Source organism: Mesorhizobium sp. USDA 4132 (genome assembly GCF_056279545.1).
Map to the genome: position 1 here is coordinate 1,877,878 of NZ_JBWCCP010000001.1, position 53,880 is coordinate 1,931,757.

The window sequence follows — 53,880 nt, forward strand, 5'->3', positions numbered from 1 at the left end:
CAGCATGTTGAAGGCGGTGGCCATCTTCGAACCGTCGAGATAGCCGACCGCATTCATCTGCTTTTCCATCGCCGCGATCTGTTCCTCGTCGACGAACACCTTGAGATCGCCCGCATGGGTGAAATCCACCTGGGTGGTGAGGAAGGTCGCCGATGCGATGCGGCTGTTCTTCTTCTGGGCGTGATAGGCAAGCGTTGCCGCGAGTAGCGTTCCGCCGACGCAATAACCGATCGCATTGACCTGGCGTTCGCCGGTAGCCTTCTCGACCGTGGTCAGCGCGAAGTCGATCCCTTCGCGCATGTAGGATTCCCAGTCCTTCTTCGCATGGCGTTCATCGGGATTGACCCAGGAGATCACGAATACCGTGTGGCCCTGGTCGACGCACCACTTGATGAAGCTCTTCTGCGGGTTGAGGTCGAGGATATAGAACTTGTTGATCCACGGCGGGCAGATGAGGAGAGGGCGCTTCAGCACCGTTTCCGTCGATGGTTCGTACTGGATGACCTCGCAGACTTCGCTCTGGGCGATCACCTTGCCCGGCGTCAGCGCCATGTTGCGGCCGATCGCGAATTTGGTCGCGTCGGTATGGCGCAGCCTGAGGTCCCCGCCGCCGGCCGCGATGTCCTCGGCGAACATCTTCATGCCCGCCACTAGGTTGGCGCCATTGCTGGCGACGGTCTCGCGATACACTTCCGGATTGGTGAGAGCGAAATTGGCCGGCGAAAGGGCGGCCGTCACCTGCTTCACATAGAAGGCGGCCTTGTGCCGGGTGTGCTCGTCAAGCCCTTCGGCTTCGTTGACCAGCTTGTCGGCCCAGGAAGCGGTGACGAGGTAAAGCTGCCGGAGGAGGGCGAAGAAAGGGTTCTTCATCCAGTCATCGTCGGCGAAACGTTTGTCTTTCGGCAGGGTGTCGGCTTCGGGGGCGACTGGCTGGCCGGAGAATTGGCCCGAAAACTGATTGAGAGTGCGTGTCCAGATGCCGATATAGCTGGAGAACAGCAGGGTCTGCGCCTCGAGCGTCCGCTTCGGATCCGAAATCCAGTATTCCGTGACCTTGGAAAGGGTCTTCACGAGGTCTGTCACCGGGTCCGCGACCGAATCGCCGACCTCGCCGCGTTCGCGGGGGCCGAGCCATTCCGATGCCGCCTTGCCCAGGTTTTCGAGCGCCCTGGCGAAGTTCATGGCGAGCGCCTGCGGGTCCTTGACCACATAGGCCTCGACCGATTTGGGGTCGAATCCCGGAAATTCCTGTCCGGCCCGCCCGTTATCCTCGGTCTTTTCCGCCACGCACGGCCTCCCCACAGTTTGTTAGTTGTTTTCGTTTGTACATTGTGCCTGAAAGCGAATACAAGTGCCAGCGATCGGCGCCTTCAGGTGCATTTGGCCGATGACGGAAACTGGGTTACGGAAATGGAAAAACTGAGGCATCGGGTCGGCAGCTTACCGCTTTTCATCGGTCTTGGCGCGCTCTCTCTGCTGGCCGGCTGCAACAGCAGCACTTTTGCTCTGGATGACGGTATTCCGAACACCGCACCGCCGGCCGTCGTCGTCCAAAGCAAGAACGCGCCGCCACCCGGTCCGGTCACCAAGCAGAACACCGGCGTCTATCCGAGCTTCGATCCGACGCTGCGCGCTGCGGCCGAGCAGATCGAGGACGAGGATTACAACAAGAGCGAGCCGCGCCTTGCATCGCTCGCCCGCCTGCGCAGATCCGGTTCGATCTCCGAAGCCGAATATCAGCGCCGGGTCGCCGAATACCGCAAGCTTGCCGCTGAGCACGGCAAGGACGCATTGGCGCATATCGCCAAGTAGCCCATATCGCCAAGTCGTCCGGGCAAACCAAGTCATCCGGGCCAGCCGATATCGGCAATTAGCACTTGCGTTTCGGCGCTTTTGGTCGCAAAGCAAAAAATCGCCAATCATGCGACACCGGCGCGTCGCGTCTGACGCTGCGCGCCTTCCACGGGGAGAAAGATGGAAGAGTTTCATAAAGTCCGACGCCTGCCGCCATACGTCTTCGAACAGGTTAACCGTTTGAAGGCCAGCGCGCGAGCGGGTGGCGCGGACATTATCGATCTCGGCATGGGCAATCCCGACCTTCCGACCCCGAAGGCGATCGTCGACAAGCTGTGCGAAGTGGTCCAGGACCCGCGCACCCACCGTTATTCGTCATCCAAGGGTATTCCCGGCCTTCGCCGTGCCCAGGCTGCCTATTATGCCCGCCGTTTCGGCGTGAAGCTCAACCCGGATACCCAGGTCGTTGCGACGCTTGGCTCCAAGGAAGGCTTCGCCAATATGGCGCAGGCGATCACAGCACCGGGCGACGTCATCCTCTGCCCCAACCCGACCTATCCGATCCACGCCTTCGGTTTCCTGATGGCCGGCGGCGTGATCCGCTCGATGTCGGTCGAGCCGGATGACAGCTTCTTTCCGCCGCTCGAACGCGCGGTAAAACATTCGATCCCGAAGCCGCTGGCGCTGATCCTCAACTATCCGTCCAATCCGACGGCGCATGTCGCTTCGCTGGACTTCTATAAGGAGGTGGTGAGCTTTGCGAAGAAGCACGACATCATCGTGCTGTCGGACCTTGCCTATTCGGAGATCTATTTCGACGGCGAACCGCCACCGTCCGTGCTGCAGGTGCCCGGCGCGATGGATATCGCCGTCGAGTTCACGTCGATGTCGAAGACCTTCTCCATGCCCGGCTGGCGCATCGGCTTTGCGGTCGGCAACGAGCGTCTGATCTCGGCGCTGACCCGCGTCAAATCGTATCTCGATTACGGCGCCTTCACGCCGATCCAGGTCGCGGCGACCCATGCCCTCAACGGCGACGGTTCCGACATCGCCGAAGTCCGCAATGTCTACAAGCGCCGCCGCGACGTGATGGTCGACTCTTTCGGCAAGGCCGGTTTCGAAGTGCCGCCGCCGGCAGCCACCATGTTCGCCTGGGCAAAGATCCCGGAAAAGTTCCGCCACCTCGGCAGCCTCGAATTCTCCAAGCTGCTGGTCGAGAAGGCGGACGTCGCGGTCGCGCCGGGCATCGGCTTCGGCGAGATGGGCGACGATTACGTTCGTCTGGCGCTGGTCGAGAACGAACACCGCATCCGTCAGGCGGCCCGCAACATCAAGAAGTTCCTGTCGACGGCCGACGAGACGATGCACAACGTCATCTCGCTCAACACACGCCGTTGATCGGACCAGCATTTCCGGCGGCCCGCGTGGGCCGCCACCTCCCAGGCAATCAGGAAGAATAGCATGGCAGATGCCCTCAAAGTCGGCATTGCGGGTCTCGGCACTGTGGGTGCCTCGCTCGTCCGGATCATCCAGACCCGCGCGAATGAATTGGCAACGACGTGCGGCCGTGCGATCGAGATCACGGCAGTGACGGCACGCGACAGGTCGCGCGACCGCGGCATCGATATTTCCGGCATTGCCTGGTTCGACACGCCGGAAAAAATGGCCAACGAGGCCGATATCGACGTCTTCGTGGAACTGATGGGTGGTGCTTCGGGTGCCGCCGCCGATTCCGTGCGGGCGGCGCTGACCCGTGGTCTCCATGTGGTGACGGCCAACAAAGCGCTGCTTGCCGCGTCCGGTGTCGAGCTTGCCAAGATCGCCGAAGAGAAAAGCGTCCTTCTCAATTTCGAAGCAGCCGTCGCCGGCGGCATTCCGGTCATCAAGGCGCTTCGCGAGTCCCTGACCGGCAATACCGTGTCGCGCGTCTACGGCATCATGAACGGCACCTGCAACTACATCCTGACCCGGATGGAGAAGGAAGGCTTGTCGTTTGCCGATTGCCTCAAGGAAGCGCAGCGCCTCGGTTACGCCGAGGCCGACCCGGCCTTCGATATCGAGGGCAACGATACGGCTCACAAGCTTGCTATCCTGACGACGCTCGCCTTCGGCACTCAGATCGCCGCCGACGAGATCTATCTCGAGGGCATCAGCAATATCTCGATCGAGGACATCCACGCGGCAGCCGATCTCGGCTACCGCATCAAGCTGCTCGGCGTTGCCCAATTGACCGACAGCGGTATCGAGCAGCGCGTTCATCCGACCATGGTGCCGCATGACTCGGTCATCGCCCAGGTCGACGGCGTGACGAATGCGGTGGCGATCGAATCCGATATTCTCGGCGAACTGCTGATGGTTGGCCCCGGCGCCGGTGGCAACGCGACCGCGTCCGCCGTCCTCGGCGATATCGCCGACATCGCCAAGAGCAGCCCCGGCGCCCAGCGCGTTCCGGTGCTCGGCACTCCGGCCGCCTCGCTTGCGCCCTACAAGCGCGCCCGCATGCAGAGCCATGAGGGCGGCTATTTCATCCGCCTGACGGTCGCCGACCGCACCGGCGTCTTTGCCAGTATCGCCGCCCGTATGGCGGAGAACGGCATCTCGCTGGAATCGATCATGCAGCGATCCAAGCCGGATGCGGCGACCGACACGCCGAAGACGATCATCCTCGTCACCCACGCGACCACCGAGGATTCGGTCCGCAAGGCGGTCGATGCCATCAAGGCCGAGAGCTATCTCGTCGGCGAGCCCCAGGTGATTCGCATCGAGCGGCCCAAGGCTTTTTAAGAAAGCGGATCGCTTCGAAAAGCCGGCGCTGCTGTTTCCTGTGGGTAACGCCGGAACTTTTCGAGAACATCTTCGAAAACAAGGGCCGCAAAGGCTCTCGGACTGGCCGCTCGGAGGCCTCTGGACGTAAATTGCCAATGGCAATCACCGTCGAGGAGGCACTTGCGCGATCGCCATGAATACGCGGGCCGTGAAGACGCGAAACTTGAACACGCGGAACAAGGGATACCGGCTGCGGCTCGGTGGAGCCTGCCCCAAGCCACATGGCTCGCCGCCCACCCATCGCATCCACGCCAACGATCAGCCGGGCGGAGACGAGTTTGCAGGACGGCGCAGTTTCGCTTTCCTGCTGGTGTTCTTCGCCGCCGCGGCCGGTATCAGCGGCTCGGCATTCATCTGGTCGATGCTGTGATCGGCCGGTTACCGAAAGATGGCCCGATCCGCCCGGTGATCCCGTCAAATCGATTCCTCTTGCTCTCGCGATACGTTAGAAGCGCTCCATGACCAGAATTTTCTCCGCGCTTTCGTCCACGGCGGAAACGGTTGATCCCGTCCCGCGCGCATTTCTCGGCGTCGAACGCTCCGCGGGCGACCAGCGCTGGGTGTCGCGCCTCGATCAGGCGGCCCAAAACCGGGCGCTGGCGATCGCCCAGATCCACGGCATACCCGATCTCGTCGCCCGGGTGCTCGCTGGCCGCGGCGTTACGCTCGACGATGCTCCCGCCTTCCTCGACCCGACCATCCGCTCGCTGATGCCTGATCCTTACACGCTCACCGATTGCGAAAAGGCGGTGCTGAGGCTCGCCGCCGCGATCGCCCGGCAGGAGAAGGTGGCGATCTTCGGCGATTACGACGTCGACGGCGCATCCTCTTCGGCCTTGCTTTATCGGTTCCTCCGCCATTTCGGCGTCGAGGCGGAAATCTATATTCCTGACCGCATCTTCGAAGGCTACGGCCCCAACCCGACGGCGATCCGCCAGTTGATCGCCAACGGCGCCAGCCTCATCGTTACCGTCGATTGTGGCTCCACCAGCCATGACGCGCTTGCCGCGGCGCGTGACGAGGGCTGCGACGTCGTGGTCATCGACCACCACCAGCTCGGCCACGAGCTGCCGCCATGCCTGGCGCTCGTCAACCCGAACCGCGAGGACGACCTCTCCGGCCAGGGCCATCTCTGCGCCGCCGGCGTTGTCTTCCTGGTACTGGTCGCCGCTGCGCGCCACATGCGGCAGATCGGCGATCCGCGCGCCGGATCGCTCGATCTGCTCGCCTGGCTCGACATCGTCGCGCTGGCGACCGTCTGCGACGTGGTGCCGCTGAAGGGCCTCAATCGCGCCTACGTGGTCAAGGGCCTGCTTGCGGCGCGCCACATGGGCAATGCCGGGCTTTCGGCGCTGTTCCGCAAGGCAGGCCTTGGCGGCCCGGTGACGCCCTATCATTTCGGCTTCCTGATCGGCCCGCGCATCAATGCCGGCGGACGCATCGGCGATGCGGCACTCGGCAGCCGACTGCTGACGCTGGAAGACCCGATCGAAGCCGAGGTGATCGCCGCTCGGCTGGACGAACTCAACCGTGAGCGCCAAGCCATGGAAGCCGCCATGCTTGCCGAGGCGGAAGCCGAAGTGCTGGCCGAATACGGCAACGGCGAGGGAGCAAACGTCATCGTCACGGCGCGTGACAAATGGCATCCCGGCATCGTCGGGCTGATCGCGGCGCGGCTGAAGGAGAAATTCAAGCGCCCGGCTTTTGCGATCGCTTTCGATCCGTCTGGCAGGGGCACCGGGTCCGGCCGTTCGATCAACGGCTTCGACATGGGCCGGATGGTCCGCGCTGCTGTGGACTCAGGTTTGCTCGTCAAGGGTGGCGGCCATGCCATGGCGGCGGGGTTGACGGTCGAGCGCAGCAATCTCGGCCGCCTGCGTGCCTTCTTCGAGGAAATGGCGGGCGAGGGCGTGCCGGCGTTGGTCGCCAATCACGTGCTGAAGATCGACGGCGCGCTTTCCGCCTCCGGCGCGACGCTCGAACTTTTCGACCAGCTCGAACAGGCCGGGCCCTATGGTTCCGGCCATTCGCAGCCCATTTTCGCGATCCCCGCCCACCGGCTGAAGGATGCCCGCCTCGTCGGGACCGCGCATATCAAGGTGACGCTGGAGGCGGCCGACGGTTCGCGCCTCGAAGGCATCGCCTTCCGGGCCGCCGAAACGCCGCTTGGCAATATGCTACTGAATTCCCGGGGCGCGCAGATCCATGCCGCCGGCTGCCTCAGCGCCGACCAATGGCAGGGCACGCGCCGCATGCAGCTCCGCCTGCTCGACGCCGTGAAGGCGCCGTAAGAGGCGGGTCTATTTGGGGAATGGATTCCGCTTTTGCGGAGAGAGGAAGTGGCACGCCCTAGGGGAGTCGAACCCCTCTTCCCAGAATGAAAATCTGGTGTCCTAACCGATAGACGAAGGGCGCGTGCGCTTCGTGGTGGCGCCCTTATAGTCAGGGCGTTTCTATCCCGCAAGCGCAAAATTGCGTTTTCAAGCACTTGCGAACGCAAAAAATAGCGCCGCCGCCAAACGACGTGCGACAGCTGGATATGGAAATGAAAACAAAAGCTTGGGGAGAAAGGAGTGGCACGCCCTAGGGGAGTCGAACCCCTCTTCCCAGAATGAAAATCTGGTGTCCTAACCGATAGACGAAGGGCGCCTGCGCTTCGTGGCGCTCTTATAGAGAGGGGATTTCTTTCCCGCAAGCGCCAAAGCCATCTTTTTTACAAAAAAATGACGGCCTTTTTGCTACGGCCTACTCACGCGAAAAATGCGCTGAATCAGCAGCTTAAAGGATTGCCCTGGGCGTCGGCCCCGCAGGCTGCGGCGCGCGTGGCCTGCGGCGTACTGTAGACACTGGCGGTGGTGGCGTTGAAATTCCGCCTCGGCAGGTTGGCCGGAACCGGACCATCGCCGGATGGTGCGGCAACGGCCAGCGGCGGGTTTGATGAAAAGATCGTGCCGCTATCGGCGCGCACGCCGGTCGGCTGCGTCGCAAGGCCGGCGATCGAGGTCTGCTGAGGCTGTGCAGGCGCCGGCGGGAACGTATTTTCCGCAGTGGGCACGGCAGACGCCGCCGGTGTCTGGGCCTGCTGCGCCGAGCCCTTGGCAATCGCCGGATCGACATAACGGCTAGCGGCGGTGGTGCCGCCCTTGGCAAGGATGCCCTTGGCGCTCGCCGGTACCGTGGTGCGCGGCGCGGGCGTCGTGGCGTCAGCCGTCTTTTTCGTGGTGGTGCAGCCGCCAAGCATCAACGCAGAAAGGCAGGCGATCGCCAGCGTCATGCGGACATTCGAACAAAGGAAAGGCGTTTTCGGCAAGATGTGCCCCGTCAGCTCGTCTCGCGCACGTCATGTCGCGAATCATCATCTTGAGAACATCTCGCGGAAGCGCGGCATGGGCAAGCCGGCCGGGGCAGGCGGGTCGTGACGAGGTTAGCCTGGGGCAAGGTTGGGGGAAGGAACGCGGCGGTTGCATAAAAAGAAGCCGCCGCGTTGAAAAATCCTACCAGCTGCCGATATTCGGTGCAGAAGCCCAGGGTTCGGCGACAGGCAGGTTGTCGCCTTTCTGAAGGAGTTCGATCGAAATGCCGTCCGGCGAGCGGATAAAAGCCATCCGGCCTTCGCGCGGCGGACGATTGATGATGATGCCGTTGTCCGAAAGATGCTGGCAGAAATCGTAGATGTTATCGACCTCATAGGCGAGGTGACCGAAGTTGCGACCGCCGGTATAATCCTCGGTGTCCCAATTGTAGGTCAGCTCGACGCAGGGAGCGAGAACGTCCTTGGCGTCGCTGAGATCGTCGGGGGCCGCAAGAAAGACCAGCGTGAAGCGGCCCTTCTCGTTGTCGCTGCGACGAACTTCCTTGAGGCCGAAGACCGTCGTGTAGAAATGAAGCGAGGCGTCCAGGTCTTTCACCCGGACCATGGTATGAAGATAACGCATTATGGTGTCTCCCTCCGACAAGGCCAATCGCCGATGAACCCCTTATGTGGGTGCGCGTTGGATATGGCGCAGACGCCAGCCTCGAGCAAGCCACTCTAGATAGAGATGAAGGTGGATAAAGCCAAGGCAGGGACTTGCGTTAAATGGTTAGCAAGATGTTAATCTATCCTCTGAGAATCAGTTGATCGTCACGTCGTAACGCGTAATCGAGGGGCCGACAGGATATGGCAGACAGAATGTCATCGAAAGACGTTGGCAGTTTCGAAGAGCTTCCGGGCGAGCCGGTCGAGCTGATCGAAATCACCGGCGTCGTCAAATGGTTCGATGTGGCGAAGGGGTTCGGCTTCATCGTTCCCGACAACGGCATGCAGGATGTGCTTCTGCACGTCACCTGCCTTCGTCGAGACGGATACCAGACCATTCTGGAAGGCACGCGCATCGTCGCGATGATCCAGAAGCGGGATCGCGGCTACCAGGCGTTCCGCATCCTCTCCATGGATCAGTCCACCGCCGTCCACCCGTCGGATCTTCCACCGGTGCGCACCCACGTGCAGGTGACTGCGACCAGCGGTCTGGAACGGGCTCTGGTGAAGTGGTTCAACCGCACCAAGGGTTTCGGCTTCCTGACGCGCGGCGAGGGGACGGAAGACATCTTCGTGCATATGGAAACGCTGCGCCGCTTCGGCCTCACCGAGCTGCGTCCGGGCCAGGTCGTGCTGGTCCGTTTCGGGCCGGGTGACAAGGGCCTGATGGCGGCGGAAATCCATCCCGACAATCCCAATCCCGTGAGCCGGTCGCACTGATGCGTATCTCGTTTCCAGCATTTCTCAAAAGCGCCCTTGCGGCGCTTTTTCTTATCTTGGCAGGCGGTGCGGTTGCGCAGGACGTGACCTTCCCGCGCGACGAGCTGTCGATCAAGACCGCGGCCGGCCAGACCTACAAGTTCACGATCGAGCTCGCTTTCACCGACGCGCAGCGCGAGCGCGGACTGATGTACCGCAAGGTGATGGCGCCGGATGCCGGCATGCTGTTCGATTTTGGCACGCCGCGGCCGGTCTCCATGTGGATGGAGAACACCATCCTTCCCCTCGACATGCTGTTCATCCAGGGCGATGGCACGATCTCGCATATCCGCGAGAACGCCGTGCCCTATGCGCGCGACATCATCGATTCGCACGGTCCGGTGAAATTCGTGCTGGAGCTCAATGCCGGCCGCTCGAAGGCGCTCGGGATCAAGGTGGGCGACAAGGTGATCAGCAAACGCATCGGCAATCAGTGGTAATTTTCAAACTCTTGGCTTCAGAATGGCCAAGGGTCCATTTTGCAGTTGCGACACAAGGGGGAACCGTGTATCTCGCAACCACCGTAGGAACGGAGTGTAGCGCAGCCTGGTAGCGCATCTGGTTTGGGACCAGAGGGTCGGGAGTTCGAATCTCTCCACTCCGACCATGCTTTTGGGTGAGGCTCCTTATCCGTTCCATTCCATGGAGCGTTACAGGAATGGCCGCCAAGATCTATCGTCCCGCAAAGACCGCCATGCAGTCCGGCAAGGCCAAGACCCATCTCTGGGTGCTGGAATTCGACCAGGAGCAGCCGCGCCGCATCGATCCGATCCTTGGCTACACCTCCTCCGGCGACATGAAACAGCAGCTTCGCCTGACCTTCGAAAGCCAGGAACAGGCCGAAGCCTATGCCAAGCGCGAAGGCATCGAATACCGCGTCATCCAGCCGAAGGATCCGAATCGCCAGATCGTTTCCTACACCGACAATTTCCGCTTCAGCCGCACCCAGCCCTGGACACATTGATTTTTTAGCCCGCTCGGGCTCTTCCCGAGCGCTGCTGCCGAGATCGGCCCCTTAGCTCAACTGGATAGAGCAGCTGCCTTCTAAGCAGCAGGTCGCAGGTTCGAGTCCTGCAGGGGTCGCCATTGGTATAGCCCGACTCATCCGTTGACTGAAACGACAATCCTTTGAGATTCGTCGACTCAACGGATGAGAATCGAACGGAAAGCGGCCTTCCTGATTGCGCGCTCACTTGGTTTGTCGCGATGGAGCGTCCAAGCCTGGGCCAAGCCCGCTTAACGCTGCCTCCCTAATCCGAGGGCCTACTTCTCCATCAATCTAAACCAGTCTCGGACCGTTAAGCGCAGCCTAAGCTCCTCGTCTTCAGCTAACGGGCAGCAGTGAGCAATTGGGTTTCGCAGCGCGTTGAGGCTGGCAAATACCTTCTCAACGGCTTTTTTGCTGTTGAATAGCGATCCAAACAGACCCCAATTCGAGGTGATAATGACCGACAGTTCGCCGAACGTAGTGTAGTCTAGCTCGTCCTGGGACCGGCGACTTACACCAGCGTCCAACTCCTTCTTCAGGCGGCTGGTTACCTCAAGTTGGATACTCTCAGGGACCTTTGTCTTCCACCAATTCAGGGACGTGTCTTCAGCCGTGAAAGTCTGGTCTACCAGCGTACGAATTGATCTCTCCAAGGAGTAGAAGACCTCATAATGGCGAGCCATCTTCGCACCCTCCGCCCGGACCGCAGCGTCCAACTGAGGATAGTATTCCTGTTCAACTATTTCAGTCTTCGCGGGGATGTGACCAAGTTGGATGTTGTAAGACCGCTCTATCTCAGCCAGGTCTTCCGCAATCATCTGGTTCGTCATTCCGAACGACTTTACCTGATTTAGCGCACTATTCACCATTTAGCAGATGCTCCCGAAGACTGCGGAAAATCGCATTAAAAACGGCCTGATCCGAAGTCGCAGGTAGATTTAGGTTAATGGTGTAAGAAAGATTTAGCCCGAGCTTTCCTTCAGACGTTGGTAGTGGATGATAGGCTGTTGGAAGCGCGGAGGCGTCCTCGCTGTATTCCTGAGCTTTCTGCTTGGCGTCGAAATCGGCGTAGGCCTTTAGGTGCTTGATTGTGGCAACGGTAAGCTTCGCCGTCGAGCTGTCCACTGCCGCGCCCGTTACTTGGCACACTAGCGACAGCAATTCTTTATCGGAGAGTTCATAACAATACTCATTCACCTCGAAAAGCTCGCGATAACCAACTCGTATCCCTTGAGCCACCGCTTCACCGGAGGTAGAGCCATTTCTGAAACGTTTGTAGAGTTCAGACGGTGTGCCGTCGGAGTTTACAAAACCGATCTTCTTTAGGAAGGCCGGTATACTGGCCCCTGGTCCGCCTTTGATCTGGAGCTTCGTCTGTACGAAATCCGCTGTGACACGTTCGGGCGTAGCGGCCGATTGAATGCGTTCCAACGCGGTCTTAATCGAACCAGGCGAGGCGAGATAAGGCAGATTTGCGGCCATAGGTAATTGTCCCCGTATAATACATCCCGCATGCTACATGAGTCGCTGTGGCTGGATAGGGGCTGTGATTATCAACCGTGGGTTAAACACGGGATTTACGTTGCTATCAGAGGCCTCTTCGGTCGCCGCTCTGCCTGATCCCGACATGTCATCACTCCGGTTAAGGGTAGTGAACTCCGGGAAAAACACTAGCACGGGGCAAGGTCAGCGGGGCCCATGTGTACTTGCCTTTCGCATACCGTGTTGTTTTTGTACCTAAGCTTGCGAACAGAAAATCTGCGGCCGACCTCGCCGTTGAATTCGTGAAGCCGGACTCAGAAGAAGCCGCTAGCGGCACCGGCCTACAGGAAATCGCGCCTGTGATCTCATTTCCGACCAAAGCCGATCAGGTTTTCAGCGCCGGGTAAATCACGTCTCCGGCGTAAACTTTCCCTGTGTAACCTGGAACCTTGATCGGGACCTCCGAGAACCAAGCGTTGACGACTGAATTGTCTGCTGGCTTGGCTGCTCTGAAACCGTTCCAGACAGTCTCCGTCATCATTATGGGTTTTGTTGCCGCTCGGGTGACGATGCTGCGTTCAGATACGAACATCATCTGGAAGTTCGAGTCAGAGTGTTGGATGCGGTTCCCGAGCAGTTCGGATGAAAGCTGGCGTACAAAGTCACTGGGATAAAAGTCTCTCCAGGTTCCTTCTCCACTCAACCCGGCGAAAATGCCAAGGGGTGACTTGAAGTGTGCGGACACGATAGGGATAGGAACGCTTTCCTCGGGCTTGTTGGCCAAGTCCGTCAGTTTGCTCGCAACGTTCGCAGGTCGTCCCAGCCACACGAGATTTCGGTAGGCAGCTTGATCAACGCCCCGGCGGCGCACGCCTGTTTTAGTCGCCAACATATTTCCAGCATCAATGCCAATGCCGCATTCAACCTCGCCCCGCTTGAAATGCAGATTGATCACATGCTGGGAGACTGTATTCATCGCAATCGCGCATTCCACGGCATTTACATACGCGTCTGCGGTATCAAATATGACCATGACACGGTCGCCGATAATGCCTCTGACGTGCCCTTTATGGTAACGAGCACAGCGTGTCATTGCCCTGACAAAAGCTGAGTAGAGCTTGGCTACAGTCTTCGGCTTGTGAGTTATATTCAGCTCGGTTGACCGGCGTATGTCGATGTAAAGCACGCAGGTCTCGATCAGCTTCGCGCCTTGTCGCTTAGCGTCCAAATTTGGAAACGTGATTGCTGGGTCGCCTGAATGTGGAACCGTCTTCGTCCCTGTCACATCGATCTGAAAATCTGCCGCCAAAATAGTGCTGACTTCTTCGACAATCTCGTCACGGAGGTCCTTCATTGTCATGGATTGCTCCCGAACGCCGCAGATAGAAATCGACAAAGACCGAGGATGCCGGGCACCGAGACAACAAGAATCGCCGAAAACACGATCAATGCGCCGGTGTTGAATATTGTAAGTTTTCGCTTCGTGATCTGACTGTTGACAGCGATTTGGATCGCCAGGTCGTCTAGATAGTTTTGGGTGGCGGATTCATTTTCTGGCGGAAGGTATCGCTCCAATACCCGCTGTTTATATGCAGCGGGAGCGAAGGACGCAGCATCACCAAAGTACAAGAGGGCCTTCGATTGCTCCGGGTCTTTGTGAAAGCGGTTCAACAGGGTTTTGGGGAGAAACGAATATAATGCCGTCAGCGCACTGAGAATGAACAATGGCAACGCGAAGGTAAAAGCCGTTCTCCACGCACCTCCGAGCGTCGCATTATTCAGGTTGCTTATCGAAGCCACTATCGAGGCAGAGGCGAATGTAAGTAGGGCGGCATTCTTGGTTTCCGCAAACTTCAGGAAATCCAGAACCCGAGCAAGTGACGAAGTAAGGACACGCTCATACGCTTCTTGTTGATCATTCTTCATTGACTGCCCCGATCCCCTAATGAAGTGATATTGACGGATATCGGGAGAGCTACGCAACGGAAACTTACTTCACTCGCAGGATTCCCCATGAAATTGCATCTGCGGCATCACCGCCCGTAGGTGGCGGACGTCTCGAACCGAGGCTCTTCCAGTTCCGCGATGGGGCCAATATTGCGGCCGACATGTTTGATCATCGGAAATCCCTGCTTTGTAAGCTTTTCGATAGCACCGAGATCGCCTTCGGAGGCCGCCACGACCAATGGTCTTGGGGCATCTTTGCTGTATCCGAACTCGATATCTCCGACGAATTCTGAGGCGATGTACGTCGCAGCCTTGATGACGGTGTTGATTGCTGCCGTTGCCGCCTTCCAATCGCCCCGTAGCTCTTCATTCGCGTTCGCGGAGGTATTCCAATACGGAAAGAATTGGTAAGCACCCTCAATCGTATTGTCTTCGCCAATGCGCATGTGAACATAGTTAGCCATACGTCCCAAGGTCGCCGCTGTCGTCCGCTCCGATTCGTCACGATCAAATTCAGGGTCGTTAATGACGAGATAGAAATCGAACCTGCTGCGTTCGTCGTCGGATTCCGTCATCTGAACGTACGCACCTTCGAAATACAGGTTCTTATCTTTATCGATGACCAGTGCTTCCTGGTGCCCGAGATCGAAATACGAAAATCCGCTACCGCCAGGTATGACGAGGTCGGACAGGTTCCAGTCAGAGATGTTTTGATCCGGCAGTTTGCCGATGAGGTCCGCGACGTCGTAAACATTGGGCACGTCTCCCGAACCAAAGACGCTTCCAACCAGCCCTTTCAGCTTCTCGACGCGAAGCAGGTAGAACTGCTGCTGCTCAGTAGACATGTTTTCGAGGTCGCGGTTGTCAGCCCAGGTGAGTGCGACATCATTCTCCTTACGTGAACGGCGTCCGGACAGGCCACGTCGTGAGGCCGCCGCCAATGCGCCGATTTTTTCCGGACGGTCTTCAAGAATACCAGGGAGGTCGAGGAAGCGGACGGGATGCGGATTGTGTTTCATGTGGTCTCTCACGGTGTCGATATCCGCCAGGATGTCGAGATGCAAAGCATGACACAAAGCCCGCTTGACACAAAGAACAATACGTGAACATATGGCGTCGGCCGGGACAGATGACGTGTCTCTGGAAAAATAGTTTCGGGTTGAATGGCCTGTGTCCAAAGGAGTTCTAAAAGAATTCCTTTGATCGGTTAAAATGCCCGTGAAAAATGCAATCTCTTGTTCGGAATTGCCGAGGTACCTTCTCCTCCGCGCCGAAAACCAAAGGAAAACGCTGTGACCTATAAGCTATGCATACGAAGCGAACGGGATGTCCGTTCGGCAATCGTCAGCTAGCAAAGCGTTTTGCTCGGCTGACTTGCTGAGCGCCATCCCACCGAGGTCAACCCAAATTAGGGAACGGTGGATAAAATGAACTTCCTCGAAAACTACCATCGCTGTGCACCCCGGTCGTCTCGTGACGAAGGGCATCTGCGTGCGATGACGCCTCATCCGAACTTTCTCCATCACCACGGTCTAGCGATAGGATTCTGACCCCTTCGAGGGTCAGCGACATCCATTCCTATCCGAGTTCCACCGCGCTTCCTTTTAGGAGCGCGAACGATGGAGGCTGTGATGAACGGCTCTTTCGATGGCGGACGCGTGGCTTGTAAGCCCGTTTCCGTCGAACAACTCCTTGTGCTGGGGGTGCCAGAGCACGTCGTAAAGTCGCTGCGCGCGATGTCGGCTGTGCCCAAGGCCACCTTCCGTGACGAGGGAGTACCGTTGCCGGACCGTGAGGTGCGTGATGCGCGCTAAATCTGTCTACACGGTGCTGAGTTCGCTGTTTTCGGCAGAGCATGAGCCGGTCTATGACCCGCCCAAGCGTGTCCGCCACAAGATGCTGCCCGTGGAGTTTCCCACGCGCAAATGCGTCAGCGGCGGCATTCGCTGCCGTTCTCCTCTCATGGCTGATGGCGTTCTTCACCTCGACACCGATCCTGATGTCGTGGCGATCTCTCCGTATCCGCTGATCGCTGATGCCTGGGTCGAAATCGAGCCAGGTGTCGAGGATCGTCTGCATCACTTCGCGGATGTGGCAGCCAAACGGCGTGACGGTTCGGTCGTATTCCTGAAGTATGAGAACTTCTACATGCAGGAAGAGCGGCCGTGGCAGGTCAGCGAAGCCAAGGCTCTCGTCGAGTATCATCTGGACGTGTTCGGTTGCGTCTTCCGGGTTCTGAACGAGGCGACGCTTCGTATCGAGCCCCGTCTGTCGAACCTGCGGCAGATGTGGCAGCACCGCGAGGTTCGCTCGCAACCGGTCAATCTGGATCGTGTTCGTGATGCCATTGCGGAGTTCAAACGCCCGGCGACCATCGAGCACCTTTGGCGACACCTGGGGTCACCCCAACACGCTGTCATCTGGGAGGGCGACCAACGTCCGACTGTCCTCCCTCAGTCCAACCCTGTCTTCACGGCTGTTATGCAACTGGCGATGCGCGGCGAAGTTCGCCTCGACCTTGGCAAACGGCTGACCATGAACTCCCTGATTATGAAAGTGTAACCATGTCTATTGCTTCTGAAAAGTTCGAAACTCTGCTGGCTAAGGCGACGGCTATCCTGTCGCCTCGCGACTTCGCTTTGCCGGAAACGCCGGTCGTCCAATACAACACTCAGCTCCCCGGTATCGCCATGGGCGAGCGCATTGCCCTGTACCTGGCCGACAAACGGACGTTCTCGGTCTACGAATTCAAAGGCTGGCAGAATTCCGGTCCCGGAATGCCGAAAACGATGCTGTTCCACGAGTTCCAGTACGCGACCCCGTTTCCCATGACGGCCCACCAATACTTCTGGCTGGTGGGCCAGGGCCGCGCATTGAATTTCAGCTTGAAGCCGGACGCGGGTCAGCCGCAGAATTCGCTGAACCTGACGATCAGTCAGCGAGAGCGCGCGCATCGCGCCTTGGAGTTCATCGACGAGTATTTCAAAATCGTCGATGAACTCTATAGGGGCAAGGAGACCACGGCTGCGTTGCGCGTAGCGAAGAAAACGGTTTCCGAGCGACGCCAGGAGGACCCGCCATCGGACGCGACGATGTATCGCTGGATCAAGAAGTCTCGTCGTCGAACTGATGACCGCATCGCCGCGATGGCCCCAAGGCGTAATCCGGGCAACACCTTGAAGCGCAAGAGCGCACGTTTTTATGAGGCTTTACGGGAAGCTTTGATCATCGCCCTCAGCGATCCGGAGGGAACCTACCTCACCATCAAGGCAGCGATGGAGAACCTGACCGCAGAAGGCGCTGAGTTTCATGACGTCGCTGCCGAGTGCCGTAAATGCTCGGATCGCCATTACCAGCGTATCCTGGCAGACGCCGATCCCTACAGCAAAATCTACCTGCGTCAGGGGCCGGATGCAGCGGCCCGCCTGACCTCCGCAAGGATGCGATTGGCGTTGCCCGATCATCCGCTCGATGTCGTTGACATCGACTACACGACGCTCGACGTGTTCGTCTTCGATCCGACATCGCGCTTTGCCTTTGGCCGTCCGAACATCCTGGTATTCCGTGATCGGCACTCGGGCATTGTCCTGGGCTTCTACATCACGTTTGGCGCACCATCGATTACCAGTTTCATCGCTGGCCTGAAGCACGCGGTTTTTCCCAAGGACCCAGCCACGCTGCCTGAAGGTGTGAGTTGGCCCTGGTTTGGTATCCCGTTCCGGATCGGTGTCGACAATGACATGCACCTGATTGGCAAAGATATCGCCAATGCAGCGCGAGAACTGGGATTCACCCTGATCGAGTACCGGCCCGGACACCCATGGGAAAAGGGGGCGACCGAGCGCCTGTTCTCGATCCTGAACAAGCAGCTCATCCATCGGCTGCCGGGTTCGACGGCCGGATCACCCGAAGAGCGCGATGAATTCGACGATGAGAAGGAAAAGGCTGTCCCTCAATTGCGTCTGGACGAACTGCACGGGTTTCTGGCGCACTATTTCGCCGAGGTGCACAATCGCAGCCTGCGAGCTGGCCTGGGACCGCTGATCACGCTCGAAGACTATCCCTGTGATCGTTGGGATCGGGGCATCATCGGCTCGCCCACGCGTCCCCCGATCAATCCGGACGTCTTCACCCGTATTGTCGGCTACACCGATGGCGTGACCGTCCAGCGCGACGGCATCCGCCTCGATTACCTGCATTACTGGTCGCCGGAACTGCATGCGCTCAAACAGCATCCGAAACATCGTGACGGCAAGGGCAAGCACAAGGGCACCATCTACCAAGTCACGCGCGATCCGAACGATGTGGGTTGGCTCTATGTCAATGACCCGTATCGGAATGTCGTAATCAAGCTGCCCGTGATTGACCGCGATGCCAAGTACGCTAGCGGGTTGACGCTCTTCGAACACCAGAAGGCCATCAAGCACCACAAGGCGACAATTGGCAAAGTGACGGACAGCAAGGGCTTGATGAAAGCCCGTCGCGACCTGGAGCTGCGCATGGCTGAATTCCACAAGCGCCATCGAAAATACGAGCCCGCAAAGGCATTGGCGAAATTCATCCGTTCGGATGCAGCAAAGGCGCGTCTGTCCAGGATCGTCGAACTGACACCGGATGAAGCGGTCGACACACACATTGACTACTTCAGCCCAGAGGTCGCGACGCCTGCAGCAAAGGTGAGCGACAACCGGCGCAGCCGCCTGCCTGAGCCGAAGGAGGTCCCCAGCATGTCTGCCACCGGTGACACCGCCACGGGCGGCGAAGAGCCGGTCGAGCGGGCACCGCCAGACATTGAACCTGATTTGGGGCAGGGCGACGACCGTGATCCAGATTTTGACGCAAACGGTTTCTGAGAGGGTTGCTTATGGAGTTCAGGCGTAACAGCAAGCCGATGACGGCAGAACAGCGGATCGAGGCGTCGAAGCAGTCGGCCAGCGTCCGGCAGACATTGATGGACACGATGTTGGTGCCGTATCCGCAGTTCCGCGACGGGATCACGTTCATCAGGAAGTTCCACGTGCCGGTAGAAGGGGGAAACCCTTCGACCGGACGGATCGGGGGGCTTCTTGGGGAATCCCGCGTGGGGAAGACGGAAATCTGCCGGTACTTCGTGTCGCAGAACCCGCCTTCTTACGATGATGAGGGCGAGTCTTACCCGGTCGTCTACGTCCAGGCGTCGGACGAAATGAAGTTGCCTTCACTGGCTGACCGAATTTGCATCGCGACCGGTGCCCGTTCCCTGACGGTTAAACATAAGCTGGTGGCCGATGCGACACTGCTGCGCCTGGCAGGGTCAAAGACGCAGCTTTTAATCATCGACGATGCGCATTTCATGTACGACGGGCGCAATCAGACAGACCGGCGAAACTTCATCAGCTTCGTGAAGATGGTGGCGGATCAGAAGCTCGCCAGCATCCTGCTGGTCGGGGAAGACAGCATTCTCGATACGATTGAGGCCACGCCGACGCTGTCGGGGAGGAGCTTCGTCTCTGAGACGCTGCACGCGTTCTCCAAGGACGACGAAAAGAAGAACTTCCGCAGCCTGCTGCTGGCGATTGAGGACCGTTTGCCGTTTTCCAAGTCGTCGAACCTCACCGAAAAGGGGATTTCGGACGATCTCCATCGCTTCAGCGGTGGTCTGATCGGTCGCCTTGTGAACCTCATTCGTCAGGCTTCCTATTCGGCCATCGACGACGGATCGGCACAGATCATGCGGGAGCATCTGCGAGATGCGTCCAGGGCGCTGGTGCCAATGCATCCGGATCGTTCATATCGTTATTTCGACGTCGGAGCCAAGAAATGAGTCTGGATTTCAAGCTTGCACGGCCTTTCTCCCGCTGGCGATTGAAGCCGGAAATTGGCGAACCGTCCTATGGCTACTTCGCTCGGGAAGTTTCTGACGAGGGCCATGACAGCCTTCGGGTATATGCAAACGAGATCGGCCTTGATGGGCGTGACATCAACCCGGAGCAACTCCTGCACTCACTGGAGCGGTTGCCGCTCGATCAGATGTTCAAGAATCGTTTGAGGAACGCCACGCCCATGCTGGGAGAGAGGTTCTATTCGCTGGGGCATGAACGCCTGCGCCAAAAACAGGTCTCGTTCCAAACCCGGCGATTCTGTCCAAAGTGCCTGGCGGAGAAGCGGTTTCACCGTGTGTGGTGGGACATCGTCAATCTCTACGCCTGTCCAGTCCATGAGGTTTACTTAGCGACCGAAGTTCAAGGCCAACGCTTGAACTGGAGCTGGCCGCACTTCGACCATTCGCCGAAGGGCTATCCGCTCGCGAAGGCAAGTGTGAGACCTACCGAGGGAATTTCTCTTCGCTTTCATTCCCTTGTTGTCGCTCGGCTGACCTCGGGCGAGCGGGAAAGTGGCTCACTCGCGAGTTATGACCTCTCTGACATTATTGATGCGGCGACCTTCTTCAGCCGTTGGATGCAAAGCGACAATCCCGCCAAGCTTCTTCCGCCATCGGCGGCAGACGTCGAATACGGTTTCTTGATACTGGAGCGTGATGAGGCCGACTTGCGCACACAAGTCCGGGAATGGCTTGTTGCCAATGTCTCTGATGAAGTGCGGCGACAGGGCTTTCACGCCTCGGTTCCGGGTTTTTCAAACTATTGGGCCAACCGACCGAATTGCCGCTTGCAGGCCAACATTGAGACCGTTCTGTTCGAGGTGTTTGCCCAGGTTGGCACCTTGAGTCGGAAGTTTGCGCGGCACCGGCCGTCAGAGCGAGGGGAGCGGACATTGTTGGAGGCATCACGCGCGCTGGGCTTACCACCGAAAGGTGTCAGCAAGTTTGTGCGGCAGCTTGATCTCCTGCCGGTTGCGAAATGGAATGGTGACGCCTTGTCGTTTGACGGCGAAACGTTCCGGAGGCTGAAGGAAGCCGTCGATGATTTGATTTCTTCGACCGACACCTGGGATATCGCCGGGCTTCCGGGCCATGAGTTCCGAGTGCTGATCAAGGCAGGCAAGGTCCAGGAGTTTCTCGGGCTTCCGGTCGATGGAAAACGCGGCGGCAGGGTCTCCGCCCGGGCCGTTACAAGCTTGATCCAGAAGGTGACTGGATCGGTTGAGCGAGAGCCGAGGCGCGGGATGATGACGTTCTTCTCCTATGCGAAGCACCTTGGGATCAGCCAGGGTGATCTGGCATTGCGCATCGTGGAGGGAAGCTTGGTTGCCGACGCCGTGGACCCAGCGCGGCCAGGGTTTAGATCAATGTACTTCAATGTGTCAGAAGAGGGTGAAGACGCTCAGCATGATGCCGAAATGGCTGATACCGGGCATGACAAAGCTGATCTCGCGACCCTTTGGGAGTGCTTCCGTTCGCGCTTGAACGCGGTATGTCCGGCATTCAAAGTTCCAGACGAACCTAGCCCCGAATTCCAGATTTTCACGAGCAACCGCAAGCTCGCGTTGAAGGTCACGACGGAAGCATCGGCTTTCAGCCTTGTCTTGACCTTGCATCCTGAACTTACCCGCCGCAGGTGGGAACGTTATCAAGGAGACAAGGAAGAACTGCACCGGATCGCGGTTGAGGGATGTTGGACGCCGACACAGGACAGCAAAGGTCTCGATATTACGTTGAATGTCACTGCACGGCATCAGGCCCGGGAGATGGTGACCGTGCTGAACGGCCTCCAACTCCTCCTGGCGTGACACATCTCACGCCAAATACCTGTATTTGTTAAAACCATGATGTGATACCAAGCCTATGAAACGACATCCGGTCCGTAATCGTGTAACACCAGTGGCATCGCCGGTATGAACAAGAAGAACTTGATAGCTGTCGGCGACATCCACGGGATGGCTCACGTCCTGAAACTCCTTTTGCAACACCTGGAGAAGAAGTTCTCCGCCGATGACACGCAGTTCGTTTTCCTCGGAGACATTATCGACCGGGGGCCGGATTCGCTTCCGGCGGTGAATCAGGTGTGTAGGGTCATCGATACGTTTCCCGGTTCGGTGATGGTACTCGGCAACCACGATTTCTTCCTGCGTCATATGGCCGACCTTTCGTTGGCAAAAGACGAAGAAGATAAATGGCTGGCCCAGGGCGGCATGAACACGCTGGAATCCTACGGTCTGGATGAAGGCGATCTGGTCGCTGCAGGAAAGGCACTGCGCCGCATCAGGCCAAGGCACGTCGCCTTGTTTGAAAACGCTGTTTCCCATTTCGAGACCGAGAAGCACTTCTTCGTTCACGCCGGTGTTGATCCAGAGGTGTCGTTATCGGACCAACTTGCTCACGATCTGATGTGGATCAGGAAAGGGTTCCTCGATCATACCGCGCCATTGGAAAAGATGATCGTCCACGGCCACTCGATAACGCCGTCGGAACTGCCGGAAGTTCATCCTAACCGGATCGCCATCGATACCGGTTCGTACCGGACAGGCCGAATCACGGCAGCTATCTTCTGTGACGACTTCCTGCACGGCTTTATATCTGCGGAGATCAACGGTGACGGTAAGCGTGTCCGTCGATTCGACGCTTCCGCGCAGGAAGTCGAGAACCTTCAAGCAGCATAAGCTTAGGCGCAGCAGGCGCTCTTCGCAGAAGAAGGCGCGCAACATGACGTCACAGACTTGGGCTGCTCCGCCAGCCACCGGTCGCGAGGCTTGCAGCTTGCGGCCCGTGGCTCCAGCGAAACACGTAAAGCGCCATTCTCAATGATAGGCGTCCCAGCGCAGAACAGCTGCATCGGCCCCACGCCATCACTGACTTCAAAGGTGAGCTTGGCCGACCCATCGAGGCGAACGTGTTCGGCCACCTTGCGAACGATGGCGGCGAACTTGCCCGCTGACATATGGGTTCGGTCGCCTTCTTCGATATCCCATAGCTGAACGAAAATCTCCGACCAGGTCTCTGGATTGGCTCCGCAATCCAAAGCGGAGAACTGGCCAGCCTTGACCTCTGTCACATGATACCCAGGCCGGATATCGGCTCCGCTGTACGAAAAGACCAACGGCAGTTCGGGATTGGCAGCGATCCGTTCGAGCATATCTCCCAGAGTGATATCTACAGTCTTGTGCATGATGTTCATCTGCGCTACTCCTGCCTTCAATCATTCAAGGAATATTGAAATGTGGATGAACGTCAAGCCCTATTGTCCTTTGCCGCGCTTTCTCAGGAAACGCGTCTGTCTATCGTCCGAACCCTAGTCGTTGCAGGACCGGAAGGTATGGCAGCCGGGATCATCGCCGAACGGATGAACCTGTCGCCGTCCAACGTTTCATTCCATCTAAAGGAGCTGGACCGCGCTGGTTTGATCAGCCAACGACGGGAATCTCGGTCCATCGTCTACACCGCTGGCTATGACACCCTAGCCGGTCTGGTGAAATTCCTCATGGAAGATTGCTGCGCAGGCCATCCGACCATCCGAAGCTCAGTCGAGCAACGGGACGGATGCTGCTCGTCTCTGGAAACTAGGGGTCAGGATGGCGCTCGTGCGTAGTGGTCATGCCGGTCTCGTGTCCGCGCTCGGCATCACCCAGGTCATCGGCTACGGCACGCTATACTACTCTTTCTCGATCCTGGCACCGCAGATAGCGTCAGACCTGTCGATCAGCCTCGAACAGGTATTTGGCGTCTTTTCCCTTTCGCTGTTTGTCGGTGGATTATCCGCAACGGTTATCGGCAGGCAGATGGACAAGATCGGTGCCGCGACCGTGCTCACGATTGGCTCGGTTCTGTCGGCTCTAACTCTCGTTCTGTGCGCGTGGTCGCCGTCAGTTGCGATATTCGCAGTCGGGATCGTCTTGCTGGAGGTGTCGTCCGGCATGGTGCAGTACCAGGCGGCCTTTGCAGCTCTGGTGGAAAACGATCCGAAGACGGCACCGCGCAATATCACCTACCTCACTTTGATCGGTGGCTTTGCTTCAACGATCTTTTGGCCGATTTCGGCATCTCTGCTCGACTTCATCACCTGGCGCGAAATCTTTCTCGTATTTGCGGCATTGAACCTGGCACTGTGCATGCCGCTGCACTTCTGGATCATGAGGCAGGGCAAGGCGATCAGGGCCAACGGCGTTCAGCGGGCGCGTGAGCATGTCGTGGGTGCGATTCCGCTTGAGAAAAGACGTAGGGCGATGCTGGTCGTATCGGCGGCATTTGCCATCCTCGGCTTCACACTAGCCTCCATCCTCGCTCACATGGTCCCGATGCTCGGCACGCTGGGACTTGGCACGGCAGCGGTTGTGGTGGGCGCATTGTTCGGCCCGGCACAGGTCGCGAGCCGACTGATCAACATGGTCTTCGGATCGCGTTTATCACCACCAACGTTGGCAGTGATATCAGCAGCATTGATGGTCGGCGGCATTGTGACCTTGGGAATCACCGGTAACTCCCTTGCCGGAGCCGTAGCGTTTGCTATCTGCCTCGGCCTCGGGTCGGGGATCAACTCCATCGCTCAGGGAAGCCTGCCGCTCTATCTTTTTGGTAGCGAGGGATACGGGGCGGTTACTGGCAAAATGGCAGCGGCCAGGCTGGCAGCCGGAGCCGCAGCCCCGTTCGCCTTTGCTGCGGCAATGGGTCAACTCGGCATCGAGATGTCACTCTTTGCCACTGCCGCTCTTGGTGTGATCGGCATGGGTGCATTTATCAGTGTCGCGATGTCGATCAAGCGGGGGACGGTCCCGGCCGAATAGCTTGGCTAACTGCAGCAGGAGCCCGGCTGAGGGTCGGCCAAGTCTTTGAAGATCACGCAATCACTGCCCGGGCCGCCAGCGCAAGCGTCGTTGCACCGCTTCACAAATCCGGCCAAACGCGTCTCCAGGGCCTTAAGCTCATCCAGCTTACGTCTGACCTCGTCCAGATGCGTTTGCGCGATGTCACGCGTCTCGACACAGTCACGTTCCGTGCTGATGGAAAGATCGAGAAGCACGCGGACCTGTTCAATGCTGAAGCCGAAATCCCGGCACTGCTTGATGAAAGTCAGCCGAGAGAGGTCTGGCTCCTCGTAGTAGCGTTGTCCTGCTATCGAGCGCCTGGCCTTCGGTATCAGTCCGATCTCCTCGTAAAACCGGACCGTCGGCGTAGTCACGCCCGACGCCTTGGCGATGGCTCCGATGGTGAGCGCAGATGTTTGAACGTTCATGGTTTGATTTGCTCCTTGCCCTTCAAGTTACTTGAAGGAGTAGAGTTGGACCAGTCACGATTCATGGAGGTCGAGAAAATGAACAACGGAGCTAGACTTGCGGGTGTCGGCTTAGTCGCCTGCGCTGCATGCTGCGCCACACCATTGATGTCGCTTGTCGGCGCGGGAGCAGCCGTGGGGGCAATCACCTGGGGGCCTTTGGCGCTCATGGCCACGCTTGCCTTGGGAAGCGTCTTTATCCTCACGCGTCGCAGGGTCGCCGTGGATGATCGCCTTGTTGCTCTGTCTGCCTCCAGCCAATGCGGGTGCGGATCGTGCTCCACGAGCGAAAAGACAGAAGCGCCCATCGTCTGCACGTTGGACGCTGGCGACTTCAAAACACGCACCGCGCAAATCGAGGCATTGGCCTTGCGCCACTTGAAGAATGTGTCTCGTGAGCCGCTATCGATCCAGCTAACATACGCCGTCGAAGCCTTGCCGGAACTGCGCGATCTCGTCGCCAAGGAGACAGAGTGCTGTGCATTCCTCGACTTCGATCTGAAGGAGGAACGTTACGGCGTGCGTCTGAGGATCACCGCGCCAGAAGCTGCTCGCGACGCCGCCGATGACCTCTTCGCTCACTTCGCACCGACGATCAAATCTCGAAACCAGGAGACCACACGATGAACCGCCGTCTGTTCCTTTCAACAGCTTCCGCCCTTATGCTAACTGCATTTGCAGCTCCGGCTGCTATTGCCGCAGGTGATATTGCTCCTGGTTTTGCCGAAGCATCGGCAGCTGGAATTCCTGTTCTGGTGCATGTCACCGCACCGTGGTGCGAGGTGTGCCAGGCACAGAAGCCTGTCGTTGCCAAACTTGTCGGCAAGGGCGATTTCGCGTCCATGAAGAAATTCGACATCGACTTCGACAGCCAGAAAGACGTCCTTCGAAAACTGAAGGTGCAGTCTCAGAGCACGATGATTCTTTTCAAGAACGGCAAGGAAATCGATAGAAGCGTGGGCGTTAGTGACCCGGCAAAGATCGAAGTGTTCCTGCGCGAAGCCCTCTAAATGGCGGCCCTTGCCTTCCTCGCAGGCATCCTGTCGATCCTGTCTCCTTGCGTGCTACCGCTGGTGCCCGTTGTCATGGCGGCCGCAGCAGCTGAGCATCGGGCAGCACCGTTTGCGCTGGCCGCTGGTGTCGCAGTTTCCTTCACGGCGATAGGCGTGTTCGTAGCGACGATTGGTTTTTCCATCGGGATCGACATGACGCTTTTCCGAACTGCCTCGGCGGTTCTGCTGATCGTGGTCGGCGCGGTGCTCGTCACTCCGCCGCTGCAGACACGCTTCGCGACGGCTGCGGGACCAATCAGCGATTGGACACAAAACCGGTTCCGAAGGATGTCGACGTCGGGTATCGGAGGCCAGTATGGCGTGGGGCTGTTGCTCGGCGCTGTATGGACACCGTGCGTCGGACCGACACTTGGTGCCGCGTCAGTGATGGCGGCACGGGGCGAGAACCTTGTGATGGTCAGCTTGACCATGCTGGCCTTCGGAGTCGGCGCTGCGTTGCCACTCCTCGTTGTCGGCTCACTGTCGCGCGAGGCTCTCCTTCGCTGGCGCGGCCAAATGGCGAAATCGGCCAAAAACCTGAAGATCGCTTTAGGCGTCTTGTTGATCTTGGCCGGTACAATGACGCTAACGGGGGTGGACAGGACGGTTCAGACATCTCTAGAGAGCGCCATGCCGAATTGGCTGTTGGGTTTGACGACGAAAATTTAAGCGTCACGGGATAGCCATTGTCTCTGATCCGTGGAAACCTCTTAACGTTTAGAATTAGCCGAAGCTGTTCAATTGACCCTCCGTGAAAACCTCGAAAGCAAACAAGTCGGCATTTACTTCGCTGCTGTTGTCCTTGGCGCTGTTATGGCGCTTATCGTTCCTGGCACAACAGCGCTGGAGCAGGGTATAAACCCCGCGCTCGCTTTCATGCTGTTTGTAACTTTCCTCCAGGTTCCGCTGGCAGAACTGCGACAAGCAGTCTACCGCTTCCGCTTTCTTGCTGCTCTGCTGCTGACGAACTTTGTCGTAGTTCCCATTATCGTAGCCGTGCTTGTTCAGTTTCTGCCACCTGATCCGATGATAAGACTGGGCGTGTTGCTGGTGCTTCTGGCACCCTGCATCGACTATGTGGTCACATTCTCGCAGCTCGGCCGAGCTGACGCCCGGCTGCTGCTGGCGGCAACGCCCGCGCTACTGATCGTCCAGATGTTGCTGCTGCCCGTCTACCTGAGCGCTTTCTTGGGTCCTGCTGCCGCATCCTTGATCAAGGCGGGTCCGTTCGTGCACGCATTCATCTGGCTGATCGCTATCCCGCTCATCCTTGCCGTTCTCGTCCAGGTTTGGGCGGGCAAAAGCGCCGTTGGCGCACGAGTGTCGTCAGTGCTCGGGCTGCTTCCCGTTCCCGCGACAGCTGTCGTTCTCTTTATCGTCGTTGCCGCCGTGGTTCCCCAACTCGGACAGGCTCTCGACGCGACATTCCAGGTCGTGCCAATTTACGTCGCATATGCGGTTATCGCACCCTTGGCGGGTTGGGGAATTGCCAGGCTTTTCCAGCTCGACGCACCAGCAGGCAGAGCAGTCGCATTCAGTGCGGCCACGCGCAACTCCCTCGTGGTCCTGCCTCTGGCTCTTGCTGTGCCGGGAGCTGTGCCACTTCTTCCCGCCATCATCGTTACGCAGACATTGATCGAACTCGTCAGCGAATTGATCTACGTGCGCTTGGCCCCGAAATTCGGCGTTACTTCCATCACGCCATTGATTTAACGCATAGTTGGTGCGGAGGAAGTAACGCTCGCCGGGTAAAACAACTCCTCAAACCCGCGAATAAGGAGCTGTCGTCCAACAGGTGAACTGGATTGGGAGGAAGTTTGCACGCGGATCAAGCGTGTCGCCAAACCTTTATTGCCGAGATTACGAGAATGACAGCAAGACCCGGCAGCAGAACCGCACTGGGGATGACGCCCAAAATCTGGCCACCAATGAATGCGCCGAGGATCGATCCAGCGGCCATCACGAGCAGGAACATTTTGTTCCGCGCGATGACAGTGAAGCTCTGGTCCCGGCTGTACCGGGTGAAGCCGACGATCATTGTCGGCAGGCTCACAGCCAGGGAGAGACTTCCAGCAAGTTTTATGTCCGCCCCAAACAGGAGAATGAGCGTCGGGATCAGCAGTTCGCCACCCGCCACGCCCAGGAGCGACGCCACGATGCCAATCACGAGGCCCGCGACGACGCCCGCAATAACCTGTGCCATCCCATGGACGAGCACCGCTCCCGCAGCAATGCCGTGACCGAAGATCAAAACGCATGCGATAGCGAGCAACAGGGCGGCAATCACTTTGTAGAGCGTTTCAGACTTAAGCCGGGTTGCCCAGCCCGCGCCGACCCAAGCACCCGCCAGGCTTCCAGCCAAAAGGTTGATGATGATCGGCCAGTGGCCCGCGATCTGATCGAAGGGAATCGTTGCAGCGCGGAAAGGAAGAGCGAACGCGACCACGACCAAACTCATGGCCTTGTTTAGGATCACGGCTTCCAGTGCGGCGAAACCGAAGGGACCGATCAGGAGGGGCAAGCGAAATTCTGCGCCCCCAAGTCCGATAAGGCCGCCAAGGGAGCCAATGGCTGCCCCGCCGATAAAGGCGGCTGGCCGACTGCTGGAAAGGTTCGCGGGAGCGGCCATGGCGTGAGACTCTGTTGATACGAGCGCGATGAGCTATGTCTTCAAAAGTCAGGAACAGCAAGACTAAAGCCAGGGATCACGCTAAGGCCTTGTGCTCCTCCCGCGCAGCCGACCAAACCTCCTTCGCCGCATCGAGATTCATCCAGGCAATGCCGAAGCCCACTATCAGGTCTGGCCACGGGGTAGGCCAAACGTAAAGTGTGACCGCCCCAGCCGCAATGATGCCAATATTGGCGATGGCATCGTTTCGCGCAGACAGAAATGCCGCCTTGGTCAGCGAGCCGTGCGCGTCGCGGAAAGCTGCGAGAAGATAGGCGCAAAAGAGGTTTACAGCGAGAGCGCCGAATCCTGTTAGGCTAAGGGCCAGCGGCTGCGGGGGGACCGGCATTTGAAACTTCTGCCAAGCAGTCCATAGGAAGGCTAGCGCCGGGGCGAGCAAGATGATGGACATGATCATTCCCGCGCGTGCGCGGCTCTTGGCGGTCCAAGTCATTGCGACAAAGATTAAAAGATTGACCGATGCGTCCTCGAAAAAGTCGGCACTGTCTGCAAGGAGAGATACCGATCCAATCCTCAGTGCGACGGCGAACTCGACTCCAAAGTACGCCAAGTTTGCCAGAGCGACGATCAGCACGACCCGTCGAATTGAGATATTCATCACCCGCCACCCTGCTAGTTGCTTAGTCCTACCGGAACTGATTACGCGAACCAACTTCCTCGGCCAACTAAATGTCACGCCCGCAGCTTCCCTCGTCCTGTTGACGGTTCGGAGATTTGTATACCAAGCCCCGTGGTAGGCACCGCAGCTGCGCTTGGAGTGGATTACAAAGACTCCAGCTGCATGCGCTGCTCCAGCTTCTCGGCATCTTCCTTCCGCTCGCTGTATCGATCAGTCAGATAGGAAGATGCATCACGCGTCAGCAGCGTGAATTTGACCAGCTCTTCGCAGACGTCGACGACGCGGTCGTAGTAGGACGACGGCTTCATCCGCCCATCCGCGTCGAATTCCTGAAACGCCTTCGCAACAGATGACTGGTTAGGGATCGTGATCATCCGCATCCACCGGCCAAGAATGCGAAGTTGACCGACAGCGTTGAACGATTGCGATCCACCCGACACCTGCATCACCGCCAAGGTTTTGCCCTGTGTCGGACGGACGGAGCCGACCGCCAACGGAATCCAATCGATCTGAGACTTCATGACGCCGGTCATCGAGCCATGCCGCTCAGGGGTGACCCAGACCTGGCCCTCCGACCACTGCGAAAGTTCGCGAAGTTCCTGCACCTTCGGATGGGAGGCCGGTTCCTCATCTGGAAGAGGCAAGCCTATTGGATCGAAAAGGCGCACCTCGCATCCGAAATGTTCCAGCAGACGCTGAGCCTCAAAAGCGAGAAGTCGGCTGTAGGAGACCTCGCGCAGTGACCCGTAGAGGATCAGGATGCGTGGCTTGTGCGTCGAGGCGACGGGTCGAAGCGAGCCAAGCTCAGGGACACGGAAATGTTCAGGAACTGCGGCAGGGAATAGATCAGACAATGCGCTTTCCTTCGTCGTCGAGTACGCGTTCGCCGTCTTCTTTGGTGAACGGCCCTTTGAAGGCATCGCTTGGCAGAATATCCAGCACCATCTCTGACGGCCGCGAAAGGCGCGTTCCCATCGGTGTGGCTACGAACGGCCGATTGATCAGGATCGGGTCCTTCAGCATGGCGTCGAGCAGCTGATCGTCAGTCAGGTTCGGGTTGTCGAGACCAAGCGTTGCGTAAGGCGTTCCCTTTTCCCGGATCGCCTGTCGCACCGTGAGCCCTGCGTCGGCAATCATCTTCGCGAGCTGATCACGGGTGGGCGGCGTCTTCAGGTACTCGATCACCGTTGGCTGGATGCCTGCATGCTGGATCAATTCGAGCGTGTTGAGGGAGGTCCCGCAGGCGGGGTTATGGTAGATCGTGACGTTCATGCTCAGGTCCTTTCGGAGACGGTGTTTCGGGAAACAGCTGGAGCGGCCTCGTACCAGCCCTTCGACCGGTTCACGATCCAGACAACGGACAGCATGACGGGCACCTCGATCAGGACGCCGACAACGGTTGCCAATGCTGCCCCCGACTGGAAGCCGAACAGGCTGATTGCAGCAGCGACCGCGAGTTCGAAGAAATTGCTGGCCCCGATCAGCGCCGATGGCCCGGCAACGCAGTGCTGCTCGCCTGAAATCCGGTTCAACAGATAGGCGAGCCCTGAGTTGAAATAGACCTGGATCAGGATCGGGACGGCCAGCAATGCGATGATGGTCGGCTGGGCGATAATCTGTTCACCCTGGAAACCAAAAAGCAGAACGAGCGTGGCCAACAAGGAAAGGAGGGAGATCGGCTGAAGCTTCTCCAACATCCTGTCCAGCCCGGCGGTGGTTCCGTCGGCGGTAAGTCTGCCACGCAGCACCTGGGCGATAACCACGGGCACGACGATGTAGAGACCGACGGAGATGACCAGCGTGTCCCACGGAACCGTTATTGCGGACAGGCCGAGCAAAAGGCCGACGAATGGTGCGAAAGCGACGATCATGATTGCGTCGTTCAGGGCAACCTGGGACAACGTGAAGAGCGGGTGTCCTTTGGTCAGGTTGGACCAGACGAACACCATCGCCGTGCATGGTGCCGCCGCCAAGATGATAAGGCCCGCAATATAGGAGTCGATCTGGTCGGCTGGCAGGTATGGCCGGAACAGGTATCCGATGAACAGCCATCCCAGCAGTGCCATTGAGAACGGCTTGACGGCCCAGTTGATGAAGAGCGTGACGCCGATGCCTCGCCAGAATGTGCTGACCTGGCTCAGGGAGCGGAAATCGATCTTGATGAGCATCGGGATGATCATCAGCCAGATGAGGATCGCGACGGGAATGTTGACCTTGGCGATCTCGGCAGTACCGATAGTCTGGAACACGCCAGGAATCAGGTGGCCGAGGGCGACGCCGACGACGATGCACAGGAAGACCCAAATCGTGAGGTAGCGCTCGAAAGTCGACATCAGGCGCTCCGATCCTGCGGCCGTGTTGCACCTTCCATCGTTCCGATCTGCCGGAGCTTGGCTTCCAACGCTAACCGGTCGATGGACTCCATTGGGAGGCTCAGAAAGGCGGCAATGCGGTTCTTCAGAAACCTCGCGGCTTGAGCGAAGGCACGTTGGACTTCGACCTCGGAACCGCTGACAGCGGCGGGGTCCTCGACGCCCCAGTGAGCTGTCATCGGATGCCCTATCCAGACGGGGCATGCTTCACCTGCCGCGCTGTCGCAGACTGTGAAGATAAAATCCATTTCGGGAGCGCCAGGTTCAGAAAAGACATCCCAGCTCTTCGACGAAAACCCTATCGCCGGATACCCCAGTGCCTGAAGCTCCTTCAATGCATGCAGATTGACGTCGCCCTTTGGATGGCTACCGGCCGAGAACGCCTTGAAACGTCCTTGTCCTTCCTTGTTTAGGATGGATTCGGCGAGAATAGAGCGAGCGGAATTGCCCGTGCACAAGAAGAGCACGTTGTAGATTTTCGCGGTCATGGTGACGTCCGTTGTTAGGTCGGAGGTTTGGTCAGTTTCATGATTGTTGCGGATGCCGGGCAGATGCCTGAAAGCTGACGGGTCCCAAGGATGGCGTCCGGCACGTCCGCGCGATGAACCGCCTCAAATCCAAGGTTAGAGAAGAACGGCGCAGCAGTGGTCGTAGCGAGATAAACGTTACCAGCTACCGGAGCTGCCCTCAGGGTCTCGGCCACGATCATCCTTCCGTAGGACTTACCCCGATGATCCGGGAGCACGACCACAGATCGTAGCAGAGCGTCCTCGCCGCATTGTTCGACGCCCGAGTAGCCGACCGTGTTGTTGTCTGGTGCGACAGCACGAAAAAACGTACGGCCGGGTTCGGGAACATCCTCTGTTGGTAAACCGGAAAGTGACAGCGCCTTTATCAGGTCACTGATGTCACCGGCGACACTTTCCAAGCGGACAGATGTCATGACGGCCTCCCCACTGATTCGCAGCACGGTGTCAATTCCGCAATCAACGGGGCACAAAGCTCCGTCGAGCCACCACAGCAATCCTTGAGGAGGAAGAGAGTGAGGTCCCGGAGCCCATCGAGATCGGCGCGGTAGATGATCGAGCGGCTTTGACGCTCGCTCTTCACCAATCCTGCTCGGGAAAGCGTGGCGAGATGTGCTGACATGGTGTTCTGGGGCACGTCGAGCAGCTTCGCCAGTTCACCAGCGGGAACACCGTCAGGCTCGTGCCGCACCAAAAGACGAAACGTCTCAAGCCGTGTGTTCTGGGCAAGCGCAGAGAGCGCTATGATCGCTGATGTGTTCTCCATATATCCAGAATAATGGATATGACGGTTTTGTCAACGCTTTTATCTGACACGCTAGAAGGGCCACGGCTTCGGGCGCTGTGAAGACGCTGTTACGCGCGTACCCGGTCTTCTCCGACAGAATTCCGGTATCGACCAGGTTCTTCGGGGCGGTAGAGGCCGATTGGAAAGAGACGTCAAGGAGCGAAGCCAGGCGACCGACGGTCAGGGAAGGGTATTCATGCAGAATGGCAATCGGCAAACGACAAGCGAGGCCTCGACATTCGGTTGACATTCACCTCCGTGTTCTTTATTTGTTCTCCGTATGACCTTACACGTGCTGCAACTACTACGAATAACGCTTTGATCGCCGCCTCCCGTTGGAGGCAGTTCCCATGCGTTTACGTGAGTAGTTCAGATGAGTGTTGAACCGTCGTCTTCTCAACCCTGGAAGCCAGTATCCCAGGGCCAGATTTTCTACCCTTCAGCTACAATTCGATGCGACGGCCCTGTGATCTTTCGCAGCCAGTTCGCCAGGGATGTGGCTTGCCTTCTCGACATTGATGACGCCGTCATGGAGTGGCGTTGCCAATCTTTGCCGTTCCGAAATGGTGCCGCGATTTACCGTCCTGACTTCGTTGCCAAAGTTGATCAGGATACCGTCGTTATCGACGCGGTCACCGAAGACACACCTTTATGGATGGTCGACGCCGTCCGTGAGGGTGGATACAAGTACGAAGCGGTGCAGCGACAGGAGCTGCCTTCGATCCGGCTGAAGAATGCAAAAGACCTTCTCCGCTATGGTAAATTCCAGGCAGGCCTGGAAGATCGCGTGCGACTGCTCGCTGCCCTTGACGAACATGGGACCCTCACTCTTGCCGAATGCCTATCGGTGTTTCGCGAGACCCGGCCAATAGCAGGCCTGGCGTCCATGGTCCTCAGCCGCTTCATCGACATTGATCTGGATGAAGCATTGATTGGACCCGAATCCACCGTCCGCCGCCGTCGCGGCTGACCTCAGGTTTCGAAGCAGCCGAAGGCTGCGAGGGTATATTCATGTTCAAGAAACAATCGAACAGCGTGAAATCCGCTGAAGACTGCGCTTTGCTGTGCTCGATGAAGCGCGCCCTGAAATGCCATACTGTGTTTGCAAAAGGCGGCGCAGGCATTCTGGTGCTGATTACGCCCGAGAACCAAGCGCCCGCGCGGTATGGAGCAGCCATTCTAGATGAACTGTTCCCAGATGACGACTACCGGCGCGATGATCGTGGCTTCATGTACGTCTTGAAGGGCGACAAGCTGTCGAAGACGCTAGACGCCTTTCGGGATGATTGCTTGAGGAAACGGAGAGCCATCGTCGTCGTCGAAAATGGCGCGACAATTCCGGCTGCAATCAAGGTCGGAGCGGACGTTGTTGCCAATATCCCTCCTGTCACTCCCCGAGATTTGCAGATCGCCTGCCGGGTTGTCTTGGGGATTAAAGTGACCCTCGACGAGGCGAAACAAGCGGCTTTGTATCCGGAGCACCTGTTATGGTCGGCCTTACGCCCAGGTCGCACGATGTCTTCGGTATTAGAACGGCTGGCATCAACCGGTCCTGATGAGGATACCGTATCAACGCGAAGACCAGCTCGTGAAATTCCTGCTCTGGAAACGATGTTCGGTTACGGAGACGCGAAAGTCTGGGGAATGCAGCTGGCGCAGGACCTGGAAAATTGGCGTAACGGCGTTATCGACTGGGATGACGTGGACCGGGGCATCGTCCTCAGTGGCGCTCCTGGTGTCGGTAAGACCATTTTCGCTCAGGCGGTGGCAAAGCAATGCGGAGCGACGCTGATCGCAACATCCCTCGGCCAGTGGCAATCCAAGGGACATCTCGGGGATTTGTTAAAGGCCATGAGAGCGGATTTCGTATCGGCAAGGGCGGCTGTGCCATCAATTCTGTTTGTGGACGAACTGGACTCAATCGGCGACCGGCAGAAGTTCAAACACGACAACGCCGACTACTCGATCCAGGTCGTCAATGCCTTCCTGGAGCAATTGGACGGCCTAGGAGGCAGAGAGGGCGTGATCTTCGTGGGCGCGACCAATCACTTCGACAGGATCGACCCCGCCGTTGTTCGGGCTGGCCGACTGGAGCGACATGTGGTCATCCCACTGCCAGATGCGGCAGACCGAGTAGGGATTCTCGCGCAGCATGTCGACTTCTGTATCCCGGTAGACGAGTTGCATAAGCTGGTCGTTCCGACACAAGGGATGTCCGGTGCCGACCTGGCCCAAGCTGCTCGTAACGCCCGACGCATTGCTCGTCGGGAGAAGCGAAGGATCACCATCGATGACTTGCTGGAAGGACTGCCTGAAGTCGTAAGGTTGAGCGATGAACACAGGTACGCCAACGCAGTTCATGAATCTGGCCACACTCTTGTCGGGATCAAGCTCGGCGTGGGCAAGTATGTTGGTACACGGCTGGTCGAGCAAATCTCTCTTGGGAAAGGTGCCAACAACCAAGCAGGAGCCGCATATTTCGAGATGCCGATCATCGAGCACCGGGGGCGGGCCAACTACGATAACCAGATCGCGATGACGCTAGCGGGTCTGGCGGCTGAAGAGTTGATCTTTGAGGAAACCTATGACGGAGCGGGTGCCGGTCCTTCGTCCGATCTTGCGAGAGCAACCAGGCTGGCCACGATGATGGAAACGGCGCTGGGTATGGGTGCATCGTACCGGCACTGTGCCGCGACCGATGACGACGCTCTAGAAGTTCTGAGACGCAGCGACCCAGACCTGCGGGGACGCATCGACGCGAAGCTCTCGAAGGAATTCTCCCGAGCCAAAGAAATTCTGGAGAATGACAGGGCCGCGCTTGTCGCGTTAGCAAAGGAGTTGTTTGAACAAACGATGCTCGACCCGCAACGGGTCACGGCGATCATGAATTCTGCGAGCGGGAAGAAGAACGCGGCTTAGCTTTCTACGCTGTAGTCGAGCGATCTAACCTCGTCATCGGTCTGATGGCGGGGTTTTTTGCATGCTTAAATCCTTGGCACCGGCAATCGGCACGGGCGGCTGACGTGAATCAACCACATAGTCCGGCTGCCCTTTCGCCAGCTTGGCGCAATACCAATCAGTCATTCTTTCCAGAGAACGTTGACGGTGGCTCCGGCTGCGACTAGCATCGGGTGTGTCGCTGAGCCATTGCCTTCGCAATGCTTGCGTCGAACATTCGCATTTGAATCGGCTTGATTTAGGAAAAAGCCAAGGTTTCCCAATGACCTTTATTCTCATGTGATGTGTCGGACTATAATTGGCTACTGAAACTGTTGGATTTTTCCAAGATGTTGCGCAGCCGAAACTGATCCGCGCGATTACCTGGCATAATAAACAGACACACCCACCGGGTAGGCATAGACGCCCCGGTAGAAGAATCCATTGCGATACAAACACCCTCGCAACCGCACGGCGGGCAGACTGACCTCGGCGATTGCTCCTGCCTCTGCCAGACCGGCTTCTGGAAGGCATCGCGCCAGCGCCCTGTTGTACGCCTGCATAAGTTGAGGGCTGCTTTCCACGGGCACTGCTCCGTAGAGCTGCAAATTCGACCGAGCTTCTGCCACCATCGGCGTGAAGATCAGGCTAAGCGCCACGCCCATTGCGAGCTTGAGGTTCATCTGTTCGCTCTCCGCTTGATACGATGCCGCGTTGAACGCGATGTCAGGCGATTTGTTCCTAAGCTCCTTGAAAGGCAGTCCGCAGCTGCCGCCAAAATGGCCGGGCTCACGAAATCCTATTCTTGCCGCATTGCGGATTCGGAATGGCCGCATTGTTTCGTATTATGGGTGATGTCAGTTCCGTAGCGTCAGGCGCGCGGAAGGCAGCCCGGCGATCTTGCGGCCACAGGCCTCGGCAAACGCCTTCAACACATTGAAATGGTTTTCATTCGGGCAGTTCCGACTGCCCGGACCCCTTGCATTGTTTTTGAGCCTTCGAGTGGGGATTTGATATGAACAGGATATTGTCTGCCGGCGCAGTTCTTGCGCTTGCGTCTTTTTTGACGGCTGGCCCGGGGTTTGCGGAGGATAAGCCGCTGATCTGGAAGCCGATCCGCAACTCCGATACCAGTTATTCCGTCAAGCTCGGCCTGAAGCTGCCGACCCGGCTCGAAACCGAGGCCGGCATCTCGATGGGTGTCGACACGACGACGAGTGGCACGCCGGTCGACACGCCGATCAAGTTCTGGAGCAATTTCACGGCGCAAAAGATCCAGACGCCCGCCTATCAGCTGAACCGCGGCATTGGCGTTGATCTCGACGGCAATACCGGCAGCGCCGGGATCACCATGAATTATTACGAAAAGGAGATCGCGACCCCGACGATCGATATCGAGAGGCGCAGCAGCTACGGCATGCGTTATGACGGGGCGTCGGGAGAATGGCGCGGCGTCGATGCCAGCCAGTCGGTTAGCCTGTTGCACAGCCCAAGCCGCACGGCGCTGGTCGGGCGGGCAAGCGGCAGTAACGGTTTTCGCGCGGTCGGGGCAGGCGTCGCCGTCGAAAAGACGCTCGGCCGATACATGACCCTCAGCGGCGCGCTGGACCGGACGTCGGACGCGCCCGATCCGGTCGCAAGCGTCAACGCCCGTTATTCCTTCCGCTGGTGAAACGAAAACGGGGCGCCGAAGCGCCCCATGATTGCATCCCCGACAAGTCGGATCAGTGCAGGATCTGGCTGAGGAAGAGTTTCGTGCGCTCGTGCTGCGGATTGTCGAAGAATTCGGCCGGCGAGTTCTGCTCGACGATCTGGCCCTGGTCCATAAAAATCACCCGATGGGCTACCTGGCGGGCAAAGCCCATTTCGTGGGTGACGCACAGCATGGTCATGCCCTCTTCGGCAAGGCTCACCATCGTATCCAGCACTTCCTTGACCATTTCCGGATCGAGTGCCGAGGTCGGCTCGTCGAACAGCATGATCTTCGGTTTCATGCACAGCGAGCGGGCGATCGCCACGCGCTGCTGCTGGCCACCAGAGAGCTGGCCCGGATATTTGTTGGCCTGTTCCGGGATCTTGACGCGGGCGAGATAATGCATGGCGATCTCTTCCGCCTGCTTCTTCGGCATCTTGCGGACCCAGATCGGCGCCAGCGTGCAGTTTTCCAGGATCGTCAGGTGCGGGAAGAGGTTGAAGTGCTGGAACACCATGCCGACTTCGCGGCGCACTTCGTCGATCTTCTTCAGGTCGTTGGTGAGCTCGATGCCGTCGACGATGATGTTGCCGGCCTGATGTTCTTCAAGGCGATTGATGCAGCGGATCATCGTCGACTTGCCGGAGCCGGACGGGCCAGCGATGACGATGCGCTCGCCCTTCATCACCTTCAGGTTGATGTCGCGCAGCACGTGGAAATCGCCGTACCACTTGTTCATGCCGATGATTTCGACGGCAACGTCGGTAGCCGAGACGGTCATTTTTTTGGGTTGGGCGTCTGCCATTTATATCCCCTTAGTTATCGTTTGTGGCTAGGCACAGCTTCAAGCCAGCTATCGCTTCAGGTTGGTGTCGAGGTGCCGCTCCATGAAGGCGGAGTAGCGCGACATGCCGAAGCAGAACAGCCAGAAGATGAAGCCCGCGAAGATGAGGCCGGTGATCGGTGTGACTGGGCTGATCCAGGTCGTGTCGGTGAAGTTCAGCTGCACGATCCCGAGAAGATCGAACATGCCGATGATCGATACCAGCGACGTATCCTTGAAGAGGCCGATGAAGGTGTTGACGATGCCCGGAATGACCAGTTTCAGCGCCTGTGGCATGATGATCAGCCGGATCTTTTGCCAATAGCTGAGGCCGAGCGAATCGGCGCCTTCGAACTGTCCTTTCGGGATCGCCTGCAGGCCGCCGCGAACGACTTCCGCCATGTAGGCGGAGGCGAATATCGCCACGCCGACCAATGCGCGCAGGAAGTTGTCGATCGTCCAGCCGGTCGGCAGGAAGAGCGGCAGCATCACGTTCGCCATGAACAGCACCGTGATCAGCGGCACGCCGCGGATGACCTCGATGAAGGTGACGCAGATGACCCGGATCACCGGCATCGTCGAGCGTCGTCCGAGCGCGAGCAGAATGCCGACGGGGAGGGAGACGGCGATGCCGACGAAGGACAGGATGAGCGTCACCATCAGGCCGCCCCACAGTGGGGTTTCGACCTTCTGGAGCCCGAACGTGCCGCCATGCAGCAGGAAAAATGCGACGATCGGCAGGCCGACGAAAAGCAGCAGCGCATTCAGGCCCTTGCGAGGCAGTTTCGGCATCAGGATCGGCACGAGAAGGGCGATGAACAGGATCGCCACCAGCATCGGCCGCCAGCGTTCGTCCAGCGGATAACGCCCGAACATGAATTGCTGGAAACGATCGCCGACAAACGCCCAGCAGGCGCCGCTCCAGCCGTTCGGCTTGATGCCGCCTTGCACGGCGGTGGTGCAGAACGAGCGGTCCGTCCCGAACCAGGCCGCCTGGACGAACAGCCAGTTGATCATGCCCGGCAGGAGCCAGACCAGAAGCGCAACCGCAAGGATCGTCAGTGCGGCGTCTTTCGGCGTGGCCAGGAGGTTGATGCGGATCCAGCCCGAGGCACTCCTGGTGCTGAGCGGAGCGGGTGCGGGGGCGATCATTTCCGGGCGGACATAGGCAAGATTTTTCGTGTTCATGATCTTACCTCTCCACCAGGGCCATTTTGGAGTTGAACCAGTTCATGAACAGCGAGGTCGTGATACTGATGCTGAGATAGACGGCGAGCCAGATCGACACGACTTCGATCGCCTGTCCGGTCTGGTTCATCGTGGTGCCGCCGGTTGCGACCAATTCCGGAAAGCCCACGGCAATGCCGAGCGACGAATTTTTCGTAAGGTTGAGATATTGGCTGGTCAGCGGCGGGATGATCACCCGCATTGCCTGCGGTACGACGACGAGGCGGGTCGTGGTGGCGGGCTGCAAGCCGAGTGCCGCGGCCGCTTCGCTCTGCCCTTTGGCCACGGCCCGGATGCCGGCGCGGATCGTCTCGGCGATGAACGAGGCCGTATAGAAGGACAGGGCCAGATAGAGGGCCACGAATTCCGGGGCGATCACCGATCCACCGGAGAGGTTGAAGCGGCCCGCGATCGGGAAATCGAAGGTCAGCGGAGCACCGGCGGCAAGGAAGACGAGGACCGGCAGGCCGACGATCAGCCCGACCGCCGTCCAGATCGTGTGGAACTGCTTGCCGGTGCGCATCTGCCGCTGTTTTGCCCAGCGCGCGACGAAGAAAGTCGCAACGACAGCGACCAGCAGCGCGATGGGGATGACCCATGCGGCGTCACCCCAGACGGGCCTCGGGAAGGCCAGCCCGCGGTTGTTGAGCACCATGCCGAGCGGCAGTTTGACCGAGTCCCGAACCTGCGGCAGGGACGAAAGCACGCCCTTGTACCAGAAGAAGATGATCAGCAGCACCGGAATGTTGCGGAAGACTTCCACATAGACGGTGCAGAGCTTTGCGATCAGCCAGTTCTTCGAAAGACGCCCGATACCGATGATGAAGCCGATGGTCGTGGCGGTGATGATACCGAAAAACGCCACCAAGATCGTATTGAGAAAACCGACGAGGATGGCGCGCCCGTAGGTCGAATCGCTCGAATAGTCGATAAGCGAAGCGCCGATATCGAAACCGGCGCGGCCTTTGAGGAACTGATATCCGGAAGCGGTACCGGAGCGCGCAAGGTTGGCGACGGTATTGTCGAAAATCGACCAGCCGACGCCGACGACGATGACGAGCGTGAGGATCTGGAAAAAAATAGCCCGGATCTTTGGATCGTAGATATAGGATCTGAGAGTTCGCGCTTCGGAAGGCGCAATTGCAGCGTGATCTGTCATGCTGGCCTTTTCCCCTGTGACCTCGTTTTTGAGGTCTTTTTCTTTTTATGCGTTTTTCTTTTTATGCCGGGGATAAGGCGGCTGAGCCGCCTTATCCCGTCTTGGTTTGGCCGATTAACGAACCGGCGGAGCGTATTGCAGGCCGCCCTTGGTCCAGAGCGCGTTCAGGCCGCGCTGGATCTTGAGGGGAGTGTTCTGGCCGATGTTGCGCTCGAACACTTCGCCGTAATTGCCGACGGCCTTGATGATGTTGTAGGCCCAGTCGTTGGTCAGGCCGAGGTCGGTACCGATCTTGGTATCCTTTTCGACGCCGAGGAAGCGGCGGACGTCCGGGTTGGTGGAGGACTTGCGGATGTCATCAACATTGGCCTTGGTGATGCCGAATTCTTCAGCCTGCACCAGTGCGTAATGCGTCCACGAAATGATGTCGAACCACTGGTCGTCGCCCTGGCGAACGGCCGGGCCAAGCGGCTCCTTGGAAATGATTTCCGGCAGAATGATGTGCTCATCCGGGTTCGAAAGCGACAGGCGCAGCGAATAGAGGCCGGACTGGTCGGTCGTGTAAACGTCGCAGCGGCCTTCCTGGTAGGCCTGGTTCACTTCCGGCAGCTTTTCGTAAACGACCGGCTTGTATTCGAGCTTATTGGCCTTGAAAAAGTCGGCGAGGTTAAGCTCGGTGGTGGTGCCGGACTGAACGCAAACGGCAGCGCCGGAGAGTTCCAGAGCCGACTTCACGTTGAGGCTCTTCGGTACCATGAAGCCCTGACCGTCGTAATAGTTGACGGTACGGAAGTTGAAGCCGAGCGCGGTATCGCGGTTGATCGTCCAGGTCGTGTTGCGGAACAGGACGTCGCCTTCGCCCGACTGCAGCGCCGTAAAGCGGGTCTGCGAGGTGGTCGGGGTGTATTTGGTCTTCGTTGCGTCATTAAAAATGGCAGCAGCAACGGCTTTGCAGTAGTCAACGTCGAAACCGGACCAGTTGCCCGATGCGTCCGGTGCGGCAAAGCCGGCGAGACCGGTGTTGACGACGCACTGAACGAAACCCTTGGACTTGACGGTATCCAGCGTGGCGGCCGATGCCGCCGATGCGAAGCCAAGGACCGCTGCGCCAATCGCGGCTGACAGAAGCGTCTTTTTCATTTTCCCAACCTTTATCTGTGGTTTTCTGTGACTTGATGGCACCAACCGCTCCCCTGTCTTTTCGAATACGGCCGGCCGCCCGCTAACCCTCCCGGTGCAGGCGTTGCTATCTCATTCGCAAAACAACGCAGGGTCAAGTGTCGCCATTTCGAATTGCGTCTGAAATGAGGTAAATTCGTTAACCCGGCTCAGAAAACGCTCAGTTACCTAAAGTTTAGGCAACGTATGATCAAAAGAGGTGCGTTTTCCGTGAGATGGAAGGTTGCCTGATGTGACTGATTTAAGCGCCTGTCGCGGGGTTGACCGGGCCCTGTTGCGGCGGCAAAACTTTGTGTCTCCATTGCCAAAGAAAGCTCTCCCCGACATGAAAAAGACGAACGAGTCTCTGTTCACCGGCGCTGGCCCCAATACGCGTCTCGCCCATATGGGCAACGATCCGTCCGACTACCACGGCTTTGTCAATCCGCCGGTCGTTCACGCTTCGACCGTGTTGTTTCCCGACGCTGCGACAATGGAGAAGCGGGCCCAGAAATATACCTACGGGACCCGCAGCACGCCGACGACAGATGCGCTCTGCGCGGCCTTTGACGAGCTGGAGGGCTCGGCCGGCACCATTCTTGTTCCCTCGGGGCTGGCAGCGATTTCGGTGCCGTTTCTCGCCTATCTCTCGGCCGGCGACCACGCCCTGATCGTCGATTCCGTCTACACGCCGTGCCGTAATTTCTGCAATACGATGCTGAAGCGCCTCGGCGTCTCGATCGAGTATTACGATCCGGAAATCGGCGCCGGCATCGAAACGCTGATCAAGCCGAACACCAGGCTGGTCCATACCGAAGCTCCGGGCTCCAACACCATGGAGATGCAGGATATCAGGGCGATCGCCGACGTGGCTCACCGACACGATTGCGTCGTCACCATGGACAATACCTGGGCAACGCCGCTTTATTTCCGGCCGCTCGATTTCGGCGTCGACGTTTCGATCCATGCGACGACGAAATACCCGTCGGGCCACTCGGACATCATCATGGGTTCGGTTTCGGCCAATGCCAAGCACTGGCCCAAGCTCGAGGAAGCCCGCATTGCGCTCGGGATCTGCGGCGCACCGGATGATTCCTACCAGATCCTGCGCGGCCTGCGCACCATGGGTGTGCGCCTCGAACATCATCAAAAGAGCGCGCTCGATATTGCCACATGGCTGGAGAGCCGCGAGGATGTCGCGCGCGTCCTGCACCCTGCGCTGCCGAGCTTTCCGGGCCACGCGATCTGGAAGCGCGATTTCAAGGGCGCCAGCGGCGTCTTCTCCTTCGTGCTGAAGGCGCAGGGCGACAGGGCGAAAGCCAAGGCGCATGCTTTCCTGGACGCGCTCTCCTTCTTTGGCCTCGGTTATTCCTGGGGCGGTTACGAGAGCCTCGCCGTGCCGGTCAATCTGTCGGACCGCACCATCCGCAAAGCGCCGCCGGAAGGTCCGGTCATTCGCCTGCAGATCGGCCTGGAAGACGTGGCCGACCTCAAGAAGGACCTGGAAATCGGCTTCGCGGCGGCGGCCGAGATCTGATCACCGCGCCTTGAAGCCGTAAAGCCAGTCGAAATCCGCCGCAAGCGATTGCGGCGGACGCAGCGACAGGACGATGTCTCGACCGAGCCGGATCGGGCCGCGCGCGTGATAGGCGAAACGGTTGAACAGGCCGCGGGCGCGAACCTTGGCGATTCGCCCCGTACGCTCGCTCTCGAACTCGGCGAGCGCTTGCGCAAGGGGCAGGGGACCGGTCATCCGGTTTGCGAGTACGAACGCGTCCTCGATCGCCATCGATGCGCCCTGGGCCGCAAACGGCATCATCGCATGCGCCGCATCGCCGATCAGCACCATGTCGCGACCGTTGTGCCAGCGCCCGGCACTCACCTCGTAAAGCGGCCAGAAGGTCGGCTGTTCGGCTCTTTCGATCAGTTGAACGATGCGTCGGTCCCAGCGATGGAACTGGCCGAGCAGCATGCGCCGCTGTGCATCGCCGGCTTGCGCATCCCACGTCTTGCCGGGGCTGATGCCGGAGGCGATGGCGACGATGTTGAACCCGTCGATCTCCTTGAGCGGGTAGGCAACCGCATGGGTCGAGGGCCCGAGAAAGGCGGTGACCTGGCCCGCCTCCAGCCAATCGGGTCTGGCGCTGCCGGGAATCGTGAAGCGCCAGGCGACATTGCGTGAAAAATCGGGCTCCGGGCTGTCCGGTATGTCGGCGCGCAGATTGGACCAGACGCCGTCGGCGCCGACGATCAGGGGATAGGTTCTGCCGGTGATTCCCGCCAGCGTCCCGTGCGGATCCTTGCGGACAGGCGTATCCAGGTGGATGCTACAGAGCGAGTTCTGTTCGACCGCGGCAAGCAATGCCTGTTGAAGCGTGGCGCGGTGCAGGACGCCGTAAGGCGCACCCCAGCGCTCGCGGGCAAAATGCCCGGTCGGCACATGCGCAAGCGGTCGGAGCGACGTCCCCGAAACCAGCGCAATGCGCTCCGGTTCGGTCCACACGGCTTCGAGCGCGGGCAAAACGCCGAGTTCGGAGAGTACGTGCGAAGCGTTCGGCGATATCTGCAGGCCGGCCCCGACCTCGATCAGGGCGGGCGCCTCCTCGAAAATGTCACAGGCTATACCATGGCGGGCGAAGGCGAGCGCGGCCGTCAGCCCGGCCATGCCGGCGCCGATGATCGCTACTCTTTCAATGGGCATGTCGGAATGCCGATCAGGCGGCCTTGACGTGGAAGACGCAGCCCGGGGGGTCGGTCTGTTCGGCCTTCAGCGACGGATTGTAGCGATAGAGGGTCGAGCAATAGGAGCAGACCTTCTCGTTGTCGTCGCCCATGTCGATGAAGATATGCGGATGGTCGAAGGGAACCGAAGCGCCGGTGCACATGAATTCCTTGACGCCGATCTGGATCAAGCGATGTCCGCCGTCGTTCTGGAAATGGGGAATGCTGTGTCCGGCCATGATGGTCTCCGATACTTGAATGCGGCGCGTCTGATTTGCGCCGGACATTAGCCGCCCGCTTGGTGATTGTGTAGTGGGAAAACCGCCGCAGGCGCGTCGATTTCGTGCCGGGCACGGGTTCAAACGCCGCGGCTCATCCCTTATGTTCCCGGCGTCAATGAGGAATGCCTTCGATGAATCTCAACGCGCCTGCCTTTTCCACGTTTTCCCATGAGGGTCTCGATCTTGCCTATTTCGACGAAGGCGATCCGTCGGGCGATCCGGTGCTGCTCATCCATGGGTTTGCCTCGAGCGCGCTGGTCAACTGGGTGCATCCGGGCTGGCTGAAGACGCTCGGCGACGCGGGTTACCGGGTAATCGCCATGGACAATCGCGGGCACGGAGCAAGCGACAAACCGCGCGATCCGGAAGCCTATCGGCCGTGGGTGATGGCGGAGGATGCGATGGCGCTCCTCGATCACTTGAGGGTCCCGGAAGCGCATGTCTTCGGTTATTCGATGGGCGCCCGCATCTCGGTCTTTTCGGCACTTGCGCATCCGCATCGGATACGTTCCCTGGTCCTCGGAGGCCTCGGCATCGGCATGACCGACGGGGTAGGGGATTGGGACCCGATCGCAGACGCCTTGCTCGCCCCCTCGCTCGATGACGTAAGCCATGCCCGCGGCCGCATGTTCCGCGCCTTTGCCGATCAGACGAAGAGCGACAGGGAAGCCCTGGCCGCCTGTATTCGCGGCTCGAGGGATTTGGTAACCCGCGCCGACATGGGCCGTATCGACGCGCCGACACTGATCGGGGTCGGAACCAAGGACGACATCGCCGGTTCCGCGCAGGAGCTCGCCGCTTTGATGCCGCATGCGATTTCCCTCGATATCCCCAGCCGCGACCATATGCTCGCAGTCGGCGACCGGGTGTTCAAGAAGGCGGTTCTGGACTTTTATGCGGAACTCTCCGCAAGGCCGTAGGTTTCTTCATTCTTACGATCAACGGAATGCGATTTTGCGCCCATTGGTCTCGGCGTAAACTTATTCTATATACTGGCCGTACGAAGCTCTGCCGTACGGCAAACGAGGAGACGGCGATGGCCGCGAGAACTGAAATCCGCCAGGAGCCGGTCGCGACGATGGATCCCATCTGGGATACGTTGCGCCAGGAGGCGCGCGCAGCGACCGAGCAGGACCCGCTGCTCGCCGCATTTCTGTATTCTGCCGTGCTCAACCATCGCTCGCTTGAGGAATGCGTCGTGCACCGCATCTGTGAGCGCCTCGCTCACGCGGATATTCCGGACGTCCTCCTGCGCCAGACCTTCATGGAAATGTTGGCCGACTGGCCGGAATGGGGCGCGATCCTGCGTGTCGATATCCAGGCCGTCTACGACCGCGATCCTGCCTGCCTGCGGTTCATGGAGCCGGTGCTCTATTTCAAGGGTTTCCACGCGATCCAGACCCACCGGCTGGCGCATTGGCTGTTCAACCGCGGCCGCCGCGATTTTGCGCTCTATCTGCAGAGCCGCTCCTCCAGCGTCTTCCAGACGGACATCAACCCGGCAGCCCGCATCGGCAAGGGCATTTTCCTCGATCACGCCACCGGCCTGGTGGTCGGGGAGACGGCCGTGATCGGCGATAACGTCTCGATCCTGCACGGCGTGACGCTCGGCGGCACCGGCAAGGAAGGCGCCGACCGCCATCCGAAGATTGCCAACGGCGTCCTCATCGGTGCCGGCGCCAAGATTCTCGGCAATATCGAGGTCGGGTCGTGCTCTCGCGTTGCCGCGGGCTCGGTGGTCTTGAAGGCCGTTCCGCCGAAGTCGACTGTCGCCGGCGTGCCGGCAAAGGTGGTTGGGAGTGCCGGGTGTTCGGAACCGTCGCGCCTGATGGACCAGATTCTCGGGGCTGACGATTGATTCGTCTGCGTTCGCCTTGCCGCTCGCCCGACATCGACGGCTCACGGAATATCGTGAGCCACTGAACATCGGGGAAAGAGCGGCAAAGGCTATTTCTGGCGGCTTTACTTTCGCCTTTGTCCCATGCCAAAAGCGCCGCAACCGAGAACCGCTGACGGAGAGAGACGTGAAACCGGACGAAATCAAGAAGCTCGACGCCTATTTCAAGCGCGTGATCAATCCGCAGGCGATCGTCAAGGCGCGTCCGCGCAAAGACGACTCGGCCGAAGTTTACCTCGGTGACGAGTTTCTCGGCGTCGTCTACATCGATGACGAGGATGGCGACCGCTCCTATAACTTTTCGATGGCGATCCTCGACGTCGATCTCTAATCGATCTCCCTGCGCTTTCGGCGCAAAAAGAGGGCTCAAAATCAGGTCCTTGGCCGCTCTTGCGGCGGCCTGAGCACCTAGATTCACATGGTGTTGCGTGGGTTGGGTTACACCCACCGACGGCCGCAAAGGCAATGCACCGAAAGCCGATGTCCTTTTCGAAAATCTTACCGCCAGGTCATCAGGGGCGATACCGCCTCTGAAAGTGATCGCCTGCGCACCGAAATCGCCCGGAAAGTCGCAGTCGCCGGCATTCCCGACAATCCTTCTTGCGCAAAAAATACACGCTGGACAAGCACCTCATGCTCAGCGCGCTCTGATCGGACGCTGCTTCTCAAAATTCTAGCGATTCTGCAGGCTCGCCTGACTTCGTAATGTTCGGGCAATTTTCGCCATATCACTGGATGAGCGCCGCCGCGGCAGAGGATCCGGAGACCTACATTGCGCATATTATTGCTTGAAGATGAGCCGGAAATGGCGGCGGCATTGATCACCGCACTTGGACGCCGTGACATCATCGTCGACCATGTGAGCACGCTTGCCGATGCAGAACTGATGGCTCGGATCGGGACTTACGACGTGCTCGTATTGGATCGCCGGCTGCCGGATGGCGAAGGCCTCGATCTCATCCCCGTGCTTCGCTTCCAAAAAAATACCACCCCGGTCCTGATGCTGACGGCACTTGCTGGTGTCGATCACCGCGTCGAAGGGCTCGATGGCGGGGCCGACGACTATCTCGGCAAACCTTTTGCGATCGAAGAGCTGCTGGCGCGATTGCGCGCGCTGCAGAGGCGCTCGCCGACGGTTTCCGCCGAGCGATTTTCCCTCGGCAATCTGACGGTCGATCCACGCAGCAACGAAGTTGCCGTTGCCGGAGGTTTCATCGATCTGGCGCGGCGAGAGTACCTGGTCGTCGAGGCGTTGATCCGGCGCGCGAACCGCATCGTCACACGATCGATGCTGGTGGACGCCGTCTATACGATCGACGACCAGATCGAGTCCAATGCCCTGGACGCGCATGTCTCGCGAATCCGGCGCAAACTCGGCATTGCCGGAGCGTCGGTGGAAATCCGTGCGGTCCGTAATATCGGATATCTGCTGCGGGTCAGCACATGAGACCGCGCACTGGCCGCTCGCTCAAATGGGTACTGACCCGGCGCCTGATCGGTCTTCAGGCATGCCTCTTGGTGTTCTTCTTCGCCTTGCTCGCCGGATGGGTCTGGATCATCGATCCTGAACTCGAAGACACCAATGAATCGGTCATCCGCGTACTCGCAAAACACGTGGTACGCCAAGCCGACGGCAGGCTCGATATGGCTGACGCGCCGGAGCTTGGCGAATTGACACGTCGGTATCCTGATCTGTGGTTCATCATCAGGGATGACAGGAACAATCTCTACCGGCGGGGCGTCTTTCCGAAAGAGCTGCTGACCGAAGTTTTCCCGATGTCAATCGAAGGGGCAACATTGAAGGGCGGCCCGAGTGCGCACGTGGCGGTCGGCAATCGCGACACGCCGATCGGTCGGCTTCAGTTCGTGGCATCGACAGACCGCATCGGTGCGAAAAACCAGGATGTCAATATCTGGATCAGTCTCGACATCGATGTTCCCGAGGGCGGCGGCGGCGCGGAAACGTTCTGGCTGACTGTGGTACCGGCGACCGGCGTTATTCTGGCCATTCTGGTGGTTCCGATCCTGCTCGTGACCGGCGCGGCAACGCTGATCGTCACACCTTATTCGATCGGACGGTCGTTGACCGGTCTGGTCGAGACAGCCAACCAGGCAAAGGCGATCGAATTCGAAACACGATCAGCCCGCCTCAAGGTTTCGAAAGTCCCAAGCGAGATCGTTCCGCTTGTCGATGCCTTCAATCACACACTTTCCAAGCTTGATCGCGGCTACAAGCAGCATAGCCGCTTTCTGGCCGATGCCGCACACGAACTGCGCACGCCGATCGCGATCGTGCGAACGCGGGCAGACCTTTTGCCGGAAAGTGCGGACAGTCGGCAACTGCTGCAGGATATCGATCGTCTTTCCAGGGTCGCGCACCAGCTGCTCGACATCCAGGCTATCGGCGCTGGTTCTCAGGCTGCACAGATGGTCGACTTGAACCAGCTGGTCGGACGGATCGCTGCCGATCTCGCACCTGGAATCATCGATGCCGGCTACGATTTCCTCTTCGAGCCGGCTCCTGCCGAGGCACCCTTCATGATCTATCCCTCGACGATAGAGCTTGCGGTGACCAACCTGATCCGCAATGCAGTCGATCATTCCGGGTACAAGGGCGCGATCGCGGTCTCGGTCGATGCGCAAGGCTTCATCGACGTCTGTGATGAGGGGCCCGGCATCCCTCCAGCGGAACGTGGCCGCGTGTTGGAGCCGTTCTACCGGCTGAATACGCACTCGTCCGGCGCAGGCTTGGGGCTCAATCTGGCGCGCAAGGCGGCGGAGCTTCATTTCGGGCGGTTGCTGTTTGCCGATACCGACAGCGGGTTTCGGGTGCGCCTTGAGATCGGTGGGTTGGACGGCAGCCGGGCCCCGACCGATAGCAACTCCCTTTGAGGGTGGGACTAGCTTGCCTGCGGTCGGTAGCCGTCATTCGCAGAGGCCTTCGACATCGGTAATGCACTCGCAATCTTCGCCACGTAGCGAGCGGTAGAGCCAACTGGAGCCGCCGCTATGCACAAGAAATTACTATGGAAAATACGTCGAACGCAGTCGTTCTTTGCTCTCGCAGCCGTTGCGCTGCTGGTAAGCTGTGCATCGCAGATCATGAAAAACTATGTCGGAGGGCCGCTGGAGGCGGTGATACTGGACTACGGGCCACCCGACAACGTCGTTGAAATCGGTGCCGGTCAAAGGGCCTATCAATGGCGGCGCGTCAACACGGAAGCGGTGGCGGGCACCACCAGTGGCGAAGTTCGCCAAACACGTCATGGCGAACGTTATGAGGTCTCCCAGTCGCCAGGCTACGTCAAGGAGACCGAATGCTTCTACACCTTCTACGCGCGGGCCTCCGGGACGCAATGGTTCGTCACGAATTTCCGTAGGCCGCAACTCGAATGTGAGTGACCGACCTACCGCAGCCGAAGATCGCCGCGGCGGATTTCATGGAATTATGAAAATCAAAGCCCTGCAGCGCCTCTCGAAAAGACGAGCGGCGCTGCAGGGCTTCAGGTGGTGCGCGAGAAATGCCATTCAGCCGAAGGGCGGGTGGTCTCAGATATAACCTGCTGCGTGCTGCAATAATCCAAACTTGTTCCCAAGCCCTCAGATCCGGATGATTTTAGGCCGGCTTGGCCTGAAATCTGATTCCGAAAACGGCTCATGCGGCTTCCGCCGCAAGAGACGCTGCAGCACTTTGAATGGCGGCATGATGCGGTCGCTAACACGATTCCGTTTCGAGGAATTATGCGCTAAGGCACGCGCTACCCTGAGTGACATGCCTTAGAAGCGCAGGTTTATGCCTGCCTTGATCACGTGGCTGTTGATATCCGCACGTGTGGTACCGGCATCTGTGGTCGTCTTGACGTCCGGGGTCACGATGTAATTGTACTCGACCTTTGCAGAAAGGCCGTTTCCGAAAGCCTGCTCGACGCCACCGCCGACCAAATAGCCACCTTCCCAGCCCGGGCCGCGCCGAATGTTGTTGCCGTTGTCGAATTTGGTCATCGCATAACCGGCAGTGCCGTAAAGGAGCGTCTTGTCGAGGCCCACCCCGACCTTGGCTTTGGCGGCCAGCCGCCACTGCTCTTCAAGTTTGCCTCCGTGCACATTCTGATCGGCGCCGCCCGAATAGGCGCCCTCGACTTCTGCACCCAGCACGGCGGAATTGAACTGGAGATTGTATCCGGCCTGTGCCCCGGCGGCGAGGCCCCTGCCATCGGAAAAAGGATTGAGATGGCTGGAGGCAACACCGGCATGTCCGCCGACATAAGCGCCGGTCCAATCGTACGTGGCTGGTTGGCCGTAGGGCGCCTGGACGTAGGAATTGTCCAGATCGGCTGCCATGGCAGCTTGGGAAAGCAACATGGCGAAAGCGGCTGACAAGCCGAAACGTGTTCTCATCGAAGGCATCTATGACTCCAAACAAAGCGCGGCGCCCTTCAGCGCGGCGTGAAGTGAACATGGGCGCGTGAAAGAAGGCTCCCGCGAACCCTTCGAGACATGTCCCGAAGGATGGGTGTCATTCTGCTTGCGAGGATTACCGGTGGATTACGCAAACCGGGGCGTTGGGCGGAGGGACGGCCAGGACATATTTTTTGTTGCTGAAACTTTTCGTCCTTGAACAGCTGCAAACGGACAAGCAGTCGATTTGAGCAGGATGATTTTAGCGGTGTCGCTTTTCTTTGATTCGTGTGGAGCGACCGACCGGAAAGAAAATAGCTGCGACGTTTTGCGCGGTGGTTGTGATTTGCTGATATATCTTCGCAAAATCAGAAACCTGACTCTGTCTATGCATTTGCATAGAGCCGATTGCAACCAAAGGTGATTTTGCGCCGCACAAATCAGCCTTGACTTTTATCCGTAGGCCGCTTTCAATCAGCAAATACGAATAGAACAAAGGGACAGGCGATGTTCAATTTCGATGAGGCCAACAAGAAGAGCAAGGAAGCGATGGACGGAATGCTGAAGAGCTATTCCGAGATCGCCAAGGGTTATCAGGCGATCGCTACCGAAGCGACCGATTATTCCAAGAAGTCCTTCCAGGATATGACGGGTTTCATGGAAGAGCTTGCCTCCACCCGCAGCGTCGAGGCGGCCTTCGAGCTCCAGACCAAATACGTGAAATCGGCTTATGAAAGCTTCATTGCCGAGTCGACCAAGATCACCGACATGTATGCCGATCTCGCAAAGACGGCCTACAAGCCCTACGAGGCGCCGGTCGCCAAGTCGACCGCCGTGGTGACCGCAAACGCCGCGTAACGCGCATAGCGGCCCCTTCAAACGACGCTTTCATCATAGAAGGCCGGCGGCGTTCAGCGCTGCCGGCCTTTTTGATTCATGCCAATGCGGAAATATCCGACTTTCGGCATGTTCCATCATCTCTTTAGCGGAATAGTGATTGCGTGGCCGCAAAGGGGGCTTAAAATCCGCGTTCAATGAACTAAGTTAGGAAGACTAAAGTCCGGCCGTTCGGCCATTCGGACGAACCCGCCGGATGACTGGGGAATGAATGAAGATGATCGCACTGCCGATCTTGATGCAAGCTGAAAAGGGTGGCGACGGAGACAACGCAAATCGCGGTACCTCGGTCATCACTCGTACGAAGCCGAAAACAAAGAAGCCAAATCTCTACCGCGTACTGCTGCTGAATGACGATTATACGCCGATGGAGTTCGTCATCCACATTCTGGAACGTTTCTTTCAGAAGGACAGGGAGGCAGCGACGCGTATCATGCTCCACGTCCACAATCACGGCGTGGGGGAATGCGGAATATTTACATACGAAGTAGCGGAAACCAAAGTGTCCCAGGTCATGGACTTCGCCCGGCAACACCAGCATCCGCTGCAATGTGTCATGGAAAAGAAGTGAGGAACCCGACGTGCCAACATTTTCGCCTAGTCTAGAAAAGGCGCTGCATCAGGCACTGACCTTTGCCAACGAGCGGCATCACGAATATGCCACGCTCGAGCACCTGCTTTTGGCGTTGATCGACGATGCCGATGCAGCCGCGGTCATGGGCGCTTGTAACGTCAATTTGGAAACCCTGCGCAAGACCGTCGCCGACTATGTCGATAATGAACTTGCCAACCTGATCACCGGTTATGACGAGGATTCCAAGCCGACCTCCGGCTTCCAGCGCGTCATCCAGCGCGCCGTCATCCACGTCCAGTCCTCCGGCCGCGAGGAAGTGACCGGCGCCAACGTTCTCGTCGCGATCTTCGCGGAACGGGAAAGCCATGCGGCCTTCTTCCTGCAGGAGCAGGAAATGACCCGCTATGACGCGGTCAACTATATTTCTCACGGCATCGGCAAGCGTGCTGGCACCTCCCAGACCCGCACGCCACGCGGCGCCGAGGACAGCGAGTCGGAAGCCAAGCCCTCCGCCCGCGATCAGGAGGAAGGTTCGGCCAAGAAACCGCAGGATGCCCTCAAGGCCTATTGCGTCAACCTGAACGAAAAGGCCCGCGACGGCCGCATCGACCCGCTGATCGGCCGCCATGCCGAAGTCAACCGGACGATCCAGGTCCTGTGCCGGCGTTCCAAGAATAACCCGCTCTACGTGGGTGATCCGGGCGTCGGCAAGACGGCTATCGCCGAAGGCCTCGCCAAGCGAATCATCGAAGGCAAGGTGCCGGAGGCTCTCGCCGACGCCACCATCTTCTCGCTTGACATGGGTACGCTGCTCGCCGGCACCCGTTATCGCGGCGACTTCGAAGAACGGCTGAAGCAGGTCGTCAAGGAACTTGAAGAGTATCCGGGCGCGGTCCTGTTCATCGACGAGATCCACACCGTCATCGGCGCCGGTGCCACTTCCGGCGGCGCGATGGATGCCTCGAACCTGTTGAAGCCGGCGCTGTCTTCGGGCGCGATCCGCTGCATCGGTTCGACCACCTATAAGGAATACCGCCAGTTCTTCGAAAAGGACCGGGCTCTGGTTCGCCGCTTCCAGAAGATCGACGTCAATGAACCGTCGATCGACGAT

Annotated in this window: 59 protein-coding genes, 4 tRNA genes and 1 pseudogene (2 of these 64 cut by a window edge); 36 read left to right on the forward strand and 28 right to left on the reverse strand. The window is 58.7% G+C overall.

Translation table 11 applies throughout. From position 1 onward, the window contains the following. Positions 1-1,287 carry the 5' portion of a PHA/PHB synthase family protein gene (locus tag ACZ9IU_RS09780; protein WP_038542478.1) on the reverse strand. Its footprint begins 573 nt before the window's first position, so 1,287 of the gene's 1,860 nt are visible here — the first part of the coding sequence; it begins with the start codon at positions 1,285-1,287; the stop codon falls past the left edge of the window. A gap of 123 nt (positions 1,288-1,410) precedes the next feature. Here ACZ9IU_RS09780 and ACZ9IU_RS09785 point away from each other — a divergent pair, with 123 nt between their 5' ends. The 5 genes from ACZ9IU_RS09785 to recJ all read left to right on the forward strand — a co-directional run bounded on the left by ACZ9IU_RS09785 (position 1,411) and on the right by recJ (position 6,911). Then, entirely contained in the window at positions 1,411-1,812 is a 402-nt protein-coding gene (locus tag ACZ9IU_RS09785; protein ID WP_038542480.1) for a hypothetical protein, read from the forward strand. 162 nt (positions 1,813-1,974) lie between these two features. Then, positions 1,975-3,192: an LL-diaminopimelate aminotransferase gene (locus ACZ9IU_RS09790; RefSeq protein WP_038542482.1), complete on the forward strand. Its 1,218-nt coding sequence runs from the start codon at positions 1,975-1,977 to the stop codon at positions 3,190-3,192. Positions 3,193-3,255: 63 nt separating this feature from the next. Continuing rightward, complete coding sequence (locus ACZ9IU_RS09795) at positions 3,256-4,578, forward strand: homoserine dehydrogenase (protein ID WP_038542484.1); 1,323 nt, start codon at positions 3,256-3,258, stop codon at positions 4,576-4,578. A gap of 205 nt (positions 4,579-4,783) precedes the next feature. Next, complete coding sequence (locus ACZ9IU_RS09800) at positions 4,784-4,990, forward strand: hypothetical protein (RefSeq protein ID WP_157885115.1); 207 nt, start codon at positions 4,784-4,786, stop codon at positions 4,988-4,990. Positions 4,991-5,078: 88 nt separating this feature from the next. Then, on the forward strand, positions 5,079-6,911 hold the full coding sequence (gene recJ, locus ACZ9IU_RS09805; RefSeq protein WP_038542488.1) for a single-stranded-DNA-specific exonuclease RecJ: 1,833 nt from the start codon (positions 5,079-5,081) through the stop codon (positions 6,909-6,911). A gap of 49 nt (positions 6,912-6,960) precedes the next feature. Here the strand turns inward: recJ and ACZ9IU_RS09810 are convergent. From ACZ9IU_RS09810 to gloA, 4 genes are all read right to left on the reverse strand, one after another. Next, positions 6,961-7,035: transfer RNA gene (locus ACZ9IU_RS09810), tRNA-Glu, on the reverse strand. A gap of 159 nt (positions 7,036-7,194) precedes the next feature. After that, positions 7,195-7,269: transfer RNA gene (locus ACZ9IU_RS09815), tRNA-Glu, on the reverse strand. Positions 7,270-7,390: 121 nt separating this feature from the next. After that, on the reverse strand, positions 7,391-7,894 hold the full coding sequence (locus tag ACZ9IU_RS09820; RefSeq protein WP_038542490.1) for a hypothetical protein: 504 nt from the start codon (positions 7,892-7,894) through the stop codon (positions 7,391-7,393). 220 nt (positions 7,895-8,114) lie between these two features. After that, complete coding sequence (gene gloA / locus ACZ9IU_RS09825; protein WP_038542492.1) at positions 8,115-8,555, reverse strand: lactoylglutathione lyase; 441 nt, start codon at positions 8,553-8,555, stop codon at positions 8,115-8,117. Between the two features lie 224 nt (positions 8,556-8,779). Here gloA and ACZ9IU_RS09830 point away from each other — a divergent pair, with 224 nt between their 5' ends. The 5 genes from ACZ9IU_RS09830 to ACZ9IU_RS09850 all read left to right on the forward strand — a co-directional run bounded on the left by ACZ9IU_RS09830 (position 8,780) and on the right by ACZ9IU_RS09850 (position 10,483). Next, positions 8,780-9,358, forward strand: coding sequence for a cold-shock protein (locus ACZ9IU_RS09830; protein ID WP_037084473.1), 579 nt, complete (start codon positions 8,780-8,782; stop codon positions 9,356-9,358). Beyond that, positions 9,358-9,837: a DUF192 domain-containing protein gene (locus ACZ9IU_RS09835; RefSeq protein ID WP_038542494.1), complete on the forward strand. Its 480-nt coding sequence runs from the start codon at positions 9,358-9,360 to the stop codon at positions 9,835-9,837. The genes ACZ9IU_RS09830 and ACZ9IU_RS09835 overlap by 1 nt, the downstream gene beginning before the upstream one ends. 90 nt (positions 9,838-9,927) lie before the next feature. Then, a tRNA-Pro gene (locus ACZ9IU_RS09840) sits at positions 9,928-10,004 on the forward strand. 51 nt (positions 10,005-10,055) lie between these two features. Then, entirely contained in the window at positions 10,056-10,361 is a 306-nt protein-coding gene (locus ACZ9IU_RS09845; protein WP_038542496.1) for an ETC complex I subunit, read from the forward strand. 45 nt (positions 10,362-10,406) lie between these two features. Beyond that, positions 10,407-10,483 (forward strand) — tRNA-Arg (locus ACZ9IU_RS09850). 177 nt (positions 10,484-10,660) lie between these two features. Here the strand turns inward: ACZ9IU_RS09850 and ACZ9IU_RS09855 are convergent. The 5 genes from ACZ9IU_RS09855 to ACZ9IU_RS09875 form a co-directional block, all read right to left on the reverse strand. Continuing rightward, positions 10,661-11,215, reverse strand: coding sequence for a Swt1 family HEPN domain-containing protein (locus ACZ9IU_RS09855; RefSeq protein ID WP_197569344.1), 555 nt, complete (start codon positions 11,213-11,215; stop codon positions 10,661-10,663). 28 nt (positions 11,216-11,243) lie between these two features. Next, positions 11,244-11,867, reverse strand: a complete 624-nt coding sequence (locus ACZ9IU_RS09860) for a DUF5343 domain-containing protein (protein WP_038542500.1) — start codon at positions 11,865-11,867, stop codon at positions 11,244-11,246. Between the two features lie 385 nt (positions 11,868-12,252). Continuing rightward, a complete protein-coding gene (locus ACZ9IU_RS09865; protein WP_080719150.1) occupies positions 12,253-13,227 on the reverse strand; it encodes an adenylate/guanylate cyclase domain-containing protein in 975 nt (324 codons plus the stop codon). After that, entirely contained in the window at positions 13,224-13,793 is a 570-nt protein-coding gene (locus ACZ9IU_RS09870) for a Pycsar system effector family protein (protein WP_038542504.1), read from the reverse strand. Before ACZ9IU_RS09870 ends, ACZ9IU_RS09865 begins: the two co-directional genes overlap by 4 nt. A gap of 107 nt (positions 13,794-13,900) precedes the next feature. Further along, positions 13,901-14,833: a hypothetical protein gene (locus tag ACZ9IU_RS09875; RefSeq protein ID WP_157885116.1), complete on the reverse strand. Its 933-nt coding sequence runs from the start codon at positions 14,831-14,833 to the stop codon at positions 13,901-13,903. A gap of 612 nt (positions 14,834-15,445) precedes the next feature. Between ACZ9IU_RS09875 and ACZ9IU_RS09880 the strand changes: the two genes are divergently transcribed. The 6 genes from ACZ9IU_RS09880 to ACZ9IU_RS09905 all read left to right on the forward strand — a co-directional run bounded on the left by ACZ9IU_RS09880 (position 15,446) and on the right by ACZ9IU_RS09905 (position 22,352). Then, positions 15,446-15,628 carry a hypothetical protein gene (locus tag ACZ9IU_RS09880; RefSeq protein ID WP_038542510.1) on the forward strand — a complete coding sequence of 61 codons (183 nt, stop codon included), beginning with the start codon at positions 15,446-15,448 and terminating at the stop codon, positions 15,626-15,628. Further along, entirely contained in the window at positions 15,618-16,376 is a 759-nt protein-coding gene (locus ACZ9IU_RS09885) for a hypothetical protein (RefSeq protein ID WP_038542512.1), read from the forward strand. Before ACZ9IU_RS09880 ends, ACZ9IU_RS09885 begins: the two co-directional genes overlap by 11 nt. Before the next feature lie 2 nt (positions 16,377-16,378). Next, complete coding sequence (locus tag ACZ9IU_RS09890; RefSeq protein ID WP_038542513.1) at positions 16,379-18,667, forward strand: TnsB C-terminal domain-containing protein; 2,289 nt, start codon at positions 16,379-16,381, stop codon at positions 18,665-18,667. An 11-nt stretch (positions 18,668-18,678) separates the two neighbouring features. Further along, positions 18,679-19,617: a TniB family NTP-binding protein gene (locus tag ACZ9IU_RS09895; RefSeq protein ID WP_038542515.1), complete on the forward strand. Its 939-nt coding sequence runs from the start codon at positions 18,679-18,681 to the stop codon at positions 19,615-19,617. Then, entirely contained in the window at positions 19,614-21,482 is a 1,869-nt protein-coding gene (locus ACZ9IU_RS09900) for a TniQ family protein (protein ID WP_038542517.1), read from the forward strand. The genes ACZ9IU_RS09895 and ACZ9IU_RS09900 overlap by 4 nt, the downstream gene beginning before the upstream one ends. Before the next feature lie 105 nt (positions 21,483-21,587). Beyond that, positions 21,588-22,352 carry a metallophosphoesterase gene (locus ACZ9IU_RS09905; protein ID WP_051899696.1) on the forward strand — a complete coding sequence of 255 codons (765 nt, stop codon included), beginning with the start codon at positions 21,588-21,590 and terminating at the stop codon, positions 22,350-22,352. A gap of 2 nt (positions 22,353-22,354) precedes the next feature. Here ACZ9IU_RS09905 and ACZ9IU_RS09910 read toward each other — a convergent pair whose 3' ends face one another. Next, positions 22,355-22,867, reverse strand: a complete 513-nt coding sequence (locus ACZ9IU_RS09910) for a DUF6428 family protein (RefSeq protein WP_038542519.1) — start codon at positions 22,865-22,867, stop codon at positions 22,355-22,357. 42 nt (positions 22,868-22,909) lie between these two features. Between ACZ9IU_RS09910 and ACZ9IU_RS09915 the strand changes: the two genes are divergently transcribed. Both ACZ9IU_RS09915 and arsK read left to right on the forward strand, forming a co-directional pair. Next, complete coding sequence (locus ACZ9IU_RS09915; RefSeq protein WP_038542521.1) at positions 22,910-23,278, forward strand: ArsR/SmtB family transcription factor; 369 nt, start codon at positions 22,910-22,912, stop codon at positions 23,276-23,278. Then, on the forward strand, positions 23,262-24,470 hold the full coding sequence (gene arsK, locus ACZ9IU_RS09920) for an arsenite efflux MFS transporter ArsK (protein ID WP_038542523.1): 1,209 nt from the start codon (positions 23,262-23,264) through the stop codon (positions 24,468-24,470). Before ACZ9IU_RS09915 ends, arsK begins: the two co-directional genes overlap by 17 nt. 5 nt (positions 24,471-24,475) lie before the next feature. On the opposite strand, the gene ACZ9IU_RS09925 is transcribed toward arsK, so the two are convergent. Further along, a complete protein-coding gene (locus ACZ9IU_RS09925; RefSeq protein ID WP_038542525.1) occupies positions 24,476-24,919 on the reverse strand; it encodes a MerR family transcriptional regulator in 444 nt (147 codons plus the stop codon). Positions 24,920-24,997: 78 nt separating this feature from the next. Here ACZ9IU_RS09925 and ACZ9IU_RS09930 point away from each other — a divergent pair, with 78 nt between their 5' ends. From ACZ9IU_RS09930 to ACZ9IU_RS09945, 4 genes are all read left to right on the forward strand, one after another. After that, entirely contained in the window at positions 24,998-25,585 is a 588-nt protein-coding gene (locus ACZ9IU_RS09930; RefSeq protein ID WP_157885117.1) for a hypothetical protein, read from the forward strand. Continuing rightward, entirely contained in the window at positions 25,582-25,968 is a 387-nt protein-coding gene (locus tag ACZ9IU_RS09935) for a thioredoxin family protein (RefSeq protein WP_038542527.1), read from the forward strand. The genes ACZ9IU_RS09930 and ACZ9IU_RS09935 overlap by 4 nt, the downstream gene beginning before the upstream one ends. Further along, positions 25,969-26,679, forward strand: a complete 711-nt coding sequence (locus ACZ9IU_RS09940) for a cytochrome c biogenesis CcdA family protein (RefSeq protein ID WP_038542530.1) — start codon at positions 25,969-25,971, stop codon at positions 26,677-26,679. Between the two features lie 72 nt (positions 26,680-26,751). Then, a complete protein-coding gene (locus ACZ9IU_RS09945; protein WP_038542532.1) occupies positions 26,752-27,723 on the forward strand; it encodes an arsenic resistance protein in 972 nt (323 codons plus the stop codon). Positions 27,724-27,838: 115 nt separating this feature from the next. Here ACZ9IU_RS09945 and ACZ9IU_RS09950 read toward each other — a convergent pair whose 3' ends face one another. The 8 genes from ACZ9IU_RS09950 to ACZ9IU_RS09985 all read right to left on the reverse strand — a co-directional run bounded on the left by ACZ9IU_RS09950 (position 27,839) and on the right by ACZ9IU_RS09985 (position 32,983). Then, a complete protein-coding gene (locus ACZ9IU_RS09950) occupies positions 27,839-28,639 on the reverse strand; it encodes a sulfite exporter TauE/SafE family protein (protein WP_038542534.1) in 801 nt (266 codons plus the stop codon). A 76-nt stretch (positions 28,640-28,715) separates the two neighbouring features. Next, positions 28,716-29,297 carry a cation efflux transmembrane domain-containing protein gene (locus ACZ9IU_RS09955; protein ID WP_038542536.1) on the reverse strand — a complete coding sequence of 194 codons (582 nt, stop codon included), beginning with the start codon at positions 29,295-29,297 and terminating at the stop codon, positions 28,716-28,718. 164 nt (positions 29,298-29,461) lie between these two features. Continuing rightward, positions 29,462-30,238, reverse strand: a complete 777-nt coding sequence (gene arsH, locus ACZ9IU_RS09960) for an arsenical resistance protein ArsH (protein ID WP_051899698.1) — start codon at positions 30,236-30,238, stop codon at positions 29,462-29,464. Further along, positions 30,165-30,590 carry an arsenate reductase (glutaredoxin) gene (arsC, locus tag ACZ9IU_RS09965; RefSeq protein WP_038542540.1) on the reverse strand — a complete coding sequence of 142 codons (426 nt, stop codon included), beginning with the start codon at positions 30,588-30,590 and terminating at the stop codon, positions 30,165-30,167. Before arsC ends, arsH begins: the two co-directional genes overlap by 74 nt. 2 nt (positions 30,591-30,592) lie before the next feature. Beyond that, a complete protein-coding gene (arsB, locus tag ACZ9IU_RS09970; RefSeq protein WP_038542542.1) occupies positions 30,593-31,651 on the reverse strand; it encodes an ACR3 family arsenite efflux transporter in 1,059 nt (352 codons plus the stop codon). Further along, positions 31,651-32,178, reverse strand: coding sequence for an arsenate reductase ArsC (locus tag ACZ9IU_RS09975; protein WP_038542543.1), 528 nt, complete (start codon positions 32,176-32,178; stop codon positions 31,651-31,653). Before ACZ9IU_RS09975 ends, arsB begins: the two co-directional genes overlap by 1 nt. Positions 32,179-32,192: 14 nt before the next feature. Then, the gene (gene arsN2, locus ACZ9IU_RS09980) at positions 32,193-32,633 is read right to left on the reverse strand and encodes an arsenic resistance N-acetyltransferase ArsN2 (RefSeq protein ID WP_038542545.1); all 441 of its coding nucleotides are present in this window, start codon (positions 32,631-32,633) and stop codon (positions 32,193-32,195) included. Continuing rightward, complete coding sequence (locus tag ACZ9IU_RS09985; protein WP_038542547.1) at positions 32,630-32,983, reverse strand: ArsR/SmtB family transcription factor; 354 nt, start codon at positions 32,981-32,983, stop codon at positions 32,630-32,632. The genes arsN2 and ACZ9IU_RS09985 overlap by 4 nt, the downstream gene beginning before the upstream one ends. Positions 32,984-33,377: 394 nt before the next feature. Here ACZ9IU_RS09985 and ACZ9IU_RS09990 point away from each other — a divergent pair, with 394 nt between their 5' ends. Both ACZ9IU_RS09990 and ACZ9IU_RS09995 read left to right on the forward strand, forming a co-directional pair. Beyond that, complete coding sequence (locus tag ACZ9IU_RS09990) at positions 33,378-33,974, forward strand: hypothetical protein (RefSeq protein ID WP_038542549.1); 597 nt, start codon at positions 33,378-33,380, stop codon at positions 33,972-33,974. Positions 33,975-34,015: 41 nt separating this feature from the next. After that, complete coding sequence (locus tag ACZ9IU_RS09995) at positions 34,016-35,923, forward strand: AAA family ATPase (RefSeq protein ID WP_051899699.1); 1,908 nt, start codon at positions 34,016-34,018, stop codon at positions 35,921-35,923. A gap of 398 nt (positions 35,924-36,321) precedes the next feature. Here ACZ9IU_RS09995 and ACZ9IU_RS10000 read toward each other — a convergent pair whose 3' ends face one another. Continuing rightward, positions 36,322-36,624, reverse strand: a complete 303-nt coding sequence (locus tag ACZ9IU_RS10000) for a hypothetical protein (protein ID WP_038549119.1) — start codon at positions 36,622-36,624, stop codon at positions 36,322-36,324. Between the two features lie 332 nt (positions 36,625-36,956). Here ACZ9IU_RS10000 and ACZ9IU_RS10005 point away from each other — a divergent pair, with 332 nt between their 5' ends. Then, positions 36,957-37,613 carry a hypothetical protein gene (locus tag ACZ9IU_RS10005; RefSeq protein ID WP_038542551.1) on the forward strand — a complete coding sequence of 219 codons (657 nt, stop codon included), beginning with the start codon at positions 36,957-36,959 and terminating at the stop codon, positions 37,611-37,613. 52 nt (positions 37,614-37,665) lie between these two features. Here the strand turns inward: ACZ9IU_RS10005 and ACZ9IU_RS10010 are convergent, their stop codons facing one another. The 4 genes from ACZ9IU_RS10010 to ACZ9IU_RS10025 all read right to left on the reverse strand — a co-directional run bounded on the left by ACZ9IU_RS10010 (position 37,666) and on the right by ACZ9IU_RS10025 (position 41,983). Continuing rightward, positions 37,666-38,439 carry an amino acid ABC transporter ATP-binding protein gene (locus tag ACZ9IU_RS10010; protein WP_038542553.1) on the reverse strand — a complete coding sequence of 258 codons (774 nt, stop codon included), beginning with the start codon at positions 38,437-38,439 and terminating at the stop codon, positions 37,666-37,668. Positions 38,440-38,487: 48 nt separating this feature from the next. Continuing rightward, the gene (locus ACZ9IU_RS10015; RefSeq protein WP_437179054.1) at positions 38,488-39,609 is read right to left on the reverse strand and encodes an amino acid ABC transporter permease; all 1,122 of its coding nucleotides are present in this window, start codon (positions 39,607-39,609) and stop codon (positions 38,488-38,490) included. A 40-nt stretch (positions 39,610-39,649) separates the two neighbouring features. Further along, positions 39,650-40,843, reverse strand: coding sequence for an amino acid ABC transporter permease (locus tag ACZ9IU_RS10020; RefSeq protein ID WP_038542557.1), 1,194 nt, complete (start codon positions 40,841-40,843; stop codon positions 39,650-39,652). Between the two features lie 114 nt (positions 40,844-40,957). Further along, the gene (locus ACZ9IU_RS10025; protein WP_038542559.1) at positions 40,958-41,983 is read right to left on the reverse strand and encodes an amino acid ABC transporter substrate-binding protein; all 1,026 of its coding nucleotides are present in this window, start codon (positions 41,981-41,983) and stop codon (positions 40,958-40,960) included. 364 nt (positions 41,984-42,347) lie between these two features. On the opposite strand from ACZ9IU_RS10025, the gene ACZ9IU_RS10030 reads away from it, so the two are divergent. Then, positions 42,348-43,538: a cystathionine beta-lyase gene (locus ACZ9IU_RS10030; RefSeq protein WP_038542561.1), complete on the forward strand. Its 1,191-nt coding sequence runs from the start codon at positions 42,348-42,350 to the stop codon at positions 43,536-43,538. Here the strand turns inward: ACZ9IU_RS10030 and ACZ9IU_RS10035 are convergent, their stop codons facing one another. Both ACZ9IU_RS10035 and ACZ9IU_RS10040 read right to left on the reverse strand, forming a co-directional pair. Continuing rightward, positions 43,539-44,702, reverse strand: coding sequence for an FAD-dependent monooxygenase (locus tag ACZ9IU_RS10035; RefSeq protein ID WP_038542563.1), 1,164 nt, complete (start codon positions 44,700-44,702; stop codon positions 43,539-43,541). It abuts the gene before it with no gap. A gap of 13 nt (positions 44,703-44,715) precedes the next feature. Further along, positions 44,716-44,961: a zinc-finger domain-containing protein gene (locus ACZ9IU_RS10040; protein ID WP_007758304.1), complete on the reverse strand. Its 246-nt coding sequence runs from the start codon at positions 44,959-44,961 to the stop codon at positions 44,716-44,718. Between the two features lie 173 nt (positions 44,962-45,134). Here ACZ9IU_RS10040 and ACZ9IU_RS10045 point away from each other — a divergent pair, with 173 nt between their 5' ends. From ACZ9IU_RS10045 to ACZ9IU_RS10075, 7 genes and pseudogenes are all read left to right on the forward strand, one after another. Further along, positions 45,135-45,923 (forward strand): alpha/beta fold hydrolase, encoded by a 789-nt coding sequence (locus ACZ9IU_RS10045; protein WP_038542565.1) that lies wholly within the window; start codon positions 45,135-45,137, stop codon positions 45,921-45,923. 116 nt (positions 45,924-46,039) lie between these two features. Then, positions 46,040-46,861, forward strand: a complete 822-nt coding sequence (cysE, locus tag ACZ9IU_RS10050) for a serine O-acetyltransferase (protein ID WP_038542567.1) — start codon at positions 46,040-46,042, stop codon at positions 46,859-46,861. A gap of 166 nt (positions 46,862-47,027) precedes the next feature. Next, positions 47,028-47,231, forward strand: coding sequence for a DUF3126 family protein (locus tag ACZ9IU_RS10055; RefSeq protein ID WP_038542569.1), 204 nt, complete (start codon positions 47,028-47,030; stop codon positions 47,229-47,231). 24 nt (positions 47,232-47,255) lie between these two features. Continuing rightward, positions 47,256-47,571: pseudogene (locus ACZ9IU_RS10060) on the forward strand (transposase family protein); the annotation flags it as partial. 101 nt (positions 47,572-47,672) lie between these two features. Then, the gene (locus ACZ9IU_RS10065; RefSeq protein ID WP_038542571.1) at positions 47,673-48,347 is read left to right on the forward strand and encodes a response regulator; all 675 of its coding nucleotides are present in this window, start codon (positions 47,673-47,675) and stop codon (positions 48,345-48,347) included. Further along, a complete protein-coding gene (locus ACZ9IU_RS10070; RefSeq protein ID WP_038542573.1) occupies positions 48,344-49,792 on the forward strand; it encodes a sensor histidine kinase in 1,449 nt (482 codons plus the stop codon). Before ACZ9IU_RS10065 ends, ACZ9IU_RS10070 begins: the two co-directional genes overlap by 4 nt. 117 nt (positions 49,793-49,909) lie before the next feature. Beyond that, on the forward strand, positions 49,910-50,302 hold the full coding sequence (locus ACZ9IU_RS10075) for a hypothetical protein (RefSeq protein WP_038542575.1): 393 nt from the start codon (positions 49,910-49,912) through the stop codon (positions 50,300-50,302). 375 nt (positions 50,303-50,677) lie between these two features. Here ACZ9IU_RS10075 and ACZ9IU_RS10080 read toward each other — a convergent pair whose 3' ends face one another. After that, entirely contained in the window at positions 50,678-51,307 is a 630-nt protein-coding gene (locus ACZ9IU_RS10080) for an outer membrane protein (protein ID WP_038542577.1), read from the reverse strand. A gap of 498 nt (positions 51,308-51,805) precedes the next feature. Between ACZ9IU_RS10080 and ACZ9IU_RS10085 the strand changes: the two genes are divergently transcribed. The 3 genes from ACZ9IU_RS10085 to clpA form a co-directional block, all read left to right on the forward strand. Further along, a complete protein-coding gene (locus ACZ9IU_RS10085; RefSeq protein WP_038542579.1) occupies positions 51,806-52,156 on the forward strand; it encodes a phasin family protein in 351 nt (116 codons plus the stop codon). 256 nt (positions 52,157-52,412) lie between these two features. Beyond that, the gene (clpS, locus tag ACZ9IU_RS10090) at positions 52,413-52,766 is read left to right on the forward strand and encodes an ATP-dependent Clp protease adapter ClpS (protein ID WP_007758328.1); all 354 of its coding nucleotides are present in this window, start codon (positions 52,413-52,415) and stop codon (positions 52,764-52,766) included. Between the two features lie 10 nt (positions 52,767-52,776). Then, positions 52,777-53,880 carry the beginning of an ATP-dependent Clp protease ATP-binding subunit ClpA gene (gene clpA, locus ACZ9IU_RS10095; RefSeq protein WP_038542581.1) on the forward strand. The gene runs 1,428 nt beyond the window's last position, so 1,104 of the gene's 2,532 nt are visible here — the first part of the coding sequence; the start codon lies at positions 52,777-52,779; the stop codon falls past the right edge of the window.

What these genes read in the sequence shown, in the direction of transcription:
- ACZ9IU_RS09785 (WP_038542480.1), top strand. Translation starts at nt 1,411, where the DNA reads ATGGAAAAACTGAGGCATCGGGTCGGCAGCTTACCGCTTTTCATCGGT.
- ACZ9IU_RS09790 (WP_038542482.1), top strand. Translation starts at nt 1,975, where the DNA reads ATGGAAGAGTTTCATAAAGTCCGACGCCTGCCGCCATACGTCTTCGAA.
- ACZ9IU_RS09795 (WP_038542484.1), top strand. Translation starts at nt 3,256, where the DNA reads ATGGCAGATGCCCTCAAAGTCGGCATTGCGGGTCTCGGCACTGTGGGT.
- recJ (WP_038542488.1), top strand. Translation starts at nt 5,079, where the DNA reads ATGACCAGAATTTTCTCCGCGCTTTCGTCCACGGCGGAAACGGTTGAT.
- ACZ9IU_RS09820 (WP_038542490.1), bottom strand. Translation starts at nt 7,894, where the DNA reads ATGACGCTGGCGATCGCCTGCCTTTCTGCGTTGATGCTTGGCGGCTGC.
- gloA (WP_038542492.1), bottom strand. Translation starts at nt 8,555, where the DNA reads ATGCGTTATCTTCATACCATGGTCCGGGTGAAAGACCTGGACGCCTCG.
- ACZ9IU_RS09830 (WP_037084473.1), top strand. Translation starts at nt 8,780, where the DNA reads ATGGCAGACAGAATGTCATCGAAAGACGTTGGCAGTTTCGAAGAGCTT.
- ACZ9IU_RS09835 (WP_038542494.1), top strand. Translation starts at nt 9,358, where the DNA reads ATGCGTATCTCGTTTCCAGCATTTCTCAAAAGCGCCCTTGCGGCGCTT.
- ACZ9IU_RS09845 (WP_038542496.1), top strand. Translation starts at nt 10,056, where the DNA reads ATGGCCGCCAAGATCTATCGTCCCGCAAAGACCGCCATGCAGTCCGGC.
- ACZ9IU_RS09855 (WP_197569344.1), bottom strand. Translation starts at nt 11,215, where the DNA reads ATGACGAACCAGATGATTGCGGAAGACCTGGCTGAGATAGAGCGGTCT.
- ACZ9IU_RS09860 (WP_038542500.1), bottom strand. Translation starts at nt 11,867, where the DNA reads ATGGCCGCAAATCTGCCTTATCTCGCCTCGCCTGGTTCGATTAAGACC.
- ACZ9IU_RS09865 (WP_080719150.1), bottom strand. Translation starts at nt 13,227, where the DNA reads ATGACAATGAAGGACCTCCGTGACGAGATTGTCGAAGAAGTCAGCACT.
- ACZ9IU_RS09870 (WP_038542504.1), bottom strand. Translation starts at nt 13,793, where the DNA reads ATGAAGAATGATCAACAAGAAGCGTATGAGCGTGTCCTTACTTCGTCA.
- ACZ9IU_RS09875 (WP_157885116.1), bottom strand. Translation starts at nt 14,833, where the DNA reads ATGAAACACAATCCGCATCCCGTCCGCTTCCTCGACCTCCCTGGTATT.
- ACZ9IU_RS09880 (WP_038542510.1), top strand. Translation starts at nt 15,446, where the DNA reads ATGAACGGCTCTTTCGATGGCGGACGCGTGGCTTGTAAGCCCGTTTCC.
- ACZ9IU_RS09885 (WP_038542512.1), top strand. Translation starts at nt 15,618, where the DNA reads ATGCGCGCTAAATCTGTCTACACGGTGCTGAGTTCGCTGTTTTCGGCA.
- ACZ9IU_RS09890 (WP_038542513.1), top strand. Translation starts at nt 16,379, where the DNA reads ATGTCTATTGCTTCTGAAAAGTTCGAAACTCTGCTGGCTAAGGCGACG.
- ACZ9IU_RS09895 (WP_038542515.1), top strand. Translation starts at nt 18,679, where the DNA reads ATGGAGTTCAGGCGTAACAGCAAGCCGATGACGGCAGAACAGCGGATC.
- ACZ9IU_RS09900 (WP_038542517.1), top strand. Translation starts at nt 19,614, where the DNA reads ATGAGTCTGGATTTCAAGCTTGCACGGCCTTTCTCCCGCTGGCGATTG.
- ACZ9IU_RS09905 (WP_051899696.1), top strand. Translation starts at nt 21,588, where the DNA reads ATGAACAAGAAGAACTTGATAGCTGTCGGCGACATCCACGGGATGGCT.
- ACZ9IU_RS09910 (WP_038542519.1), bottom strand. Translation starts at nt 22,867, where the DNA reads ATGAACATCATGCACAAGACTGTAGATATCACTCTGGGAGATATGCTC.
- arsK (WP_038542523.1), top strand. Translation starts at nt 23,262, where the DNA reads ATGGCGCTCGTGCGTAGTGGTCATGCCGGTCTCGTGTCCGCGCTCGGC.
- ACZ9IU_RS09925 (WP_038542525.1), bottom strand. Translation starts at nt 24,919, where the DNA reads ATGAACGTTCAAACATCTGCGCTCACCATCGGAGCCATCGCCAAGGCG.
- ACZ9IU_RS09930 (WP_157885117.1), top strand. Translation starts at nt 24,998, where the DNA reads ATGAACAACGGAGCTAGACTTGCGGGTGTCGGCTTAGTCGCCTGCGCT.
- ACZ9IU_RS09935 (WP_038542527.1), top strand. Translation starts at nt 25,582, where the DNA reads ATGAACCGCCGTCTGTTCCTTTCAACAGCTTCCGCCCTTATGCTAACT.
- ACZ9IU_RS09940 (WP_038542530.1), top strand. Translation starts at nt 25,969, where the DNA reads ATGGCGGCCCTTGCCTTCCTCGCAGGCATCCTGTCGATCCTGTCTCCT.
- ACZ9IU_RS09950 (WP_038542534.1), bottom strand. Translation starts at nt 28,639, where the DNA reads ATGGCCGCTCCCGCGAACCTTTCCAGCAGTCGGCCAGCCGCCTTTATC.
- ACZ9IU_RS09955 (WP_038542536.1), bottom strand. Translation starts at nt 29,297, where the DNA reads ATGAATATCTCAATTCGACGGGTCGTGCTGATCGTCGCTCTGGCAAAC.
- arsH (WP_051899698.1), bottom strand. Translation starts at nt 30,238, where the DNA reads ATGCCTTCAAAGGGCCGTTCACCAAAGAAGACGGCGAACGCGTACTCG.
- arsC (WP_038542540.1), bottom strand. Translation starts at nt 30,590, where the DNA reads ATGAACGTCACGATCTACCATAACCCCGCCTGCGGGACCTCCCTCAAC.
- arsB (WP_038542542.1), bottom strand. Translation starts at nt 31,651, where the DNA reads ATGTCGACTTTCGAGCGCTACCTCACGATTTGGGTCTTCCTGTGCATC.
- ACZ9IU_RS09975 (WP_038542543.1), bottom strand. Translation starts at nt 32,178, where the DNA reads ATGACCGCGAAAATCTACAACGTGCTCTTCTTGTGCACGGGCAATTCC.
- arsN2 (WP_038542545.1), bottom strand. Translation starts at nt 32,633, where the DNA reads ATGACATCTGTCCGCTTGGAAAGTGTCGCCGGTGACATCAGTGACCTG.
- ACZ9IU_RS09985 (WP_038542547.1), bottom strand. Translation starts at nt 32,983, where the DNA reads ATGGAGAACACATCAGCGATCATAGCGCTCTCTGCGCTTGCCCAGAAC.
- ACZ9IU_RS09990 (WP_038542549.1), top strand. Translation starts at nt 33,378, where the DNA reads ATGAGTGTTGAACCGTCGTCTTCTCAACCCTGGAAGCCAGTATCCCAG.
- ACZ9IU_RS09995 (WP_051899699.1), top strand. Translation starts at nt 34,016, where the DNA reads ATGTTCAAGAAACAATCGAACAGCGTGAAATCCGCTGAAGACTGCGCT.
- ACZ9IU_RS10000 (WP_038549119.1), bottom strand. Translation starts at nt 36,624, where the DNA reads ATGAACCTCAAGCTCGCAATGGGCGTGGCGCTTAGCCTGATCTTCACG.
- ACZ9IU_RS10005 (WP_038542551.1), top strand. Translation starts at nt 36,957, where the DNA reads ATGAACAGGATATTGTCTGCCGGCGCAGTTCTTGCGCTTGCGTCTTTT.
- ACZ9IU_RS10010 (WP_038542553.1), bottom strand. Translation starts at nt 38,439, where the DNA reads ATGGCAGACGCCCAACCCAAAAAAATGACCGTCTCGGCTACCGACGTT.
- ACZ9IU_RS10015 (WP_437179054.1), bottom strand. Translation starts at nt 39,609, where the DNA reads ATGATCGCCCCCGCACCCGCTCCGCTCAGCACCAGGAGTGCCTCGGGC.
- ACZ9IU_RS10020 (WP_038542557.1), bottom strand. Translation starts at nt 40,843, where the DNA reads ATGACAGATCACGCTGCAATTGCGCCTTCCGAAGCGCGAACTCTCAGA.
- ACZ9IU_RS10025 (WP_038542559.1), bottom strand. Translation starts at nt 41,983, where the DNA reads ATGAAAAAGACGCTTCTGTCAGCCGCGATTGGCGCAGCGGTCCTTGGC.
- ACZ9IU_RS10030 (WP_038542561.1), top strand. Translation starts at nt 42,348, where the DNA reads ATGAAAAAGACGAACGAGTCTCTGTTCACCGGCGCTGGCCCCAATACG.
- ACZ9IU_RS10035 (WP_038542563.1), bottom strand. Translation starts at nt 44,702, where the DNA reads ATGCCCATTGAAAGAGTAGCGATCATCGGCGCCGGCATGGCCGGGCTG.
- ACZ9IU_RS10040 (WP_007758304.1), bottom strand. Translation starts at nt 44,961, where the DNA reads ATGGCCGGACACAGCATTCCCCATTTCCAGAACGACGGCGGACATCGC.
- ACZ9IU_RS10045 (WP_038542565.1), top strand. Translation starts at nt 45,135, where the DNA reads ATGAATCTCAACGCGCCTGCCTTTTCCACGTTTTCCCATGAGGGTCTC.
- cysE (WP_038542567.1), top strand. Translation starts at nt 46,040, where the DNA reads ATGGCCGCGAGAACTGAAATCCGCCAGGAGCCGGTCGCGACGATGGAT.
- ACZ9IU_RS10070 (WP_038542573.1), top strand. Translation starts at nt 48,344, where the DNA reads ATGAGACCGCGCACTGGCCGCTCGCTCAAATGGGTACTGACCCGGCGC.
- ACZ9IU_RS10075 (WP_038542575.1), top strand. Translation starts at nt 49,910, where the DNA reads ATGCACAAGAAATTACTATGGAAAATACGTCGAACGCAGTCGTTCTTT.
- ACZ9IU_RS10080 (WP_038542577.1), bottom strand. Translation starts at nt 51,307, where the DNA reads ATGCCTTCGATGAGAACACGTTTCGGCTTGTCAGCCGCTTTCGCCATG.
- ACZ9IU_RS10085 (WP_038542579.1), top strand. Translation starts at nt 51,806, where the DNA reads ATGTTCAATTTCGATGAGGCCAACAAGAAGAGCAAGGAAGCGATGGAC.
- clpS (WP_007758328.1), top strand. Translation starts at nt 52,413, where the DNA reads ATGATCGCACTGCCGATCTTGATGCAAGCTGAAAAGGGTGGCGACGGA.